Below are 56,054 nucleotides of genomic sequence, written 5' to 3'. Positions count from 1 at the left end.
GTGTTCGGTCTGCGCCAGCCGCCGCGCCGTGTCCATGTCGATCCCCATGAACTGGGCCAGGGCGGCTGCGTTGTCTTCGGCGGGTCGGTCGGCCGCGATGGTGTGGAAGGACTGCAGTTCCAGGTCGCGGATGCGTTCGGCCTCGTGTTCCAGCGCGTTGCGGACCGACGGCACCAGCCGGCTTATCGTGCTTTCCGCCGCGTCCGACCGGGCCAGCCCGGTGCGCCCGATATGGCCACGCACGTAGTCCTCGTCGAAGTCGGATTCGATGAGCAGCGCCCGGACCTCGGCCTTGTCGTCGGCGAAGTCCTGCACCAGCCCCAGCGCCGCCGGATCAAGGCAGATGGCCAGCTTCCTGCTGCCGAACTGGTCGAACAGGATGCGCACCAGCGCCTTGCGATGGCGCTCGCGCTTCTCGACCGTCTTTTCCACCCCGCCCATGTCGGGAAGCGCGGCCTCCTGTTCGTTGAACAGGTAGTCCACCGCCGGGATGTCGGTCAGGTCGCGCATGGCGCGGGTCAGGCGCTTGGCGACGTGCCATTTCTTGCAGACGATCATCAGCAGCGTGCGGCCCCGGCCGAGATTGCCCTCGACCTCCCAGAAGCGTTCGCCGAAGCGGCGGCCGATCCGGCCCCGCTGGGTGAGGAAGCGGTGCAGCCCCACCGCCTCGTTCGAGATCGAGAACGCGCGCTGGTCCGCCTGCCAGAGCGCGCCCAGACGCTGGCGCAGCTCGATCGCGTCGGTGCTGATCTTGCGCGCGAACAGGAAGTCCTGCCCCAGCAGCAGGTCGTAGTGGTCGTTGTAGAACGTGACCGGCATCCCGTAGTCGGTGAACATCAGGAAGGTCAGGGTGCGCGCCCGGATCTCGTTCTTCGGGACGACGTGGGGAACGATGGTCTGGAAGAACGTCTCGTCCGGGATCCACGTCGTCGAGAAGAAGCGGATCACGTCGGGGCGCTTGTCGCAGAACTCCAGCACCTTCTCGATCGTCTGGCGGCGCAGGCACCACCATTGCGACCCGATCATGACCTGGATGTCGGCCGGCACCTCGCGGGTCAGGCCAAGGCGCTTCTGGATCGCGTAGCTGGCGTAGAAGAGCTTGGGCCGGGTGCGCTCGTTGAACCAGTGGCGGTAGTGGAGCCGTTCCTCCTTGAAGCCGGTCTTGATCCAGTCGCTGTGGAAGAAGTCGAAGTTCTCGATGTAGTCGACGTCGCGGTCATCGAGGAACTCGTGGGCGTAGACCGCCGTCTTGATCGGCATGCAGTCGCCCGACAGCATGTAGAAGTGGGTGGCGCGCGGGAACGCCTCGACCGCGGCGCGCACCGCCAGAAGGCTTGCGGCGACCAGCGACCATTCGCCCCAGCCGCATTTCAGCCGGCGCGCGGCGAAGGTGACGCCGGGGTTGTCCTTCAGCGCCGCGCGGATCATCGCGAAGTCGGCGTCGCTCGCCCGCGCGTCGAAGTGGATCGAGACGTAGTCGCCCGTGTCCGTCAGTCGGCGCGCCTGCGCGATCAGGCCCTTGGGATCCTTGTGGGTCAGCAGGATGAAGGCGATCTTTGCCATGGACGGACAGCCTCTTGCGAGCGCGGGCGAGCGGTCGAAAAAAGCCGTGAAGACGTTGCTGAAACCGCGGCGATCTGCTTTGTGTGCATAGCGATTTCCGGCGCGGGAGCAACCCGCGTTTCCGGGCAGAGGACTGATTGGCGATGAACTTTCCCGGCACCTGGATGACCGAAAGCGGCAGCATGCTTTACCGGGTCGTGCCGAAATGCGCCTGCTCGACCATCGGCCAGATCATGTTCCATTCCGACCACGGCCGCTACTTCGACGGCGACATCCACGATGCCACGTCGGGCCTGCACAAGTGGAACCAGCCCGAGAGCCAGGACCCGATCCGCGCCGCCGCCGCCAATCACACGGCGCTGAACTTCACGGTCGTGCGCAACCCCTATGCGCGGATCCTGTCGTCGTTCTTCGACAAGATCTGCGGCATCCAGCGCAACGGCAAGCGCTACCGCGGGAACCTCGTCCCGCAGCTGATCCAGCGCTACGGCATCGAGGTCGGCAGCCCGGAAGACAACTTCGACTTCGACCAGGTCAGGTCGTTCCGCCGCTTCCTTCTGTTCGCGCGCGACACCATCCGCTGGCGCCGCCCGATGGAGCCCGACATCCACTGGTCCGCCATGTCCGGCCATGTCGCCACGTTCATCGTGAACGGCGGCCGCTACGACAGCATCTTCTCGACCGAGGACTTCAACACGGGCATGCGCAAGGTGCTGGACCGCGCCCATGTCCGCCACGACTTGGACCTGGAGACGGTGCCGCGCTTCAACGAGAGCGAGGGCCACGGGCCGAAGCGGGCGCACAAGGTCAGCGAGTATTTCGACGACCTGTCGCGGCATCTCATGTGGGAAATCTACAAGAAGGATTTCCAGCTGTTCCGGTATGACTTCGACAACCCCGACAACAGGATGCCGAAGGGCGAGGTGGACCTGGACGAGGTGCATCGGAAGCTGGGGCGGTAGGCGCCGTCTCTTACCGCGGGCGGCGGACGGCATCGGTTCGCGAGGCGGACCCGCTGAAGGGAACGGGCCACAAGCCCGTTCCCGGCCATCCGATGAAGCCGGCACTCCGGAGGGACGCGCCCGTCCGGGTGGGTGCGAACGCACCCGCCTGGGGGCGGGCGGGCGCGTTCCGGTCTGCTTTGGGCAGACCGGGGGTGGATCGAAGGATCGTGGAAGAACACGCCCTCAGTGTTGACCGATGAGGATGCTGCCTTGAGAACGGATCATCGTCCCGTTTCCGCAGTCCATCGAAGCAGCCAGGACGAAGGGCCACCGCTGCACCGATATCAGGGGCTCACCCCGTGATCCGCCGGACCTCGTCCATCAGCAGCGCCCGGGCCCGGTCCGGCGGCATGTCGGGGTCCAGCACCGCGCGCAGGTAGGCGCCGTCGATCAGCGCGGCCAGCCGGTCCGCCTGCGCCAGCGCACGGCCCTTTCCCACCAGCGGCCGCAGGGCATGGACCAGGTTCGACCTGAGCCGCCTGTGATAGACCCGCAGCAGCCGCGCCGCTTGCGGGTCGGTCGGCGCCAGCGCATAGAAGTTCAGCCAGGCCGACATCGCCGCAAGGTCGAAGTTCCCGCCCGCGAGGCTCTCGTCCACGATCGCGCGCAGCCGCTCCTGCGGATCCGGGGCCGCCTTCAGCGCCGCCCGCACGCCCTCACCATATCGTGACAGGATGTGCCGCATCGCCGCGAGGAAGATGTCGCCCTTCGATCCGAAGTAGTGATGCGCCAGCGCAGGCGACATCCCAGCCTCGCGCGCGATTTGCGCGACGGTCACGTCGAGCGACCCCGATCGCCCCACGGTTTCGATTGTGGCATTGATCAGCGCGGCCTTTCGGGTAGGTTCGGCCCCAACCTTGGGCATGAGGGAACCCTCGCCAGAATCACGCGCGCGTTCATCTAGCCCCAAGTTCATTGACGCGTCAATCAAGAAAAGAAATCGCCATGATCCGCACGACCCTTGCCGCCCTGACCGCCTGCGCCGCGCTTGCCGCCCCGACCCTGGCGCTGGCGCAGACGGCCGAACCCGCCGCCTGCCGGAAGATCAGCTTCTCGGACGTGGGCTGGACCGACATCACCGCAACCACCGCGCTGACGACGACCGTGCTCGACGCGCTGGGATACGAGACGACGACGCAGGTCCTGTCGGTGCCGGTGACGTTCAGCGGCCTTTCGACCGACGACCTGGACGTGTTCCTGGGCACCTGGCTGCCGACGATGGAGGCGGACGTCGCCCCCTACCGCGACGCGGGCACCGTCGATCTCGTCGGCACCAATCTCACCGGCGCAAAATACACCCTTGCCACCAACAAGGCGGGCGCGGACCTCGGCATCACCTCGTTCGACGCGGTGGCCGCGCAGCGCGAGGCGCTGGACGGCAAGATCTACGGGATCGAGCCGGGGAACGACGGCAACCGCCTGCTGCTGGACATGGTCGCGACCGACAAGTTCGGGCTCGGGACGTTCGAGGTGGTGGAATCGTCCGAACAGGGGATGCTGGCGCAGGTCGCGCGCGCGGACGGCGCAGGCAGGCCGGTCGTGTTCCTGGGGTGGGAGCCGCACCCGATGAACAGCCAGTTCCAGCTGACCTATCTGACCGGCGGCGACGAGGTGTTCGGCCCCAACCTCGGCGGGGCCGAGGTGCTGACCGCCACCCGCGCCGGGCTGTCGGCCGAATGCCCGAACCTGGGCCGCTTCCTCGCCAACCTGACGTTCACCCTGCCGATGGAGAACGAGGTCATGGGCCGGATCCTGAACGACGCGCAGGAACCCCGCCGCGCCGCCGGGGATTGGCTTCGTGAAAACCCCGAGGCCGTGACCGGCTGGCTTCAGGGGGTGACGACCGCCGATGGCGGCGACGCGGCCGCAGCCGTGACCGAGGCGCTGGCGGAGTGAACGGATGACCCTGGACTGGCTGACCACGGCGCTGACCGAGCACAAGATCCCGGTCGGCCGGACCGCGCGGCTGGGCTTCGACTGGCTGCGCGCCAACGCCTCGCCGCTGTTCGACGCCGTGGCGGCGGTGCTGGAAACGCTGATCGCCGGCTTCCAGACGGCGCTGGAAGTCCCGCATCCGCTGGTCTTCACCGCGCTGGCCATGCTCCTGGCCTGGTTCACCCGGCGCAGCCCGTGGGTGTGCGCGGGCGTGGGGCTGGGGTTCCTGTTCATCCTGAACCAGGGCTACTGGGACGAGACGATGCAGTCCCTGACGCTGGTCCTGTCGGCCGCCTTCGTCTGCATGGCGGTCGGCGTGCCGATCGGCATCGCCGCGGCGCACCGGCCCAAGCTGTACCGGGTGATGAAGCCGATCCTCGACCTCATGCAGACGCTGCCGAGCTTCGTGTACCTGATCCCGGCGATCGTGTTCTTCGGGATCGGCATGGTGCCGGGGCTGATCGCGACGGTGATCTTCGTCCTGCCCGCACCCATCCGGCTGACGCATCTGGGCATCTCGTCCACGCCCGAGGCGCTGGTCGAGGCCGGCCGCGCCTTCGGCGCCACCCGCCGCCAGCTGTTGTGGAAGGTCGAACTGCCCAGCGCGTTGTCGCAGATCATGGCGGGCCTCAACCAGACGATCATGCTGTCGCTGTCGATGGTGGTGGTCGCGGCGCTGGTCGGCGCGTCGGGCCTGGGCGTGCCCGTGGTGCGCGCGCTGAACAGCGTGAACACGGCGCTCGGCTTCGAATCCGGCATCGTCATCGTGGTCGTGGCCGTGATCCTCGACCGCGTGCTCAGCGTCAGGCGCACGCCATGAGCGATCGCGCAAGGGATGCGGTGGTGTTCGACCGGGTGTCGGTGGTCTTCGGCGACGCGCCCGAACGGGCGCTGCCGCTGATGGACCAGGGGCTGGACCGCGCGGCGATCCGCGAGGCGACGGGGCAGGTGCTGGGTGTCCACGACTGCTCGCTGCGCGTCGCCGAGGGCGAGATCCTCGTCCTCATGGGCCTGTCGGGCTCCGGCAAGTCAACGCTGCTGCGGACGGTGAACGCGCTCGCGCCCGTGGTGCGCGGCGATGTGGGGCTGCGGACGGCGCACGGGATGCAGAGCGTCAGCGCCGCCAGGCCCGACGCGCTGCGCCGCATCCGCCTGAACGACGTGGCGATGGTGTTCCAGCAGTTCGGCCTTCTGCCCTGGCGCAGCGTGCGCGAGAACGTGGGGCTGGGGCTGGAGCTTGCGGGCATGGGCCGGGCCGAGCGCCGGGCGCGGGTGGACGAACAGCTGCGGCTGGTCGGCCTTGCCGACTGGGCCGACCGCAAGGTGGGCGACCTTTCGGGCGGGATGCAGCAGCGCGTGGGCCTTGCCCGCGCCTTCGCCACCCAGGCGCCGATCCTTCTGATGGACGAGCCGTTCTCGGCCCTCGATCCGCTGATCCGCACCCGGCTCCAGGACGATCTGCTGGCGATGCAGCGCACCCAGCGCCGCACGATCATCTTCGTCAGCCACGACCTGGACGAGGCGTTCAAGCTGGGCAACCGGATCGCGTTGATGGAGGGGGGGCGCCTCGTCCAGATCGGCACCGCGCGCGAGATCATCCAGAACCCGGCCAGCGACTACGTGCAGGACTTCGTCCGGCACATGAACCCCATCGGGGTGCTGACGGCGGCCGACCTGGCCGAGCCGGGCGATGCGGCGGGCACGCCCCTGCCCCGCGAACTGCCGGCGCGCGAGGTGATGCAGGCGCTGGCCGCGGCCGACATGCTGCCGGTCGAAGGCGGTGGCCGGGTCAGCCGTTCCAGCGTGCTGGCGCGGCTGGTCGATCCCCAGGGCTGACCGTCCCGCGCCGCGGCTGCTGCGATTCCCGCCAGGTGATCCAGCTGATCGCGCCGATCATCACCGCGCCGCCGACGATCACCCACACGTCCACGCCTTCGCCGAACGCGAACGTGCCGAGCAGGCTGGCCCAGATCAGCTGCAGGAACACCACGGGCTGGGTCACGGTCATAGGCGCCGCCTGGAAGGCGCGGGTCATGCTGTAATGCCCGGCCGTCCCGAACAGCGCCGCCAGCGCCAGCGCGGCAAGCTGCGGGGCGGACGGCGGCACCCACGACAGCGCCGCCAGGGGCGCCAGCCCGATCGTCACGGTGAGCGACATCATCGCCACGACCGCCCCGGCGGGTGCCACGCGGGTCAGCTGCTTGGCGATCAGGTACGAGGTCCCGAAGCACACCGCCGCGCAAAGCTGCGCCAGATGGCCCGGCTCCAGCGCGCGCACGCCCGGGCGCAGGACGATCAGCGCCCCGGCAAGCGCGACCGCGATCGCAAGCATGCGGCGCCAGCCCAGCGGCTCGCCCAGGAACAGGGCGGCGCCGGCGGTGACCACGATGGGGTTGATGAAGCCGATCGCCGTGACCTCGGCCACGGGGATGCGCGCCATCGCGAAGAACCACAGCACGACCGCGCAGACATGGATCGCGCCGCGCAGGATGAACTTGCGCCAGACCGGGGCGGGAAAGCCCGTCCGCAGGGCCTGCGCCAGCGGCAGCACCAGAAACAGGATCCCGAACACGAAGCGCAGGAAGGCCGACTGCGCCGCGGGCAGGTCGTCCCCCACCCAGCGCACGGTCCCGTTCACGGCGACGAAGAACAGTCCCGCCAGCAGCATCCACGCGATGCCGGCGAGGTTCGATCGGTCCTGCCGAGGCGCGGAAACGGCTGACACGTCCATCGCCCCCTGTTGGCCGTTGCCGGCCCGGGTTGCAAGGGCGCCCGCGGGTCAGCCCGCGAGGATCAGCGTCGCCGCGATGGTCCACATGACCACGCCCACGGCGGCATCGAGGATGCGCCACGCCACGGGCCTGGCGAACAGCGGCGCGATCAGCCGCGCCCCGTAACCGAGCGAGAAGAAGAACAGGAACGACCCCGTCATCGCCCCGATCGCGAAGGCGAGCCGGTCGCTCGACACTGCCGACACCGACCCCAGCAGCACCACCGTGTCGAGCCAGACATGCGGGTTCAGCCAGGTCAGCGCCGCGATGGTGCCGAGCGTCGCGGCCAGCGACGGCGGGGCGGCGCCTTCGGGGCGCAGCGCCTCGCCGCCCCGCGCGGCGGCGCGGAACGACTTCAGCCCGTACCAGATCAGGAACGCGGCCCCGCCCCAGCGCATGGCGGACAGGAACCACGGCGCGCGGGCGGCAATCGCCCCCGCCCCCGCGACGCCCGCGGCGATCAGGATCGCGTCGGACAGCGCGCAGAAGGCGCAGACGGCGAAGACATGGTGCCGCAGCAGCCCCTGCTTCAGCACGAAGGCGTTCTGCGCGCCGATCGCCACGATCAGCGACAGCCCAGTGCCGAGCCCCGAAAGCAACGCGCCAGTGTTCAGCACGACCGGGTGCCGGTCAGATCAGAGCTGCGTCGCGACCGCTTCGGAGATGTCGAAGTTGCCCGTCACGTTCTGGACATCGTCGTCATCTTCCAGCGTGTCGATCAGCTTCATGAGCTTGGTCGCCGTCTCGAGGTCGGTGACCTCGGTCGCGGCCTGCGGCCTCCAGACCAGCTTCGCGGATTCGGATTCGCCCAGCGATGCTTCCAGCGCGATCGACACCTCGTTCAGGTCGGTGTCGGCGCAGTAGATCCAGTGGCCCTCGTCGTCCGATTCCACGTCGTCCGCGCCCGCTTCCAGCGCCGCCATCATCACCGTGTCGGCGTCGCCGGCAGACGGCGGATACATGATCTCGCCCACCCGGTCGAACATGAACGCCACGCTGCCGGTCTGGCCCATGTCGCCGCCGTGCTTGGTGAAGTAGGACCGCACGTTCGACGCGGTGCGGTTGCGATTGTCGGTCATCGCCTCGACGATGATCGCGATGCCGTTGGGGCCGTAGCCCTCGTAGCGGATCTCGTCGTAATTCTCGGCGTCGCCGCCCTGCGATTTCTTGATCGCGCGGTCGATCACGTCCTTGGGGACCGAGTTCGACTTGGCTTCCTTGACCGCCAGCCGCAGCCGCGGGTTCTTGTCTGGGTCGGGGTCGCCCATCTTGGCGGCGACGGTGATTTCCTTCGCCAGCTTCGAGAAGAGCTTGGAGCGCAGCTTGTCCTGCTTGCCCTTGCGATGCTGGATGTTGGCCCATTTGGAATGGCCTGCCATCGGTGGATCCTCGGCTCGGGGACGCCGGCGGGGGCGTCCGTCATCGGGTGCGGGGTGCCCGGATGGCCCGCCCGCCTGTGTGGCCGGGTTCTAGTCGCGCCCGGGGGGCCGCGCAAGCTGCGCCTCGGCCAGCAGGAACAGGCGGATCGCGGTGGCAAGCCCCACCGGCGCGGGTCGCGCGTGGTCGATCGCGGCGATCAGCTGGGCGCGCGTCATCCCCCGCGCCGCCGCAGCCTCGGCGGCCGCGCGCCAGAACGCTTCTTCCAGGCTGACGCTGGTCGCGTGCCCGTCGATCGTCAACGAACGCTTGACCGGCGGGGCAAGGGGCGGAAGCTCAATCATCCTTGCGGTGCTGGTCGAGATGCTGGGCGGCGCGTTCGGCCTGCGCCTTCTCGGCAAGCCGCTGCGCCTTGGTGCGGCCGTGCTTCGCGGCGTTCGCATCGGCCGTCCGGCGCGCCTCGGCCCGGGCCTGCTGCTTGCGGAAGCGGTTGAGGTTGGTGATCTCGGCCATGCGGCGATCATAGCGGGCCGGAGGGTTCGGGGGAATGGCGGTGACGTCTCGACAATCTGCTACGTTATACCGTAACAAATAGTTGGGGCATCGACGCCCCGGATCGTCAAAGGAGCTTCCTCATGCAAAATCCGCTCAGCCTGCTCGGCGCGCTTGCCCTCGGCGCTGCCCTTTCCGTGGGAGTCCAGGCATCCGCGCAGACCGCCGCCGCGACGACCGATGCGGCCCATGACCACGCCCATGACCATGCGCATGGCCACAGCCACGCCCACGATCACGCCGACGACCCGATCGCAAAGGGCTATTTCGAGGATGCCCAGGTGCAGGCCCGCACGCTTGCCGACTGGCAGGGCGACTGGCAGTCCGTCTATCCCTACCTGACCTCGGGCGCGCTGGACCCCGTGATGGCGCACAAGGCCCAGCACGGCGACAAGAGCGCCGCCGAGTACCGCAGCTACTACGAGGCCGGCTACAAGACGGACGTGGACCGGATCGAGATCAAGGACGACCGGGTGACCTTCCACCGCGGCGACAAGGCGGTCTCGGGCACCTACGCCGACGACGGCCACGAGGTGCTGACCTACCCCAAGGGCAACCGCGGCGTGCGCTACGTCTTCCGCAAGACCGAGGGCGATGCCGAAGCCCCGGCCTTCATCCAGTTCAGCGACCACCGCATCGCGCCGGAAAAGTCCGATCACTACCACCTGTACTGGGGCGAGGACCGCGCGGCGCTGCTGGACGAGATCACCCACTGGCCGACCTACTACCCCGCCGGGCTGACGGCCGAGCAGGTCGTGGCCGAGATGATGGCCCACTGACGGGCCTGAACGAAAAAGGCGCGCGGCATTGCCGCGCGCCTGTCGTTTCCGCCCCGGGGAAGGATCAGTCTTCGGGGCCGACCATCAGTTCGGGGCGCACGACGCGGTCGAAGGTTTCCTCGTCCACGTAACCCAGCGCGACGGCCTCTTCCCGCAAGGTGGTGCCGTTCTTGTGGGCAGTCTTGGCGACCTTCGTGGCGGCGTCGTAGCCGATGGTCGGCGCAAGCGCCGTCACCAGCATCAGCGATTCCTTCATCAGCTTCTCGATCCGCGCCGTGTTGGCCTGCGTGCCGACAACCATGTTGTCGGTGAAGGACGACGCCGCGTCGCCCAGAAGCTGCATGGACTGCAGCACGTTGTAGGCCATCATCGGGTTGTAGACGTTCAGCTCGAAATGCCCCTGCGATCCGGCGAAGCCGACCGCCGCGTCGTTCCCCATGACGTGCGCGCAGACCATCGTCAGCGCCTCGGCCTGGGTCGGGTTCACCTTGCCCGGCATGATCGACGAGCCCGGCTCGTTTTCCGGCAGGATCAGCTCGCCCAGGCCCGAGCGCGGGCCGGAACCCAGCAGCCGCAGGTCGTTCGCGATCTTGAACAGCGATGCCGCCACGGTCTTCAGCGCCCCGTGGAAGAACACCATCGCGTCATGGGCGGCCAGCGCCTCGAACTTGTTGGGGGCCGTCACGAACGGCAGCCCGGTGATCTTGGCGATTTCCGCCGCGATCGCCGTGTCCCAGCCCTTCTTCGTGTTCAGCCCGGTGCCGACGGCGGTGCCGCCCTGCGCCAGCTCGTAGATCTGCGGCAGGCAGAGCTTCACCCGCGCGATCCCCATGCGGACCTGGTGGGCGTAGCCCGAGAATTCCTGGCCCAGCGTCAGCGGCGTCGCGTCCTGGGTATGGGTGCGGCCGATCTTGATGATGTCCTTGAACTCGTCCTGCTTGGCTTCCAGCGCGGCGGCGAGCTTTTCCAGCCCCGGCAGCAGCACGTCGCGGGCGACCATGCCGATTGCCACGTGCATCGCGGTCGGGAAGGTGTCGTTGGACGACTGGCCCATGTTGACGTGGTCATTGGGGTGGACCGGGGTCTTGGACCCGATCTCGCCGCCCAGGATCTGGATCGCGCGGTTCGAGATGACCTCGTTCGCGTTCATGTTCGACTGCGTGCCGGACCCCGTCTGCCAGACGACCAGCGGGAAGTTGTCGTCGAACTTGCCGGCGACCACCTCGGACGCGGCCTGCACCATCGCGTCGCCCAGGCTCTTGTCCAGCTTGCCGGTGGCCATGTTCACCTGCGCCGCCGCCTGCTTCACCACGCCCAGCGCGCGGACGATGGCGACGGGTTGCCGTTCCCAGCCGATCGGGAAGTTCTGGATCGAGCGCTGGGTCTGGGCGCCCCAGAACTTGTCGCCGGGCACCTCGAGCGGGCCGAAGCTGTCGGTCTCGGTGCGGGTCCGGGCCTGATCCCGGGCCTCGGTTCCGGTCTGATTCGGGGTGTGGTTCTGGGCGTCGTTCACGGGCAATCCTCCAGGACGGCGGCCCGGGTCGGGGGCCTTCGTGCGATTGGCCGCGTTCTAGGCAAGCGTCCGGGGAATGGCAATCGGCATGCCGTCGCACACCGGCGCGCCCGCGACCTGCGCCGCAGGCGGATGCGTCACTTGCGCCACTTGTCCAGGCTCACGACCTCGGCGCCGCCGGGGCTTTCGGCAGGCGTGTCGCGGGACGCGTCGTCGGCATCGTCGTCCCCGCCCTCGCCGCCGTCGTCGTCGCCATCGTCATCGTCATCGTCGCTGTCCTGCGTCTCGAACCGCAGGCCGAATTCGACCGACGGGTCCACGAAGGTGCGGATCGCGTCGAACGGGATCACCATCGGCTCGGGCGAGTTGCCGAAGTTCAGCGTGATCGAGAACCCCTCGTCCGTGACCGTCAGGTTGTCGAACCAGTGCTGGATGACGATCGTCATCTCGTCGGGATAGCGGTCGCGCAGCCACGAGGCCATCTCGACCCCCTCCTCGCGCGTGTCGAAGGTGATGAAGAAGTGGTGTTCGCCGGGCAGCCCGTTCTCGGCGACACCCTGCAGCACATCCGCGATCAGCCCCTGCATCGCACGGTGCATCATCGCGCCATATTCGATTTCAGACATCGCGGACCTCGTTCCTTCTCAGGCGCCAGCATAGGGATTGGGGCGGGGTTGAAAAGGGCGTGCGGGACGGGGGCGGGTCGACGGCCCGCCACGGGCGGCAGGCCCTTCGGCCCGGATCGGTGATCGCAGGGGGATATTCAGGAAATGGCGCGGTTGACGGGGCTCGAACCCGCGACCCCCGGCGTGACAGGCCGGTACTCTAACCAACTGAGCTACAACCGCGCATTCCTGCGAGCGGCGGGGTGGTGATGGCGCGGTTGACGGGGCTCGAACCCGCGACCCCCGGCGTGACAGGCCGGTACTCTAACCAACTGAGCTACAACCGCGCAGACCACCCCGATCCGATCGGAGTGGGCGGGGTTTACGAGGCGCGCATCGCGGCGTCAAGCCGCTTGCGTGCATGCCGCCGAAGAAAGTCGCGCGGGCCGTCGGCGCGACGGTCATCCGGGCGCTCTATCAGGCGCCGGCCTCGGCGAGCCGCGCAAGGCACGCGACGAACGTCTCCATGCCGCGGGAAAGCCGGTCCGCGTCGACCGCGGCGCCCGGCGGCGCGACGACCAGGACCGCGCCCGGCGTTGCGGCCGCGCCATGCAGCATGAGGTTGTCGAACATGTCGAAGTTCTCCAGCGCCAGCCCGTCGGGACCGCGATGCTCTCCCCCGGCGTCGGGGCGGGCCGCGCCGTGGTAGAATCCGGCCTGAAGGCGGTCGAAGTGGCCGCGCGGATCGTTGCTGTAGGCCGCGATGCGGGCGCCCCGCGCGACCATGTAGCCCAGTTCAAAGCAGGTGCCGGGATCGGCGCCGACGCCGCGGAACGGGGTCAGGTTCGCCACGATCGCGTCGCACCCGTTCATGAGCGCGATGTTCGAGCGGTAGATCCTCATCCCCGTCGCGAAGCGGTCGCCGCCGGGCGGCAGGTCATTGTCGAGCGGGGTGACGGGCTGGAAGCCCCGCGCGCGCGAGAGGGCCGCTTTCGTGGCGAGGATCTCGCGGGCGTCGGGAAGAAAGACCTCGGGGCCTGCCAGGTAGACGCGCATGGAAAGCTCTCCTCCGGTCCGCGCGAAGCGCGCTCGCGCGGCGTTGCAGAATGAACAGGGGCCCCGCTAAAGCGGGGCCCCGTCGTCGCTCACATGTCGCGGCTTAGATTGCGCCGCGCGGGATCAGTTGGCCGGCGCGGTGTAGGCGGGCAGGTTCTGGACCTGGTCGGCGGGGGTGCCGACATAGACGCGCAGGTCCGACCCGTCGGGGTTGCGCTGCAGCGAAACCTGGTCGAACGGGTAGGCCACGTCACGCTCGCCGATCCCCAGGAAGCCGCCGACGCTGACGATCACCTGCTGGATCTGGCCCGAGGGGTCCGCGACGACGGTCTTGACCTCGCCGATGTCCTCGTCGCCCGCGGCGTACACGTCGGCGCCGGTCAGTTCATCGCTGGCAACGCCGCCGGCCGGGACCAGCTCGTAGCCTTCACGAAGCGCGACGTCGCTGCCCATGACGGGGGCTACGGCCGCGCCGGTCGCGGCGCCGGTGGTGGCTGCGGCGGTCGTGCCCGCGCCGGTCACGTCGACGGCCGCGTCAGCCGCGTTCACGGTGACGTCCGCCTGGCCCGCCGGGGTCACGTTCACCTGCGGCTCGGCGGCCGGGGCGACGTTGACCTGGGCTTCGCCCGCCTGCTCGACGTTCACGGCCGCGTCGGCCTGTTCGATCTGGACCACGGCCTCGTCGGCGCGCTGGACGTTCACGGTCGGCTCGGATTCGGTCACGTTGACCTGGGCCTCGGCGCTCTGCACCGAAACCTGCGGCTCGGGCGTGACGAAGCTGACGACCGGCTCGGGCGTCTCGACGGTCACGACGGGCTGGGTCTCGCCCACGCGGACCTCCGGGTCGGCCAGCGCGACCGACACGACCGGCTGCGGGATGTTGACGGTGACGGTCGGCTCGGCCTGGGTCACGTTGATGACCGGGGCGCACTGCTCGACGGTGACGGTCGGCGGGGCCTGCGTGACAGTGACGGTGGGCTGCGGCTGTTCCACCGTGACCTGCGGCGCGGCTTGGGTCACCGTGACTTCCGGGTTCGGGACTTCGACGTTGACCACCGGCTCCGCCTGCTGGACGACAACCTGCCCGCCGCCGGGAACGGCAGCGGTCGCGCCGGCAGCAGTCGCGTCGGCGGGCGCAGTGGTTGCGGTCGCATCGACGTTCGCGGTTGCATCCGGGGTCGCGGTCGCATCGGGGGTCGCGGTGGCACCGGGCGTCGCGGTCGCATCCGCACCCGTCACCGGGGCCGTGGCCGTGGCACTGCCGGTCGCGGCAGCGTCGGGGGCAGGAGCGCCCGCGGGCGGGGTGGCCTGGGCGAAGGCGCCGGTGGCCACGAACGAGATGACCGCGGCGGTGCCGAGAAGCTGCTTGAGCATTGCTAAACCCTTTCTTCAATGACGGAGCTGGAGGAGATTCGTGCCTCGCGACCAAACGGGCTGCTCGCGGAATCGTTCCCGCGACGACGAAAAAGGGCGCCCGGAGGCGCCCTCGTTAATCGTTGACCAGACTAGAGAAAATCAGCGCATGACCGTCGCGTTGTCGAAGTCGGGCAGCGCGCGCAGTTCTTCTTCCGTGAAGTTCGTCGCGTAGAACACGTCGTTGCCCACGCGGGTCATGTGCAGCGCGTCAACGCCCAGCAGGACCTTCTTCGCGCCGATCCCGAGGAAGCCGCCGATGTCGGCGATGTAGCCCACGACGTCGCCGTTCGAGTTGAAGACGATGTCGTCAACCTGCGCGATGTCCGCCCAATCGGCCGGGCGCTCGGTCATCTCGGTTTCGGTGAACACGGCCGTGGAGGGCTGGTTCGTGGTGTAGACGCGGGTGCCGATCACAGCCGAGGCGAGCATGCCGGGGTTCTCGGCGCTCAGGATCGGGGCAGCGACGTCGGGCGCCTCGACGACCTGTTCGGTCGTGGCGGCCGAGCCGGTCGTGGTGGCCACGTCCGTCGTGGTGGTGGTCGCGCCGGTCGTGTCCGTGCCGGTCATCCCGGTCGCGGTGTCCGTGGTGCCGACGCTGTCGGTCGGGTTGTCGACCACGTCGACGTCGGTCGCGCCGTCAACCGCGGTCGCGGCGGGGGCGGTCGGCGTCCCCGTGTCGGAGCCGGTCGCCGTGGCGGAGCCGGTCGCCGTGTCGGTGCCCATCGGCGCCGCCGTCGTCGTGTCGGACGACATGCCGTCCGTGGTGGTGGTCGTGCCGGCCGCATCCGTGCCGGTGGCAGCGGTGCCGGCCGAGTCGGTGCCGGTCGTCGCGGTGGTGTCCGTGCCCATGCCGCTCGCGTTCGCGTCGACGTCGGTCGAGGTCATGGGCGATGCGGACGCATCGGGCGCCGCAGGCGCCGTCGAGGTCTGCGCCATCGCGAAGCCGGTCAGCGCCAGCGACGAGGTTGCTGCAAGAAGCAGAGCTTTCATGGGTCGGTCCCTTTCGATAAACTGCTGCGCGGACAGGCGTCGCCGCCCGCATCGGGGACACAACACGGGCGCCCGGCAATCGTTCCTTCCCTGACGCCCTCGTGAAACCTGGCCCGGGGATCCTTCACGCTTCAGCGGGAACCGCGTTCCAGCCCCAGGCCAGGCGGCACGCTGATCCGGCCGCCGCAGACGGGGCCCGGTGCGCCGGTGGTGCCCGGCCCCGACGTGGGCAGCCCGCGCAGCACCCGGACGGCAAGCCAGCCGAAGGCCTGCGCCTCGATCATGTCGCCATCCAGCCCGATCGCCTCGACCGGCTGCACGCGGGCCCCGCTGCGGGCGGCAAGCGCCGCCATCAGCGCGGCGTTGTGACGCCCGCCGCCGCAGACCAGAAGCGCCGCGGGCCGGTCCGGCAGCCAGGCCAGCCCCGCCGCCACCGCCGCCGCCGCCGCGTGGACCAGCGTCGCCGCCGCATCGGCGTCGGACGCTTTCCCGACCGCAGGCAGCAGCCCCGCGAAGCTGTCGCGGTCGAGCGACTTGGGGGGCCTTCGGGCGAAGAACGGATGCTCCAGGAAACGCGCGATCAGGGCTTCGTCGGGCGTTCCCGCCGCCGCCAGCGCGCCGCCATCGTCGCGCGCTACCCCCCGCCGCGCGCGCATAAAGTCGTTCACCGGCGCGTTGGCGGGGCCGGTATCGAAGGCGATGCAGGCATCCTCGGGCTGCGTGACCCGGGGATCGGTCCAGGTCAGGTTGCCGACGCCGCCCAGGTTCAGGAACGCGACCGGCGCCGGCTCCAGCTGGCCCGCGGCCACGGCCCAGCGGGCAAGGGCATGGTGGAAGAACGGCGCCAGCGGCGCGCCCTGCCCGCCCCGGCGCACGTCCTCGGTGCGGAAATCCCAGACGACGGGGCGCCCGGTCCGGCGCGCAAGCTCCCATCCCAGCCCCGCCTGGTGGGTGCCGCGGCCGCCCGGATCATGCGCCAGGGTCTGGCCGTGAAAGCCGATCACCCCCGCCTCGGGGAACTCGGCCGCGAGCGCCGCGTGCGCCGCCACCGACAGCACCGCCGCATCGGCCACGCCATCCTCGCCCGGCCAGCGGCCGAGCGCGGCGTGCAGCACCCCGGCCTCGTTCCCGGCATAGGCGCGGTAGGCCGAGCGTCCGAAGCCCGCGATGCTTTCGCCGTCGGTGTCGATCAGCGCCGCGTCCACCCCGTCGAGCGACGTGCCCGACATCATCCCAAGCGCCAGCATGGCCCGCCCTCTCTGCTGTCCCGTCCCGCTTTTCCTCGTCCCTGCCGCTCTGTATAGCCGGGTCGGACAGAAGGAAAACGCCGATGACCCTGAAGCCCCGATCCGAGTTCCTGGACACGATGATCCGGCGCGGCTACCTCGCGGACTGCACCGACCTGCAGGGCCTCGACGACGCGCTGATCGCAGGGCCGGTCACCGCGTATATCGGCTACGACGCCACGGCCGCGTCGCTGCACGTGGGCCATCTTCTGAACATCATGATGCTGCGCTGGCTGCAGAAGACCGGGCACCGGCCGATCACGCTGATGGGCGGCGGGACGACCAAGGTGGGCGATCCCAGCTTCCGCTCGGACGAGCGCCCGCTGCTGGCGCCCGAGCAGATCCGGTCGAACATCGACGGGATGCAGCGGGTGTTCGCGCGCTATCTCGACTACGGCGAAGGCCGCGCGTTGATGCTGGACAACGCCGAGTGGCTCGACAGCCTCAACTACCTCGACTTCCTGCGCGACATCGGGCGCCACTTCAGCATCAACCGGATGCTGTCGTTCGAGTCCGTCAAGTCGCGGCTGGACCGGGAACAGTCGCTGAGCTTCCTCGAGTTCAACTACATGATCCTGCAGGCCTACGACTTCCTCGAGCTGAACCGCCGCCACGGCTGCCTGCTGCAGATGGGCGGGTCGGACCAGTGGGGCAACATCGTCAACGGGATCGACCTGACCCGGCGGGTGCTGGACGCGCAGGTGTTCGGGCTGACCTCGCCGCTGCTGACCACCAGCGACGGGCGCAAGATGGGCAAGAGCCAGGGCGGCGCGGTGTGGCTGTCGGGCGACCTGCTGAGCCCCTACGAGTTCTGGCAGTTCTGGCGCAACACCACCGATGCCGACGTGGGCCGGTTCCTGAAGCTCTATACCGAGCTTCCGGTCGAGGAATGCGACCGCCTCGGCGCGCTCTCGGGGGCCGGGATCAACGAGGCCAAGGTGATCCTCGCCAACGAGGTCACGACGCTGCTGCATGGCGCCGACGCCGCCGCGCGGGCCGAGGCGACCGCGCGCGAGGTGTTCGAGCAGGGCGGCGCGGGGGGCGAGCTGGAAACGGCCACCCTGCCCCGGTCCGCCTTCGACGGCGGCGCGCTGAGCGTCAGCCACGTGCTGGTGCAGGCGGGGCTGACCGGATCGGGGAAGGAAGCCAAGCGACTGATCGCCGAGGGTGGCCTGCGGCTGGACAACGAGCCGGTGACCGACCCGCAGGCGCCGCTGACGGCGGCGCAGGTGGAAGCGGGCATCAAGGTCTCGATCGGGCGCAAGAAGCACCGGATGCTGCGCCTTGGCTGACGCGGCCCGCCCCGACGTGCTCTGCATCGGCGCGGTCCTGTGGGACGTGATCGGCCGCACGCCGGGTCACATGAAGGCCGGCGACGACGTGCCCGGCCGCATCGCCCACATCCCTGGCGGCGTCGCGCTGAACGCCGCCGCCGAGCTCGCGCGCCGCGGCATGCGCCCTGCCGTGCTGGGCGCGGTCGGGGACGAGCCGGATGGCTCTGCGCTGGTGACGGAAATCCGGGCGCTCGGCATCCTGCCCGACTGGCTGGTGCGCGACCACGGGATGCCCACCGACATCTACATGGCGATCGAGGACGCGGGCGGCCTGATCGCGGCCATCGCCGACGCGCATTCGCTGGAAGCGGCGGGCGAACGCGTCCTGGCCCCCCTGCGCGACGGCCGTCTCGGGTCGGCGGACGATCCCTGGACCGGGCCGGTCGTGCTGGACGGGAACCTGACGCAGGACCTGCTGGCGACGATCGCGGCCGATCCGGCGCTGCGGGCGGCCGACCTGCGGGTGATCCCGGCGAGCCCCGGCAAGGCCGAACGCCTCGCCCCCCTCATCACCACCGGGCACGCCACGTTGTACCTGAACCTGGCCGAGGCGCAGACGCTGGCGGGCCGGCCCTGCACGAGCGCGGCCGAGGCTGCCGCGCTGGTCGTCGCGCGCGGCGCGCAGCGGGTGCTGGTGACCGACGGCGCGCGCCCGGTGGCGCTGGCCGGCGCCGACGGCACCGCGCTGACCGCCGCCCCGCCGCGCGTCACCATTGCCCGCGTGACCGGCGCCGGCGACTGCTTCATGGCCGCCCACCTCGTCGCCGAACGCAACGGCGCCGACCCCGCCCGCGCGCTGGAAGCCGCCGTCGCGGCGGCGGCCGCCCACGTTTCAGGAGCCTTCGCATGACTGACCTGCCATCTGCCCACCTGCCGATCGTCTTCACCCCCGAGGTCCGCGCCGCGCTGGACGAGGGCCGCCCGGTCGTGGCGCTGGAATCCACCATCATCACCCACGGGATGCCGTTCCCGCAGAACTTGGAGATGGCGCGCGAGGTCGAGGACGCGATCCGCGCGGGCGGCGCCACCCCCGCCACCATCGCCGTGATCGGGGGCACCATCCGCATCGGGCTGGACGACGAGACGCTGCAATCCTTCGCCCGCTCGCCCGAAGGCACGGTGATGAAGCTCAGCCGGGCCGACCTCGCCGCCTGCGTGGCGACCGGGCGCACCGGCGCCACCACCGTGGCCGCCACCATGATCTGCGCGGCGCTGGCGGGGATTCGCGTCTTCGCCACCGGCGGCATCGGCGGCGTCCATCGCGGGGTCGAGGACACGATGGACGTGTCGGCGGACCTGAACGAGCTGGCGCAGACGGCGGTGACGGTCGTGTCGGCGGGCGCCAAGGCGATCCTCGACCTGCCCCGCACGCTCGAGGTGCTGGAAACCCTGGGCGTCCCGGTCATCGCCGTGGGCCAGGACGCCCTGCCCGCCTTCTGGAGCCGCGATTCGGGTCTGCCCGCGCCCTTGCGGATGGACGATCCCGCCCAGATCGCCGCGTCGGCCCGTATGCGCCGCGCCATGGGCCTGCCCGGCGGTCAGCTGGTCGTGAACCCGATCCCGGCCGACGCCGAGATCGCCCGCGCCGAGATCATGCCGGTCGTCGAACAGGCGCTGGCCGACGCGACTGCGAAAGGGATCGCCGCCAAGGACGTGACGCCGTTCCTGCTCGACCGGATCTATGCGCTGACCGAGGGGCGGTCGCTTGTTGCCAACACCGCGCTGGTGCTGAACAACGCCCGCCTCGCCGCCCGGATCGCCGCCGCGGGGGCGTGACCCGCACGTCCGGGCCGATCAGCCCTGAAGCGATCAGCCGTAAAGCGCCGGCAGGTCGACGGTGTCACGCTCGCCCAGGTCGGCCAGACTGCCGTCGACGAAGCCTTGCGCGGCGGCACGCCCGGCGTCGAACATCCGCGCAACCAGCCCCGGCGGCGGCAGCATCTTGCTGCGCGACCCGAGCGAGGTCATCAGCTCGTCGTCGAAGATCATGTGGAGCAGCGGCTCCTTCATGTTGCGCCCGGTCAGCCGCCCTTCTTCCGACAGGCGCTTGACGAACTGGATCGCGCGCAGCTCGCGCAGCAGCGAGGAATTGAAGCTGATCTCGTTGATGCGGTCCTGGATCGCCACGGGCGTGCGCGGGATGCCGTCGCGTTCCATGGGATTGATCGCGACGATCAGGATGTCGCGGGGCAGGTCGGGCGCGAACAGCGGGAAGATCGCCGGGTTGCCGGAATAGCCGCCGTCCCAGAACGCCTCGCGCCGGCCGGTCGCGGGGTCGGTGATTTCCACCGCGCGGAACAGCGTCGGCAGGCAGCCGGACGCCATGATCGCGTCCGCCGTCACCTCGGCCCCGGAAAATATCCGCACCCGCCCGGTGCGGACGTTCGTAGCGGTTACGAACAGGCGCGGCCCCGCCTCGCCGTCCAGCCGCGGATGCGGCATCCGGCGGATGATCGGCCCCAGCGGGTTGTGGTAGAACGGGCCGTAGTCATAGGGGCTGAAGACCCGCGCCACGCCTTCCAGCCACGCCATCGGCGACATGAGTTCGGTCATGCGCTGGAACCGCGGCGGCACCGGCATGAAGCTCGTCATCCAGCGGACGACGCTGTTGTCGCTGGATCGCGTCGCCTCGGTCCAGACATGGCGCAGGTTCTCGCGCGCGGCCTGCCGCCCCGGACGGCCCGGCGCCGCGGCAAGCCCCGCCTTCACCGCCGCGCCGTTCAGCGCCCCGGCGGAGGTGCCGCTGATCGCGGCGATGTCGATCTCGTCGCCTTCCAGCAGGCGGTCGAGGACGCCCCACGCGAACGCGCCATGCGCGCCGCCGCCCTGCAGCGCGAGGTTGATCTGTCGTCCCATCGTCCACCCCGCGCGTCGTTCCCTGTGCTGCAGCTTAGACAGGGGATCGCGCCTGCAACAACACGGGGATGCTGCGCGGGTCCGAACGAGCGGAAGGCCTGTCGCTACGCGAGGGACGAACTGCGCCGCTTCCAGCGCGACACGCGGGAACGCTTGCTGGACTGCTACGGACAACATCAGCGGCACCGGCACCAAGGCCGTTATCCGCAGCTTCCGCGTGCGGGCCGGCCGCTGGATATGCTTCGGCTCGGCATAAGCTTTCGTCGGTGCTGCGCGCGATGTCGGGCGCTGGAACATTGGCGGCGGCGCGCCTTACCTGGGGTGATCGCAGAACGGGGTTGAGGTGATGGCGCTGCGGGCCGACCACAACATCTGCCCGCCGTCTGCTCGAGGATATTCTCGCCGAGGTGCGCGCCACGGCGCGAGCGCAAGATTTCGACCACGTGCTGGCGGGTGATCGGAACGCAAGCGGTGGCGGTCTGGTCCCCCTGACCCCGCTCAGTCCTCGACGTTCGCCTCGGCCCGGCTTTTCCCGGCCACGTCCATCGCCAGCGTCGCGGCCATGAACGCGTCCAGGTCGCCGTCCAGCACGCCGCCGGTGTCGCTGGTCTCCACCCCCGTCCGCAGGTCCTTCACCATCTGGTAGGGTTGCAGGACGTAGCTGCGGATCTGGTTGCCCCAGCCGGCCTCGCCCTTCGCCTCGTGCTGGGCGTTGATCTCGGCGTTCCGCTTGTCCAGTTCCAGCTGGTACAGCCGCGCGCGCAGCGCGTTCATCGCCGCCTCGCGGTTCTGGTGCTGCGACTTCATCGAACTGGTCACCACGATCCCGCTGGGCAGGTGGGTGATCCGCACGGCCGAATCCGTGGTGTTGACGTGCTGCCCGCCCGCGCCGGACGAACGATAGGTGTCGATGCGGATGTCGCGGTCGGGGATGTCGATCTCGATGTTGTCGTCCACGACCGGGTAGACCCAGACCGACGAGAACGAAGTGTGCCGCCGCGCCGCCGAATCGTAGGGGCTGATGCGGACCAGCCGGTGGACGCCCGATTCCGACTTCAGCCAGCCATAGGCGTTCGGCCCGCTGATCTTGTAGGCGGCGCTGCGGATGCCCGCCTCGTCGCCGTCGGTTTCCGACTGAAGCTCGACCGTGTAGCCCTTCTTCTCGGCCCAGCGGGTGTACATGCGCGCCAGCATCGACGCCCAGTCGCAGCTTTCGGTGCCGCCCGCGCCCGCGTTGATTTCAAGGAAGGTGTCGTTGCCGTCGGCCTCGCCGTTCAGCAGCGCCTCCAGCTCCTTCTGGGCGGCCTCTGCCGCGATCGCCTTCAGGTTCGCCTCGGCTTCCGACACAAGGTCGGGATCGCCCTCGGCCTCGGCCAGCTCGACCATCTCGGCGTTGGCGTCGAGGTCATTGGACAGCCGCTTGTAGGTTTCCACGGCGTCCGACAGCACCTGCCGGTCCCGCATCAGCTTCTGCGCGCGGGCCGGGTCGGACCACAGGTCGCCGTCCTCGATCATCGCGTTCATTTCTTCCAGCCGGTGCGGCGCGGTTTCCCAGTCCATCCGCTGCGCAAGCAGGCGCAGCGACTTGCGGATGGCATCGATGGTGTTCTGGGTCTCGGCGCGCATGGCTTTCGGGTTCCTCGGTCGGCATGCGGCCACCCCTTCGGACAGGCGACCGCCAACAAGTCAGCGGTGATACAGCCAGCCCCGCCCCGGGGCAAGCGGTCGAGGCCGGGGCGGGCCGCGTCAGTAGAGCCCGCCCGAGGAGATCGTCGAGGTGTCGGCCTTCTTCGGGATGACCTTCTTGCGCCCGGTCGAGGTGGTGACGGTCTGCGCGGCCTCGCGCCCGACCGCGATGCGGGGCAGCTTGTCGGGATCGACCCGGCCGAAGCCGCCATCGACGACGACCACCGGACCGCCGGTGCCGGGGCCGGTGCCGTCGCGGAAGTATTCGGCGACGATGCCGTTGCCATAGGGCACGTCGCGGAAATGTCCGCCCGGGGGCACCTTGAACTCCGTCCCGCCGTATTCCTTGACCGCCTGCCGCATGAAGGCGTTGAACACCGGGACGCACAGCGTGCCGCCGAAGGCGTGCTCGCCCAGGGTCCGCGGCTGGTCGTAGCCGAGGTAGCACCCCGCCACGAGGTTCGAGCTGAAGCCGATGAACCACACATCCTTGGCGTCGTTGGTCGTCCCGGTCTTGCCCGCGATCGGCACCGGCACGTTCACGCCCTTGCCCGACCCGCGCTTGACCACCCCCTCCATCATCGAGGTCAACTGGTAGGCGGTAACGGCGTCCATCACCCGCTCGCGGTCGGACGTGATGCGCGGCCCCAGGCTCGCCGGCATCGCCGCCTGCCCGCAGGTCTCGCACACGCGCTTGTCGTGGCGGTAGATCGTGCGGCCGAAGCGGTCCTGCACCCGGTCCACCAGCGTCGGCTCCACCCGCTCGCCGCCGTTGGCGAACATCGCGTAGGCGGCCACCATCTTGATCAGCGTCGTTTCCTGCGCGCCGAGGCTGTTGGCGAGATAGGGCGACAGGTGGTCGTAGACGCCGAAGCGCTCGGCGTATTTCGCGACCGTCTCCATCCCGATGTCCTGCGCGATGCGGATCGTCATCAGGTTGCGCGACTGCTCGATCCCGGTGCGCAGCGGCACGGGACCGTAGAAGCCGCCGCCCGAGTTCTTGGGCGTCCACAACCCCTGCGGCGTGTTCACGGTGATCGGCTCGTCCGCGACGATCGTGGCGGGGGTGTAGTTGTTGTCGAGCGCCGCGGCATAGACGAACGGCTTGAACGACGACCCCGGCTGGCGCATCGCCTGCGTCGCGCGGTTGAAGACCGAGGACTGGTAGGAAAAGCCCCCCTGCATCGCCACCACGCGGCCGGTATTCACGTCCATCGCCATGAACCCGCCCTCGATCGCGGGCACCTGCCTCAGCGTCCAGCGGATGAATTTGCCGGTGTCGTCGCTCGTCATCCGCCGCACCAGCACGACGTCGCCCACCGCGACGAGGTCGCCCGCCTTCTTCGCCTGCGGCGCGCGCTGGCGGCCGGGCATCAGCTTCCTCGCCCAGGTCACGTCCTCGGCGGGGATCCGGTGGCCTTCGGGTCCGGCTTCCTCGGCGTCTTCTGCCACCCGCTCGATCCCGATCCGGGCGTCGGTCTGGCCGATCTCCAGCACGACGGCCGGATACCAGCCGGCGATGTCGCGCGGCACATCGGCCTTGGCGAGCGCGGCGCGCCACGATTTCTCGGACCCCAGCTCGGCTTCAGGGATCGTCACGCCGGTGCCGCGCCAGATGCCGATGCCGCGATCGTATTTCTCGAGCGCGTCCTGCAGCGCCTTGGCGGCGATCTGCTGCAATTGCGGCTCGACCGTGGCGCGGATGGCGAGGCCGCCGGTGAAGAACTCCTCCTCGCCGAATTCGCGGCTGAGCTGGCGGCGGATCTCGTCGGTGAAGTAGTCGCGCGGCGGCAGCTGCTGGCGGAAGGACGGGAAGTCGCCGTTCTGCACGGTGCGCAGCGGCAGCGCCGCCTCGCTGCGGAAGGTCGCCTCGTCGAGATATCCGTTCTGCCACATCTCGCGCAGGACGTAGTTCCGCCGCTCGGTGATGTGGTCCTTGTCGGCCACGGTGGATCGCGACGGCGCCTGCGGCATGGCCGCCAGCATCGCCGCCTCGTGCGGGGCGAGGTCCGACAGCTGCTTGTTGAAATAGGTCTGCGCGGCCGCCGCCACCCCGTAGCTGTTCTGGCCCAGGAAGATCTCGTTCAGGTACAGTTCGAGGATCTTGTCCTTGGACAGCGTCTGTTCCAGCCGCGTCGCGAGGATCAGTTCCTTGACCTTGCGTTCCACGCTGCGGTCGGACGACAGCAGGAAGTTCTTCATCACCTGCTGCGTGATGGTGGATGCGCCGCGCACGTTCGCGCCGCGCGACTTCACCGCCTGCACCGCGGCGCTGGCCATCCCCATCGGGTCGAAGCCGTGGTGGTTGTAGAAGTTCTTGTCCTCGGCGCTGACGAAGGCCTGCTTCACGAGGTCGGGGATTTCCGACACCGGCTGGAACAGGCGGCGTTCCTGCGCGAACTCGTCGATGAGCTTGCCCTCGCCCGAATAGATCCGGCTGATGGTCTTGGGCGCATAGGCGGCGAGCTGTTCGTGGCTGGGCAGGTCGCGGCCGTAGATCCAGAACACCCCGCCTAGGATCAGGGCGATGAACACCAGCCCGGTCACGACCCAGGAAAAGATGCTGCCGAAGAAGGAGAGGACGAAACGAACCACAAAGACCCCTTTTGGCCGGCCGCGCAGGTGGCTTCTATAGACGCACCCCCGCAGGGCGTCAAAACAACCTTGTGTCAGGATCGTGTGCCGGGCGTGATCCGCGCCAAGGCCCGGCCGCGCGCCTTCAGCGCACCGGCGGTTCAGCGTGCTGGCGGCACCACGCCGCGCAGGGTGCCTGCGGCCGCCTGGTCGGCGCGCCAGTTCGTCACCGCGCGGGTGATCGCGCCCGCCATCTGCGCCCGCCACGCGGGGTTGAGAAGGTTGGCGCGGTCGACCGGGTCCGACAGGAACCCCAGCTCGACCAGCACCGACGGAATGTCGGGCGATTTCAGGACCGAGAAGGCGGCCCCCTGCACCGGCCTGCGGTGCATCCCGATGTCCGACAGCGCGAGCTCGCTCGACAGGTGGCTTGCAAACGCCTCGCTCGCGGGCTGGGTGCGGGTGCGGGCGAGGTCGATCAGCGCCCGCGCGACCCGGTCGTCGGTGCCGTCCAGGTCCACGCCCGCCAGCATGTCGTCCCGGTCGTGCCGGGCCGCGAGTTCCTGCGCCGCGCGGTCGTTCGAGGCCGGGTTCCAGACATAGATCGTGGCCCCCGCCGCCTGCGCCTTGGGCAGCATGTCGGCATGAAGCGAGATGAACAGGTCGGCGTCCACGGCCCGCGCCGCGGTGGTCCGCTGTTCCAGCGGGACGAAGCGGTCCTCGCCCCGGGTCAGGCGCGCATCGATCCCGGCCGCGTTCAGCGCCGCCGCGAGTTCGGTCGAGAATTGCAGCATCAGCGCGGCCTCGGACACGCCGTCCACCTGCGCGCCGGGGTCGAAGCCCCCGTGGCCGGGGTCGAGAACCACCCGCAGCCGGCCGTCATCGGCCACGGCGGGCGGCAGCTCCGAAGGCTCGGGCAAACCCTTCAGCGCCGTCATCGCGTCGGCGCGGGGGGCGAAGTCCTCGGGCCCGACCGGGACCAGCGACAGCTCGATCGCGGCTGCTTCGCCGTCCCTGCCGGTGATGGTTGCGGCGGCGACGGCGTAGGGGCCGGGCAGCGCCGCGATGATGCGGCCCCAGCCGGGCAGCCCCGGACCCCAGCGCAGGCCAGCGAGCAGGTCGGCCCCCTGCACCGCCGCGGGCCCGGCGGGAAGGTCCAGCCCCTCCATCTCGACCACGAGCCGGGGCGGCTGGTCCAGCAGGTAGGCGCGGAACGGCGCGCGGGCGCCGACAGCCAGGTGCAGGTGCAGCGGGCGGGGCTTGCCCCGGTCGCGGCCTTCGGCGGTGACGGTGGACCGGGACGGATCGAACAGCGGGTCCCCGGCGCGGGCCGCGGGCTGCGCGCCCTCGGCCTGCGCCAGTTGCGCGCCGCCTGTACCCGCGTCTGTATCCGTGCCCGTGCCCGCGTGAAGGCAGGCCGACGCCATCACGGCGGCGGCAACGACGGCGACGGCGGCAGCGGCGGCCTTGAAGCGGGGCGCGAGGCGCCTCACCGCCGCGACATGAACCGGGCCAGCCGGTCCAGCCCCTCGGCGACGTCCTCGCTGCTGCGGGCATAGGAAAAGCGCAGCGTCCCGGCGCCCCGCACGGGATCGAAGTCCAGTCCCGGCGTGACGGCGACGCCCGCATGTTCAAGGATCTCCGCGGCCAGCGCGCGGCTGTCGCGGGTCAGGTCGGACACGTCGGCATAGACGTAGAACGCCCCGTCCGGCGGGGCGATGCGGGAAAGTCCGATCCCCGGCAGCCGGTCCAGCATCATCCGGCGGTTCTCGGCATAGACGGCGAGGTTCGCGCGCGCCTCGTCCTCGCAGCCAAGCGCGGCCAGCGCCGCCACCTGGCTTGCGTGCGGCGGGCAGATGAACAGGTTCTGCGCCAGCCGCTCGACCGTGCGGATCATGCCCTCCGGCACGACCATCCAGCCGACCCGCCAGCCGGTCATGCCGAAGAACTTGGAGAAGCTGTTAACGACGACGACCTCGTCCGTGACCTCCAGCGCGGTGACGGCGCGTTCGCCGTAGCTCAGGCCGTGGTAGATCTCGTCCGACACCAGCGCGGCGCCGCGCGCGGTCGCGGCGGACGCAAGCGCCGCAAGCTCCGCCCGCCCCAGCATCGTCCCGGACGGGTTGCCGGGCGAGGCGAGGATCACGCCCTGCACCCCCTCGGGAATGTCCGACAGCACCGGCTGGTAGCGGTTTTCCGGCCGGGTCTGCATCCCCACCGGCTCGACCGACATCGCCCGCAGGATCTGGCGGTAGCTCGGATAGCCCGGCTCGCCCAGCGCGACCCGGTCGCCCGCATCGAACAGCGCCGAGAAGGCGAGGATGAACGCCCCCGACGACCCCGCCGTCACCACCACCCGCGCGGGGTCCAGATCGACCCCGTACCAGCGCCGGTAAAGACCCGCGATGCCGCGCCGAAGCTCGGGCAGGCCCAGCGCGACGGTGTAGCCCAAGGGCTGCGCCAGCGCCGCCGCCAGCGCCTCGCGCGCGCCCTTCGGCGCGCCGACGGAAGGCTGGCCCACCTCCATGTGGATGACGTGGCGCCCCGATTCCTCGGCCAGCCGCGCGGCCTCCATCACGTCCATGACGATGAACGGATCGACCTGCCCGCGCACGGAGTTCCGCATCTTTCCCGCCCCCTTGCCACCCTTCCGGCTGCGGCCGCTTGTTGCCCGTGGGCGGGGTTTGGGTCAAGCTCGCCCAGGCTTCGGGTTGCGTTGCGCGCCGGTCCGCGCCAGAACCCGCCGCAAGCCGTGAAAGGATCGCACCATGCCCCGCCCGCAGATGTCCCCCTTGCTCAAGGCAGCGGCGCTGCTGGCCGCGGCCGCCCTGCCCCTGGCCGTGCTGCCCCTCACCGCGCAGCCCGCCGCCGCGTTCGACCCTGCGCAGATGACCGACGCCGAGAAGGCCGCCTTCGGAGAGGCCGTCCGCGACTACATCATGCAAAACCCCGAGGTGCTGATCGAGGCCGTGAACGGCCTCGAGGCCCGGCGCATGGCCGACGAGGTCGCGAACGACCGGCTGCTGGTGCAGGCCAACAAGGACGCGATCTTCGCGGACGGGCACAGCTGGGTCGGCGGCAACCCGGACGGCGACCTGACGCTGGTCGAGTTCGTGGACTACCGCTGCGGCGTCTGCCGGAAGGTGTCGGCGGATCTGGAGCAGGTCGTCAAGAACGACGGCAACATCCGCTTCATCCTGAAGGAATTCCCGATCCTCGGGCAGGAAAGCGACCTCGCCGCGCGCTTCGCGATCGCGGTCAAGCAGCTGCACGGCGGCGACCGGTACAAGGACGCGCACGACCGGCTGATCACGATGCGCGGGTCGGTGACCGTGGACTCGCTCAGCGCGCTGGCCCGCGACATGGGGCTTGAGGCGGAGCCGCTGATCAACCGCATGAACACCGAGGAGGTCAGCGCCGAGATCCGGTCCACGGCCCAGCTGGCCGAACGGATGCGGGTGATGGGCACCCCGACCTTCATCATCGGCGGCGAGATGCTGCGCGGCGCCCCGCCTTCGGGTCTTGGGTCCGTGATCGAGCAGGTTCGCGCGGGAACGCAGGCCGAGGGCTGAGGCGGGCCGCCAGGGCGTCCGCCCGGCGCCGCGTGTGTCGGCGGCCACGTCTCGCCGGGCATGATGGCGCGCCGGACGAGTGTGTGGCGGGTGCCCTCGCCCACCTCCTCGACGTGGACGAAGACGTGGCCGCGCATGGTGCGGGTGCCGTGGACCATCGGCGTCACGCCGGGAAGCGCATCGTCGGCCGTCCGGCCCCAGCCGCAGCATGAGCCTGCCGGTCCGCACCCCCGCCGGCAGGTTGCCGTCGCGCATGATCCCAAGGCCCCCGAACATCGGCTTCGTGCCGATCCCCGGCATGGCGGCCTGCGCATCGGGCGTTCCCTTCAGGGTCGGGGTCGCGGGTCGTCGGGCGGCCTTGTCGCCGGTCGCCGGGGCAGCTTGCCGCGGAACCGGCGATCCCGAAAGGGCGAAGCCGCGACACGTCGCCCCGCCCCGCTTTCGCTGCGGGCGCAGAAGCCCTATCTCTCGCCCGGCACAAGGGGGCGCGGATGTTCTGGATCGTGGTGGCGGCGATGATGGCGGTGGTGGGGTCGGCGATCGCGCTTCCCTTCCTGCGCGGCGGCGCGACCGCGCGACCGGCCGCCGCCTTCGACCTGCAGGTCTATCGCGACCAGCTGCGCGAGGTGGACCGCGACCGCGCCCGCGGGGTGCTGACCGCCGAGGACGCCGACCGGCTGCGGACGGAAATCGGCCGCAAGGTGCTGGAGGCCGATCGGGCGCTTGCCGCCGGCGCGGCTGGCGCGGGGCAAGGTCGGTCGGGCGGTCCGGCGGGTGGTCCGGGGGGCGGGCCGGGGGGCGTCCGGGCGGGCAACGCCGGGGCGCTGGTGCTGCTGGCGGCGGCCATCCTCGGCTCGGCCGCGCTTTACGCCCTGATGCTCGGCGCGCCCGCGCGGCCCGACGATCCGCTGGCGGCCCGCATCGCCGCCGCCGCCGCGCGCTACGACAACCGTCCCACGCAGGCCGCGGCGGAAGCGGCCGCACCGGCACCGCAGGTTCCCCCGGCCGAGCCCGGCTATGCGCGGCTCGTCGAGCAACTGCGCGCCACCGTGGCTGAACGGCCGGACGACGTGCAGGGCCTCGCCCTTCTTGCGCAGCACGAGGCGACGCTGGGCAATCTCTCGGCCGCGAGGGCCGCGCAGGAACGGCTGATCGCCGTCCGCGGCAACGGGGCGACCGCCGCCGATCACGCGGCGCTGGCGGGGCTGATGGCGCAGGCGGCGGGCGGCATCATCACCCGCGACGCCGAGGCAGAGATCGACCGTGCCCTGCAACTCGACCCGGCCAACCCGGACGCGCGCTTCCTGCGCGGCCTCCTGCTGGCGCAGAACGGGCGGCCCGACCGGACTTTCCCGATCTGGGCCGACCTGCTGGCGACCGCGCCGGCGGACCTGCCGTGGATGCAGGTCGTGCGGACGACGATCGCGGACCTCGCCTGGCTCGCGGGCCAGCCCGACTACGTCCCGCCCGAAGCGGGCACCGCCCCGGCGCCGATGCCCGGTCCCGACGCCGCCGCGATCGCCGACGCCGAGGCGCTGTCGCCAGAGGAGCGGCAGCTGCTGGTCGGCGACATGGTGTCGCGGCTGGAAAGCCGCCTCGCCGCGCAGGGCGGGACGCCCGAGGAGTGGGCGCGGCTGATTTCCGCCGTCGTGGTCATGGGCGACATCGACCATGCGCGCGAGATCTGGACCGAGGCGCAGGCGCGCTTCGCGGCCAACCCGCCGGGGCTGGCGACCGTGACCGATGCGGCCCGCAGGGCGGGTCTTGCGGATAACGCGGCGGTTGCGCCCGGCCTGCCGGGGCCCGACGCCGCCGCCGTCGAGGCGGCGGAACGGATGACCGACGAGGAACGCGCGGAGATGATCGCCGGCATGGTGCAGCGATTGCGCGACCGGCTGACCACGCAAGGCGGCAGCGGCGCCGAATGGGCGCGGCTGGTCGCCGCTTTGTCGGTTCAGGGCGACGGTGAGGGCGCGAGCGAGATGCTGGCGCGCGGGCGGGGCGCGCTCGCGGGCGACGCGGACGGGCTTGCCGCGCTGGACGCGGCGGCCGCACGGGCGGGGCTGGAATGATCTTCGAGGACATTGCCGATTTCGCCGAAGCCCTGCCCCGCACCGGCGGGCTCGCCGGGCTGGACCTCGGGACCAAGACCATCGGCGTCGCGGTCAGCGACGGGCTGCGGCAGGTCGCCTCGCCCCTGTCCACCATCCGTCGGGTCAAGTTCACGACCGACGCGCAGGCCTTGCTGGCGATCGTGGCCGACCGGGGACTTGCCGGGCTGATCCTGGGCCTGCCGCGCAACATGGACGGATCGGAAGGGCCGCGGGCGCAGTCGACCCGTGCCTTCGCGCGGAACCTGCGGAACCTCACCGACCTGCCGATCGGCTACTGGGACGAGCGCCTGTCCACCGTCGCCGCCGAGCGCGCGCTGCTCGAGGCCGACACCTCGCGCGCGCGCCGGGCGCAGGTCATCGACCAGGTCGCGGCGGGCTACATACTGCAGGGCGCGCTGGACCGGCTGCGCCACCTGGGCCGGGCGTGATCGCGCCGGTCCCCTCTCCCTGCCGCCAGCTCTGCGCGCTGGACCCGGCCACCCGCATCTGCACCGGCTGCGGCCGCACGCTGGACGAGATCGCCCGCTGGACGTCCATGCACCCGGCCGAGCGGCAGGCGGTCATGGACCGCCTCGGCGCCGCGACCTGAGCGGGTTCTCAGCAACGGCCAACAAAGATTAGGGGAACCCACCCGACCCCGGCCGGCTTCCCCACCCGAACCGCCCCGAAGGGGGCCAGCGGGGAGCACACCATGCGCGCGATCACTTTCCAAGGCAAAGGCAAGGTCCAGGTGGACAACGTGGACGATCCCACGATCGAGGATGACGGCGACGTCGTGATCCGCGTCACCAGCACCGCCATCTGCGGGTCCGACCTGCACCTGTACGACGGCTTCATTCCGGAAATGCGCAAGGGCGACATCCTCGGCCACGAATTCATGGGCGAGATCGTCGCGACCGGCCGCGGCGTCGGCAAGCACAAGGTCGGCGACCGGGTGCTCGTGCCCTTCAACATCGCCTGCGGGCACTGCGACTTCTGCCGCGTGGACGCCTTTTCGCTGTGCGACAACACCAACCCCGACCACGAGAAGGTCGAGGCGGTCTACGGCCAGTCGGGTGGCGGGATGTTCGGCTATTCCCACCTCTTCGGCGGCTATGCGGGCGGCCAGGCGGAACTGGTGCGCGTCCCCCACGCCGACGTGGGGTTGCTGGCCGTCCCCGAAAGCCTGCCCGACGAAAAGGTGCTGTTCCTGACCGACATCTTCCCCACGGGCTACCAGGCGGTGGAACAGATCGGGACCGGGCCGGGCGACATCGTCGCGATCTGGGGCGCGGGCCCGGTCGGGCAGTTCGCGATCCACTCCGCCTTCATGCTGGGCGCGGAACGGGTGTTCGCGCTGGACTTCGAGGAAGGCCGGCTGGAGCTTGCCCGCCAATCGGGTGCCGAGACGATCGACCTGTCCAAGCAGGACAGCTACAAGACGCTGCTGGAACTGACGAACGGCAAGCTTCCGAACCGCTGCGTCGATGCGGTGGGGCTGGAAGCGCACGGCGCGTCGGTCATCGGCGATCTCTACGACAAGACCAAGGCCAAGATCGGGCTGGAAACCGACCGCCCGAACGCGCTGCGGGATGCGATCATGTGCTGCCGCAAGGGCGGCGCGGTGTCGATCCCCGGCGTCTATGCGGGCGTGGCCGACAAGTTCCCGATCGGGGCCGCGTTCGGCAAGGGCCTGATGCTGCGCGGCGGGCAGACCCACACCCGCGCCTACATGGAGCGGCTGCTGAAGCGGATCGAGGCGGGCGAGATCGACCCGAGCCACATCATCACCCATCGCGGCACGCTGGAAGACGGCCCCGGCTTCTACGAGACGTTCCGCGACAACCGCTCGGACTGCTTCAAGTGCGTGATGACGCCCTGAGACGGTCCTGAGCTTGCGATGACCCGGGGGGCGCGGCCGGCGACGGACGCGCCCCTTGTCATGCGGCGGCCCGGAAAGACCCGCGCCGCGTATCCTCGCGCGGCAAGCGCCGCGCCCGGCGATCCGCGCCGACCACCATGTTTTCGATCTTCGTTCCGGTCTGAAGCGACCGCCGCCCGGTGATTGCACGCCTGCGCAGCGCGTCGCTGCCGCAACGTCACCTCACGGCGAAACCTACATCTTCGGGAAATACACGCCGCCGGGCGACAGCGTGAAGATCTCGCACCCGTCAGAGGTGACGCCGATCGAATGCTCGAACTGCGCCGACAGGGACTTGTCGCGCGTGACGGCGGTCCAGTCGTCGGCCAGCACCTTCGTGTCCGGCCCGCCAAGGTTGATCATCGGCTCGATGGTGAAGAACATCCCCTCCTCCAGCACCGGGCCCTTGCCGGGGCGGCCGTAGTGCAAGACGTTCGGCGGCGCGTGGAACACGCGGCCGAGCCCGTGGCCGCAGAAATCGCGCACGACCGACATGCGGTGGGATTCCGCATAGGACTGGATCGCGTGGCCGATGTCGCCGAAGGTGGCGCCGGGGCGCACCGCCTCGATCCCCTTCATCAGGCTGTCGTGCGTCACCTCGATCAGGCGGCGCGCCTTCACGCCGGGGCTGCCCGCGACGTACATGCGCGAGCTGTCGCCGTACCAGCCGTCCACGATCACCGTCACGTCGATGTTCAGGATGTCGCCGTCAGCCAGCATCTTGTCGCCGGGGATGCCGTGGCAGACGACGTGGTTGACGCTGATGCAGCTGGCATGCTGGTAGCCGCGATAGCCGATGGTGGCGCTGGTCGATCCGGTTTCCTCGACCCGGCGGCGGATGAAGTCGTCGAGCGCGCCGGTCGTGACGCCCGGGACGACCAGCGGCCCGACCTCGTCGAGGATCGTCGCGGCGACGCGCCCGGCTTCGTGCATGCCCGCGAAATCCTCGGGGCCGTGGATGCGGATGCCTTCGCGGGTCACGCGCGCTTCGTTCATCGTCAGTCCTTTCAGCTTGCCCCCCAGATAGCCCCCGCGCGCCCCTTGTTCCAGACCCGCGCCCGCGCATTATGGCGGCAAAAGGAGTGAGCCCCATGCAGTCGGACAACCCAACCGCCGCGATCCTGGTCATCGGCGACGAAATCCTGTCAGGCCGCACGCAGGACAGCAACTCCCACCACCTCGCGGGTGTGCTGACGGCGATCGGGATCGACCTGCGCGAGGTGCGGGTGGTCGCGGACGACACGGCCGCCATCGTGGCGGCGCTGAAGGCGCTGGACCGCAGCCTGGGGGGCGCCTGGGACATCGTCTTCACCTCGGGCGGGATCGGGCCCACGCACGACGACATCACGGCGGACGCGGTGGCGGCGGCGTTCGGCGTGGACCTGGTCATCAACGACGACGCGCGGGCGGTCCTGGCCCGCCACTGGGCCGACCGGGGCGTCGAGATCACGCCCAACCGCCTGCGGATGGCGCGGATCCCCGTCGGCGCGACGCTGATCGACAACGCGGTGTCGGCGGCGCCCGGCTTTTCCATCGGCGGCACGCATGTGATGGCAGGGGTGCCGTCCGTGTTCCGGGCGATGGTGGACTGGCTGGTGCCGCGCCTGCCCACCGGCCGCCCGCCCGTGAGCGAGACGATCGAGGTCATGCGCCCCGAATCCGACGTGGCCGACGAGCTGCTGGAGGTCGCGCGGGCCTATCCGTCCCTGTCGCTCGGCAGCTACCCGTTCCGCGGCCCGCGGGGGTTCGGCACGAACCTCGTGATCCGGGGACTGGACGGCGACGCGGTCGCGCGGGCGGTCGCCGACCTCAGGCGGGCGCTTGGGATCGCGGCATGACCGTGGCCGGCATTGGCGCGGGCGGGATGGATGCCGACCTTGCGCGGGCATTCGACGCGACGTGGCCGCCCGCGGAGCAGGCCGACGCGGGCGGGTTCCGGGTCGCACGGTCGCCGGGGGGCGGCGGGCGGTTGAACTCGGCCCGGGCCGCCGGCCCGTGGACCGGGGCCGACATCGACGCGGCGGCCGCGCTTCAGCGGGGGCGCGGCGGGGCGGCGCGGTTCCTCGTCCCCGACGGCGACACGGCGCTGGCCGAAGCGCTCGCCCGGCGCGGCCTCGTCGAGGCGGACCGGACGGTCGTCCTGCACGCGCCGGTCGCGGCGCTGCTGGAACCGCCGGTCCCGCCCGTCACCGCGCTTGCGATCTGGCCGCCGCTCGCGATCCAGCTGGACCTGTGGGCCGAGGCCGGGATCGGCTCCGCCCGCCTCGCCGCGATGGACCGCGCCGCGGCGCCGAAGACCGCGCTTCTGGGCCGGGTCAGGGACCGTGCCGCGGGGGTCGGGTTCGTCGCGATCAGCGGCCCGGTCGCGATGGTCCACGCGCTCGCGGTCGCACCAGAGTTCCGGCGCATGGGCGTGGCCGCGTGGATGATGCGGCGCGCGGCCCACGTCGCGGCGGAACACGGCGCGGACCGTCTGGCGCTCGCGGTGACGCGGGCCAACGACGGCGCGCTGGCGCTGTACGCCCGGCTCGGCTTCGTCGAGGCGGCGGGCTACCGCTACTTCACGGACGCGGGCTGAGGCGCGCTCAGCGCTGCGCCAGTCGCCGCAGCTCGCGCTTCAGAAGGTCCACTTCCGCTCGCAGCAATTCCATCTGCGCGCGCAGGTCTTCCTCCAGCACGTGGCCCGCGACGATCGGCAGCACGCTCAGCCGCTCGGCCCCCGGCTCGGGTCCGTCGTCGCCCTGCCCGCTGTCGGCGACCAGGATGAAGGTATGGACCCCGTCCGACAGGCGGTCCGCCGGCAGGGGGACCGAGACGTGGAAGCTGTCGTTCCCCGCGGGCGTCACCCTGGCCACCCCGGCCGTGACGCCGTTCTGGACCAGCGCCACCCGCACGGGCGGCTTGTCGGCGTGCAGGATTCCCTGCCAGATCCCGCCGCGCAGGCCGCCATGGGTGAAGGTGGGTCGCATCGTCAGACCTCCGCGCGCGGGTGGTGCGACAGGAACAGGTCGCCGATTCTCACCGCGTTCATGTGAGGCGATTCGAAGATCAGGTCGAGCCAGATCTTCTCCAGCCGCTTCTCGTTCATCTCGATCCTGAACATGTCGAACTCGGTCACGAGGGACGTCGTCCGGCCCGGCTGCAGGTCGCCCAGGTGGCGCAGCAGCTGGTCGGTGTTCGGGCCGTGGCCCACATTGAGGCGGGCATAGATGTTCATCGGCCGCTCGACCGACATGACCGAGGCAAGCCGCACGATCCGGCTGCGCGTCAGGCCGTTCAGCGCCGCCTGCGGCAGGTCGATCGAGATCGACAGGAAGCTGCCCGAGAAGCCCAGGATCTCGAGCAGAAGGCCGTAGGGCGACAGCTCCGCCGACCGGCTGTTCCTCATTTGGCGCAGGACCAGCGCGCGTTCGGGGCAGTCGTGCCAGATCGCCGCCTCTTCCGCCAGCCGGGTGCCGCTTTCCGGCGCGGCGATCCCGCGGGGCGAGGTGCGGGCGGCCATCAGCTGCGGCCGCCAGCGCCAGGTCGTGCCCGAAGGCAGGTCCAGCGGCTCCGCCCCCGGCCGGTGCAGGTCGAGCCGCGCGTTCGACCGCGCGACGATGCGGTTGAGGCTGCGGCGCAGGGTCCGCGCCTCGTCGTCGAGGCCGCGCAGGTTCGCAAGCGGCATGCGGTCGATGTCGTCGGCAAGCCGTTCCCAGCGCCGCACCGAGCGGGCGCGGACGAGGTCGCGGATCAGGCGGCGGGTCAGGCGCGGCACGGATGTCCCTTATTGGTCCATGTAGACGTGCGTCTCGACCTTCGCACCCGGATGGGTGACGGCGCCGTGACGCGCGCCGCCCACGAGCTGGGCGTATTTCCATAGCGCGCCGCTGGCGTAGTCGGTCTTGCGCGCGCCGGTCCACGCGGCCTTGCGCGAGGCCAGTTCCGCATCGTCGAGCGCGACCGAGATTTCGCCCGTGATCGCGTTGATCGTGATCATGTCGCCGTTCCGCAGCAGCGCGATGGGGCCGCCATGCGCCGTTTCCGGCCCGACATGGCCCACGCAGAACCCGCGCGTCGCGCCGGAGAAGCGGCCGTCGGTGATCAGCGCGACCTTCTTGCCCATGCCCTGCCCGGACAGGGCGGCGGTGGTCGCCAGCATCTCGCGCATCCCCGGCCCGCCCGCCGGTCCTTCGTTGCGGATCACGAAGACGCAGCCTTCCTCGTAGTTGCGCGCCTGCACGGCCTCGAACGCGTCCTCCTCGCATTCGAAGACGAGCGCGGGGCCGGTGAAGACCTGGTCCGCCTCGGACATGCCGGCGACCTTCACGATCGCCCCGTCGGGGGCGAGGTTCCCGCGCAGGCCGACGACGCCCCCCGTCCGGGTGATCGGCGTTGCGATCGGGTGGATCACCTTGCCGTCCGGCTCGCCGGTGATCGTCTCGAGCTCCTCGCCCAACGTGCGGCCGGACGCGGTCATGCAGTCGAGATGCAGCAGCCCCTCGCGCGCGAGTTCCTTCATCACGACCGGGATGCCACCCGCCTCGAACAGGTCCTTGGCGACGTAGTCGCCGCCGGGGCGCAGGTTCACGAAGTAGGGCGTGTCGTGGAAGATGTCGCAGACGTCGAACAGGTCGAAGTCGATCCCCGCCTCGTGCGCGATGGCGGGAAGGTGCAGCCCTGCGTTGGTGGACCCGCCGGTGCAGGCGACGACGCGGGCGGCGTTTTCCAGCGATTTCCGCGTGACGATGTCACGGGCGCGGATGTTGCGTTCCAGAAGGTGCATCACCGCGACGCCCGAGGCATCGCAGAACGCGTCGCGCGATTCGTAGGGCGCCGGCGCGCCCGAGGAGTTGAGCAGCGCAAGCCCGATCGCCTCGCTGACGCAGGCCATGGTGTTCGCCGTGTACTGCCCGCCGCAGGCCCCGGCCGAGGGGCAGGCGAGCCGTTCCATGATCGCAAGCTCCGCATCCGAGATCAGGCCCGCGGCGTGTTGGCCCGCCGCCTCGAACATGTCCTGCACCACGATGTCGCGGCCCTTGTACTTGCCCGGCAGGATCGAGCCGCCATAGACGAACACCGACGGCACGTTCAGCCGCACCATCGCCATCATCATCCCCGGCAGGCTCTTGTCGCAGCCCGCGAGGCCGACGAGCGCGTCGTAGCAGTGCCCGCGCATGGTCAGCTCGACCGTGTCCGCGATCGCATCGCGCGATGCGAGCGAGGACCGCATCCCCTCGTGGCCCATCGCGATCCCGTCGGTGACGGTGATGGTCGTGAACTCGCGCGGCGTGCCGCCCGCCTTCTTCACGCCCATCTTGGCCGACTGCGCCTGCCGGTTCAGGGCGATGTTGCAGGGCGCGGCCTCGTTCCAGCAGGTCGCGACGCCGACCAGCGGCTGGTGGATCTCCTCCTCGGTGATCCCCATGGCGTAGAGATAGCTGCGATGCGCGGCGCGCGCCGGACCCTCGGTCACGTGGCGGCTGGGCAGTTTCGACTTGTCGAAGCGGGTGTTCTTCATGGCGCGTCCCCCTGGCTGCCAACGGGAATAGTGCCGCCGGTTGAGAGGGGCAAGCCGCGCCGGGCGCGTTGCCGCGAAATCGCGGGCCGTCAGGGGCCAAGCAGCGCGTCGAGCCTTGCCGCGCAGATCAGATCGTTGCGGGTCAGCCCGCCCGCGGCATGGGTCGTGATGGCCACCTCGCAGTAGCCCCAGCCGAAGCGGATGTCGGGATGGTGGCCCTGCCGCTCGCCCAGCCACGCGGCCACGTTGGCAAGCTGCAACGCGCGGGCGAAGCCCTTGACCTCGATCCGGCGGACGATCGCGCGGCCGTCGTCCGACAGCGTCCAGTCGGGCAGCGCCGCCAGCCCGGCGCGGACGGCGTCGGCATCCATCGGCGGGGTGCCGGGGGCCCAGGGGGTGCAGGTCTGCCGGGTGAGGTCGGTCATGGTTTCCGGTTCATCACGGCACGCAATCACGGCACGGCGTCACGGCAGCGGCGTCACAGCAGCGGCGACGCCAGCGCCAGGATGTTGTTGCGCAGGCGCTGGTACCACGGCCACCCCCGCACCTCGTCCACGCCGACGCTGCGCGAGCGGTCGAGATAGCTCCGCAGCCGGATGTCCAGCGCGGCAACGGTGATCGGATCGGCCAGGAACATGTTGAGTTCGTAGTTCAGCTCGAAGCTGCGCCGGTCGAGGTTCGCGCTGCCGATGATCGCCATGCGGCTGTCGACGGTGATGACCTTGGAATGAAGAAGCCCGCCCTGGAACAGGTGCAGCCTGACGCCCGCGCGGACGAGCCCGCTCCAGAACCCCTGGCTGGCCGCGGCGACGATCATGGAATCGTTCCGCTCGGGCAGGATCAGGTGGACATCGACGCCGCGCCGCGCGGCCGACCGGATGGCCGAATCCAGCGGTTCGTCCGGGACATAGTAGGGCGTGCAGATCACGACCCGCTCGCGCGAGCCGTGGACCAGCGTGGCGAAGGTTTCCGACATCGACCCGAAGCTGCGGTCCGGCCCGGTCGGGATCATCTGCGCAAGCACGCTGCCGTCGCAGGGCGCATCGCCCGACGCGAGCAGGTCGGGCAGGTATTCGCCGCCCGCATCGACCCAGTCCACGATGAACGCGGTCTGCATCTGGCGCACGACCGGGCCTTCGCACTCGATCATGATGTCGATCCAGGGGGCGAAGCGAGGCTTGTGGCGGAAGGCGAGGTCGGAACAGTTGCGGCTGCCGGTGAAGGCGATGCGGCCGTCGATCAGCACGATCTTGCGGTGGTTCCTCAGGTCGAGCCGCTGTTCCAGCGCGCGCAGAAGCGGAAACCCCACCGGCAGCGCCGCGCGGCACTCCACCCCCGCCTCGACCATCCGCGCCCACCAGGGCGAGCGCATGAAGGGGCGCGATCCGACCTCGTCCACGATCACCCGCACCGCGACGCCGCGCCCGGCCGCCCGGATCGCGGCGGCGGCGATGCGCCCGCCCGACGCGTCCGCAAGCCAGATGTAGAACATCAGGTGGACGTGGTGGGTGGCCCCGTCGATCGCCCGGACGATGGGATCGAAGGCGCAGTCACCCTCGGGCAGCAGCGTCAGCCGGTTGCCGTCCGCGATCGGCAGGCCGCCCACGGCCTGACCCGATAGCGCGACCGGCTCGGCCCAGGGCGGCAGGTCCGGCCACGGCGGCGCGGTGCGGTCGTAGATCCGAGAGACGTGCAGCCGCGCGCCGCGCCGCGCCCGCATCTCGGCCCGGCCCACGCGGATCTCTCCGAACAGGACGTAGCCGAGGATGCCCACGAACGGCAGGACGGCGATCACCAGCACCCAGGCGAGCCGCGCCGACGGCTCCAGCCGCGGCTGCATCAGCACGCGCGCGCAAAGCGCCAGCATGACCGCGTTGTAGGCGATGATCTGAAGGCCCGTTCCCATCGGCGCAGGTAACGGCTGGCGGGGCGGAATTGCAATCTGCCGCCGCGCGGCCTATCTCACGCCAGACCCGATCTGCCGACCGCTCGAAAGGTGCCCCGGATGAACTGGATCTCGAACTATGTTCGCCCGCGCATCAACTCACTGTTCTCGCGGCGCGAAGTTCCCGAGAACCTGTGGACGAAGTGCCCCGAGTGCGGGACCATGCTGTTCCACCGCGAACTGGCCGACAATTTGAATGTCTGCACCAGCTGCGACCACCACCTGGCCATCAGCCCGCGTGCACGCTTCACCGCGCTGTTCGACGGGGGCGTCTTCAACGAGGTGCGGGTGCCCGACCCGGTGGCCGACCCGCTGGGCTTCAAGGACCAGAAGAAATACCCCGACCGGATGAAGGCCGCGCAGAAGGCGACGGGCGAGAAGGAAGCGATGCTGGTGGCCGAAGGCGAGATGGGGCGCACGCCCATCGTCGCGGCGGCCCAGGACTTCAGCTTCATGGCCGGGTCGATGGGGATGTATGTCGGCAACGCCATCATCGCCGCCGCCCAGCGCGCGGTCGAGCTGAAGCGGCCGCTGGTCCTGTTCTCGGCCGCAGGGGGCGCGCGGATGCAGGAAGGGATCCTGTCGCTGATGCAGATGCCGCGTTCCACGGTCGCGGTGCAGATGCTGAAGGAAGCGCGCCTGCCCTATGTCGTCGTGCTGACCCACCCCACGACGGGGGGCGTCACCGCATCCTACGCGATGCTGGGCGACGTGCAGATCGCCGAACCGAACGCGCTGATCTGCTTTGCCGGTCCCCGCGTGATCGAACAGACCATCCGCGAGAAGCTGCCCGAGGGGTTCCAGCGCGCCGAGTACCTGCTGGAACACGGCATGCTGGACCGGGTGACGCACCGCAAGAAGTTGCGCGAGGAGCTGGTGTCGATCCTGCGGATGCTGACCCGGCAGTCCGCGCCGGTGGTGGCCGACCTGCCCGCGCCGGGCGTGATCCCGTCGGCTCTGGCCGCCGAGGAGGAACAGCCCGCCGTGACCCCGCCCGTTCCGCAGACGACCTGAGCGGGCTGCGGCCTTGTCCGACAGTTCCGACGCGGCTCTCGACCGGCTGACGCGGCTGCACCCCAAGGTCATCGACATGTCGCTGGACCGGCTGCGGGTGCTGCTGGCCGACCTCGGCAACCCTGAACGCAGCATTGCGCCGGTCATCCATATCGCGGGGACGAACGGCAAGGGCTCGACCCAGGCGATGATCCGGGCGGGGCTGGAAGCGGCGGGGCTGCGGGTGAACGCCTATACCTCGCCCCACCTCGCGCGGTTCAACGAACGCATCCGCCTGCCCGGCGGCGACATCGCGGATGCGGACCTCGCCGCCGTTCTGGCCGAGGTCGAGCGGGTGAACGCGGGCCGGCCCATCACCTTCTTCGAGGTGACGACCGCCGCCGCCTTCCTCGCCTTCTCCCGCGCCGAGGCGGATTTCACGCTGCTGGAAGTGGGTCTCGGCGGGCGGCTCGACGCGACGAACGTGATCGCGGCGCCGCGCCTGACGGTGATCACCCCGGTCAGCATCGACCACACGCAGTATCTCGGCGACACGCTAGCGAAGATCGCGGCCGAGAAGGCCGGGATCCTGAAACGCGGCGTTCCCTGCGTCGTCGCCCGCCAGCAGGACGACGCCATGCAGGTGATCGAGCTTGCCGCCGCACGGCTGGGCTGCCGCCTGTCGGCGCAGGGCCAGCACTGGACCGCCGCGCGCGAAGGGGATGCGCTGGTGTTCCAGGACGAACGCGGTCTGGTGGACGTGCCGCTGCCCGTCCTGCCCGGCCCGCACCAGGTCGACAACGCCGGTACTGCCATCGCCGCGCTGCGCGAGCTTGGCTTCGGCCAGGCCGAGGCCGCCGCCGCCACGACCCGCGCGGTCTGGCCCGCGCGGATGCAGCGGCTCGTGCGCGGGCCGCTGGTGGATGCGGCGGCCGCGCATGGCTGCGAGTTGTGGCTGGACGGCGGGCACAACCCGGCGGGCGGCGCGGCGGTGGCCGCGACGCTGGCGGCGATGCCCCGCAAGCCCACGCATCTGGTCTGCGGGATGCTGAACACCAAGGACGTGGTGGGCTACATGCGCCCGCTGGCCGGGATCGCGGCGAGCCTTGCCGCCGTACCGATCCCGGGCGAGCAGAACACCCTGCCCGCCAGCGAGACCGCCCTTGCCGCCGCGCGCGCGGGCCTCGTCGCGAGCACCTCCGACGACGTCCGGACGGCGGTGGCGACGCTCGCCGCGGGCGAGCCGGGCGCGCGCATCCTCATCTGCGGCTCGCTGTATCTGGCAGGCCGGGTGCTGCGGGAAAACGGCTGAGGCTCAGGCCCCGGTCGCGGCGTCCGCTTCGGCCTCGGCCCGGCCCCATGTCGCCGCGCGCATCTCGCGCAGGCGGCTCGCCGTGCGCTCGAACTCGAAGCTGCCTGTGCCGGTGGGATAGAGCCGCTCCGGCTCCTCTGCGGCGCTGGCGAACAGGCGCACCTTCGCCTCGTAGAGCGCATCGACCAGCGTGACGAAACGCTTCGCCTTGTCGAAGTTCTGCGGCCCGAGCCGGGGCACCCCGTCGATCATCAGCACGTCCACCGCCTCGGCCAGGGCGAGGTAGTCGGCCGGCCCCAGCGGCTTGCCGCAGAGATCGTCGAACCCGGCCCGCGCCACCCGCCCGCAGGACTGCGGCAGTTCGACCGCGCGCCCGTTCACGGCCAGCCGCAGCGGCGCGGGGGCGGCGCAGTCGGTCAGGTCGTCCCACGCCGCGTCCATCCCGCGCGCCGCCAACGCATCCAGCGGCGCGAACCACACCTGCTCGCCGCCCACGCGGCCCTGGCGGAAGTCGCGGTCGCTGTCGAGCTTGACCACGTCCAGCCGCTGCCGGATCAGCGCGATGAAGGGCAGGAACAGCTGCCGGTTCAGCCCGTCCTTGTAGAGATCCTCGGGCACCCGGTTCGAGGTCGTGACCACGGTGACGCCGGCGTCGAACAGAAGCTGGAACAGCCGCCCCACGATCATCGCGTCGGCGATGTCCGTGATCTGCATCTCGTCGAAGCAGAAAAGCCGCGTCCGCGCCGCGATGCGTTCGGCCACCGGGCGCACCACGTCCTGCGCGCCGGTCTTGCGCGCCTCTGCCAGCCCCGCCTGCACTTCCTGCATGAACTCGTGGAAGTGGACCCGGCGCTTGGCGGCGATGGGGGCGGCGGCGACCGTCAGGTCCATCAGCATCGACTTGCCGCGCCCGACCCCGCCCCAGAGATAAAGCCCGCGCGGCCCCTGCGGCGCGGGCGCGACGGTCTGCCCGCCGAAGATGCGGCCGAGCCAGCCACCCCCCTGGGGCTGCGGCGCGGGTGCCTGCGCGAGCCCCCTCACGATCGCGTCGAGCGCGGGCAGGACGCGGCGCTGCGCGGCGTCGTCCTTGATGCGCCCGTCGCGGACGCCGGCATCGTAGAGGTCTGTGACGGATACGGGTGCTGACATGATCGACCCCGTGCCAAATGCGGCCGCGGGGGGCAAGGGGGTGCGCGTATTCAGAAGCGCGTCATGCCACGCGTCAGGCCGCGATCCCGTGCGAGAACTGCAGCCGCGCGAGCCGCGCGTAAAGCCCGCCCTGCGCCATCAGCTCGTCGTGGGTGCCCTGCTGCACGATCCGGCCGTGGTCCATCACGACGATGCGGTCGGCGTTCTTCACCGTCGACAGGCGGTGCGCGATCACGATGGTGGTGCGCCCGCGCGCCAGCCGCTCCACCGCTTCCTGCACCAGATGCTCGGATTCGGAATCGAGCGCGCTCGTCGCCTCGTCCAGCAGCAGGATCGGCGCATCCCGGAGGATCGCGCGGGCGATGGCGATGCGCTGCTTCTGCCCGCCCGACAGCATCACCCCGCGCTCGCCCACCTGGCTGTCGTAGCCGTCGGGCAGCGCCCGCAGGAAATCGTCGGCGCGGGCGGCCTTTGCTGCCGCCACGATCTCGTCGTCGGTGGCGTCGGGGCGGCCGAAGCGGATGTTCTCGCGCGCGGTGGTGCCGAAGATCACGGGGTCCTGCGGGACCAGTGCGATGGCGCGGCGGAAATCGGCCCGCGCCATGTGGCGCAGGTCCACGCCGTCGATGGCGATCGCGCCCGCGTCGGGGTCGCGGAACCGCTGGACGAGCTGGATCACGGTCGTCTTGCCCGCGCCCGACGGGCCGACCAGCGCCACCGTCTCGCCCGGTTCGATCGCCAGGTCGATGTCGTCGAGCGCGGCGGCGTCCGGGCGCGCGGGATAGCGGAAGGACACGCCCTTGAACTCGATCCGGCCCGCGACCGGCTGCGGCAGCGCCACGGGGTCAACGGGGTCGCGGATCGGGTCCTCGGTCGCGAGCAGCTCGCCCAGCCGCTCGGTCGCGCCGGCGGCGCGCTGCAGCTCGCCCCAGACCTCGGACAGCGCGCCGACCGAGCCCGCGACCATGATCGAGTAGATGACGAACTGCACCAGCTCGCCCACCGTCATCAGCCCGCCCCGCACGTCGCGCGCGCCGATCCACAGGACCCCGGTCACGCCCGCGAAGATCAGGAAGATGACGACCGCCGTCATGACCGCGCGGGTGTCGATGCGCTTGCGGGCCGACACGAACGACCGTTCGGTCACGTCGGCGAACTCGGCCCTCGTCAGCGTCTCGTGGGTGAAGGCCTGCACGGTCTGCGCGGCCAGCAGGCTTTCGGACGCGGTGCCGGACGAGCTGGCGATCCAGTCCTGGTTCTCGCGCGCGAGCACCCGCAGGCGGCGGCCCAGCAGGAAGATCGGCGCGACGACGACCGGGACCAGCAGCAGCAGAAGGCCCGTCAGCTTGGCCGAGGTCAGCAGCAGCATCACCAGCCCGCCGACGGCAACCAGCACCTGCCGCAGCGCCAGCGACACGGACGACCCGATCACCGACAGGATCAGCGTGGTGTCGGTGGTGATGCGGCTGATGATCTCGCCGGTCATCACCTTCTCGAAGAAGCCGGGCGACAGGCCGATCACGCGGTCGAACACGGCCTTGCGGATGTCGGCCACGACCCGCTCGCCCAGCCGCGTCACCAGCGCGTAGCGCAGCGCGGTGCCGACCGCGAGCAGCGTGGTGATCCCGATCGCGGCGAGGAAATACTTGTCGAGAAGCTGCGCGCCCTGGTCGAAGCCGTCCACGATCCGGCGCACGGCGACCGGCAGGATCAGGCTGATCGAGGCGGTGACGACCAGCGCCACCAGTGCGGCAGCCATCAGCACGCGGTAGGGCCTGAGGAACGGCCACAGCGCCGACAGCGCGCCGACCCGCTTCGTCGCCGGCCGGTCCGCCCCGACCCGGACGGCGGGGCCGACCGACCCCGCAGGCGCTGCGGCGCGGGGGGCCGGGCGGGCGGCGGTGGTCGGTCTGAGGCTCGGGGCCTGCGCCATGTCTTCTCCTGTCCTGCGGGCCATCTAGTGCCCGGGCCGGGCAAGGACAACCCGCGCGGGCTGCGTCACGGTGGCGCGCGCCTCAGCCCTCCGCCGCCTCCCGCGCGAGTTCCAGCACGATCTCCCACTCCTCGTCCGTCACCGGCTGCACCGACAGGCGCGAGTTCCGGACCAGCACCATCCCGGCCAGCCGCGGATCGTCCTTGATCCGCGCCAGCGTCACCGGCGCGGGCAGCGGCCCGGCCGCCTTCACGTCCACGCATTCCCATTTCGGATCGTCCGCGGTCGAATCCGGGTGCGCCTCGGCGATCACCTCGACGATGCCCACGACTTCCTTGCCGATGTTGGAATGGTAGAAGAAGCCGCGGTCGCCGACCTTCATCTCGCGCATGATGTTGCGGGCCTGAAAGGAACGCACGCCGTTCCATTCCTCGCCCTTGTCGCCCTTGGCGACGAGGTCGTCCCAGCCGAACACGTCGGGTTCCGACTTGAAGAGCCAGCGCCTCATCCGATGAACTTCTTCCATTCGATCACCTCGACCGAGGCGAACAGCCCCGCCGCCTTGTAGGGATCGCCCGCGGCCCAGGCGGTCGCGGACCCGAGGCTGTCCGCTTCGATCACCAGCAGCGAGCCGCGCATCTCGCCGTCCTCGATCAGCGGCCCGGCCAGCTGCACCGGGCCCGCCTTCAGCCATTCGACATGGGCGGGGCGGGTGTCCATGCGGGTCTGGAGCGCGCCGGGATGGTCCCGGCAGATCACGGCGAACAGGGGCATCATTCCTCCTTCAGGGGGCGGGCGAGCAGGGCTTCAACGGCTTCTTCCACGCCGCGCCGCCCTTCGGCAAGCGCCGCGACCTGGGCGGAGATCGGCATCTCGATCCCCTTCCCTGCCGCAAGCGCGGCCACGGCGCGGGCGGTGGCCGCGCCTTCCACGGTGACCCCGGCGGCGAACGGCTCGCCCCGGCCCAGCGACAGGCCGAAGCGGAAGTTGCGCGACTGGTCCGACGTGGTGGTCAGGATCAGGTCGCCGAGACCGGACAGGCCCGAAAGCGTGTCGGCCTGCGCCCCCATCGCGACGGCGAGCCGCGTCATCTCGGCAAAGCCGCGCGTCACGATCGCGGCGCGGGCGCTGTCGCCGAAGCCCGCGCCGATGGCGGCGCCCGCGGCGATGGCGATCACGTTCTTCAGCGCGCCGCCAAGCTCGGCCCCCGTCACGTCCTCGGTCCGGTAGAGCCGCAGCGCGGCGGTGGACAGGGCGTGCTGCATCCGGTGGCCCGCGGCCGGGTCGGCGCAGGCAAGCGTCAGGGCGGTGGGAAGGCCGCGGGCGATGTCGGCGGCGAAGCTGGGGCCGGTCAGGACGGCGGGGGTCGCGGCAGGGCAGACTTCCGCGATCAGCCGCGCGGGCGACCGGCCCGTCGCCAGGTCGATGCCCTTGGCGCAGCTGACGATGGCGCGGCCGTCCAGCGCGGCGGCGTGGTCCCGAAGGAACGTGGACAGCGCCTGTGCCGGTATCGCGAGAAGGACGATCGGGGCGAGCGCGCGGTCCAGTTCGCCGGTCGGCCGGACTGCCTCGGGCAGCGTGACGCCGGGCAGGCGCGGGTTCTCGCGCCCGAACGCCACGTCGCGGCCCCACAGCGTGACGGGCCCGTTCGCCGACAGCGCGACCGCAAGCGCGGTGCCGAACGCGCCCGCGCCAAGGATGCCTATCGCACTCATGCCTTCGCCCCGCGCTTGCCCGCGCCCAGCATCGGCGCCGCGCGGCTGTCCAGCGGCCAGCGCGGGCGGGCGGCCAGGTCCATGCCGTCGCGGTGGCCGAGGCGGAACCGCTCGATCCCCGCCCAGGCGATCATCGCGCCGTTGTCGGTGCAAAGCGCGAGCGGCGGGGCGACGAAGGCGACCCCCGCTTCCCGCGCCACCGCATCGAGCCCCGCCCGGATCGTGGCGTTCGCCGCCACCCCGCCGGCGACGGCGAGCGTCGGCACCGGATGGTCGGCGAGCGCGCGCCGGGTCTTTTCGGACAGCACCTCGGCAACCGCCTGCTGGAAGGCCGCGCAGATGTCGGCGCGGTCGGCCCGGCGCAGGCCGCCGTGCGCCGCCACCGCCGCGTCCCGGGCGCGCAGCACGGCGGTCTTCAGCCCCGAAAAGCTCATGTCGAAGCCGGGCCGGTCCAGCAGCGGACGCGGCAGCGGGACGCGGGACGGATTGCCCTGCGCCGCCTCGACCTCGACCGCCGGGCCGCCGGGCTGGCCGAGGCCGAGGATCTTCGCGACCTTGTCGAACGCCTCGCCCGGCGCGTCGTCGATGGTGCCGCCGAGGCGGGTGAAATCCTCGGGCCCGTCCACGCGCAGGAACTGGCAGTGCCCGCCCGACACGAGCAGCATGAGATAGGGGAACGGGACGGCGTCGGTCAGCCGCGGCGTCAGCGCGTGGCCGGCGAGGTGGTTCACGCCCACCAGCGGCAGCCCGGTCCCGGCCGCGATCCCCTTGGCCAGCATCACCCCCGCCATGACGCCGCCGATCAGCCCCGGCCCGGCCGTCACCGCCACCCCGTCGAGGTCCGAAAGCGCGATGCCCGCCCCGGCAAGCGCCTGTTCGACGCAGAGGTCGAGTCGCTCGGCATGGGCGCGGGCCGCGATTTCCGGCACCACGCCGCCGAAATCGGCGTGCAGCGCCGACTGGCCCGCGACGACCGAGGACAGGATCACCGGCGCGCCGCCGGCGCTACCATTACCGCCGCCCGCACGGACCACGGCGGCGGCGCTGTCGTCGCAACTGCTCTCGATGCCCAGAAAGGTCAGCGTCATCTTGTGCCGTCGTGTGAAGGGGCCTAGGCAAGGCACGGTTATCACCGCCGGTGTCCCTGCACCATGCCCCCATCCCAGCCCCCTCCGTCCCAGCCCCCTCTGTCCCATCGCGCCGCCGTGCTCGTCACCCGCCCGCAACCCGCGGCGGACCGGCTGGCAGGGCGGCTGCGCGGGCACGGCCTGTCCGTGCAGGTGGCGCCGCTGATGCGGATCGTGCCGGTGGCCCATGACGCGGCGGCCCTGGCGCGGGCGCCCGGCCTCGTCTTCACCTCGGCGCATGCCGTGGCGATGGCGGGCCCCGGGCTGGACCGGCCCGCCATGTGCGTGGGACCGGCCACGGCTGACGCCGCACGCGCGGCGGGATTCCGCGTCACCGTGGGGCCCGGCGATGCGGCGGGGCTGCTGCCCCTCCTGACGGGCCTCGACGGCTGGCTGCACCCGCGCGGCACCCACGTCGCCGCCGTCCTGCCGGTGCCGGGCGTCGTCGTCTACGACCAGCAGGCGCTGCCGTTGCCCGACGCCGCCCGCGCGCTGCTGGACGCGCCCGCGCCGGTGATCGTGCCCGCGTTCTCGCCCCGCTCGGCCCGGCTCGCCGCCGCTGCCATGCAGGGCGCGCGCGCCCCCCTGCGCGTCGCCGCGATCAGCGCCGCCGCCGCCGACGCCTGGACGCCGCCGCCCGCCATGCTCGCGGTGGCCGAAACGCCGGACGAGCCCGGCGTCATCGCGGCGATCCGGTCGCTCGCGGGCTGAAACTTCCGCGCCGGCGTGGGTTGAGCCGCCGTCCCGCCCGGCATAGGCTTGAGCCGACGCGCATGGACGCGGCGCATGCCCGGCATTGCAGCGAACCTGCCCTGCCGGACCGGCGCTCATGCCGCTCTGCCACCCTTGGATGCCTGGGACGATCGAGATGACCCCTGACGACGACGCCACCCGCCGCGACGAAAAACGCCCGGCCTTCGACGAGGATGCGGGCGCCGAATCCCGCCCCGGGCAGGACGTGGCGGTGTCCGCGGACGATCGTCCCGTCCCGGCCGAGCCGCCGGTCCTGCACGTCCGCGACGCGGAGCCGGCGGGGATCGAGCCAGCGGACGCCGCCCCGGTCCAGCCGATCGGCTCGACGCTTGTGGGTGCGGGCGCGGGCGGGCTGCCCGCGGCCGGGCCGCGCGACGATCTCGGCGCCCCGACCGGCGACCGGACCGACGATCGGCGCGACGACGCCACAGGCCCGGCACGCGCGGGCGACGAAGGGTTCGCGAACGGCAGGCTGACCGATGCGGAAATCGCGGCCGCCTTCGGCGACGACACCGCGCCCGCGGCCCGGTCCGACCGGGTCCATGCCCATGACGGCAACGACGACTGGCGCACCGACAGCACCGCCGAGCCGCAGCCGTCCGCGATCCCGGCGGTCGCGTCTGCTCCGGCCCCGTCCGACCCGTCGCCCCGCGCGCGCCGGTCGGGCGGGTTCGGCGGGCTTGTCCTCGGCGGGATGATCGCGGCGGCGCTCGGCGCGGGGGCGGCGTGGTGGGCCGTGCCACGGATGCCGGAGGCATGGCAACCGGTCCCGCCCGCGCCGGCCGTCGACACGGCGGCGATCAGCGCCGGCCTGCGGGCCGAGACGCAGGCCACGCTGGACGCCGCGCTCGCGAACATGCGCACCGACGCCGCCGCGGCGGCGATCGCGGCCGCGCAGGGCGAACTCGCCGCGCAGGCCGAAAGCATCGCCGCCCGCGCCGCCGAGGCGGCGACCGCCGCGGCCGATCCGGCGGTGCGCGCGGCGCTCGCCGAGCTTCCCGCACCCGGGATCGGGCAGGACGCGATGCAATCCCTGTCGCAGGCCGCCGCCGCCGCCGGCGCCGACGCCGCGCGCCGGATCATCGCCGAGTCGCCCGCCTCGGACACGCCCGCGAACCTGAACGCGACGCTGTCCGCGCAGGCGCAGCAGATCGCCACGCTGCGCCAGGCGGTCGATACCCTGCGCGCCGCCGTTCCGGCGGACCTTGCCGCGCGGCTCGACAGCCAGCAGGCCGCGCTGGACGAACTCGCCGCCCGACCGACGCTCGACGCCGACGCGGCCGCGCGGCTGCAGCAGGTGGCCGACAGCGTCGCCGAGACGCAGGCGCAGCTGCGCGAGGCGACCGACACCGCGACGGCGGAACTCGCGCGGGTCCGGGACGAGGCCGCCAGGCTGCAGGATGCCGCCGCCGACGCGGCGCGGCGCGCGCAGACCGCGGCCGCCGCGGCAAGCCTGTCGTCGGCCCTCAACGGCGCAGAGCCCGTCGACCGCGGCGCGGCGGTGGCGCAGCTGCAGGAGGCCGGCGTCGACGTGCCGCAGGCGCTGACCGCCGACGTCGTGCCGCTTGGCCAGCTTCAGGCCGACTTCCCGGATGCGGCGCGAGCGGCGCTGGCCGCATCGCTCGCGGCCGGCACGACGGGCGGCAGCGCGCTCGGCAACTTCCTGCGCGCGCAGACCGGGGCACGGTCGGTGGTCCCGCGCGAAGGCAGCGATCCCGACGCGGTCCTGTCGCGCGCCGACGCCGCCGTCGCCCGCGGCGACATCGCCGCCGCGCTGGCCGAGATCGCAGAGCTGCCCGAGCGCGGACAGGCGGCGATGGCCGACTGGACCGCCCGCGCCCGCGCCTGGGTCGATGCGAGCGGCGCGGTGGCGGGCTTGACCACGACCACCGTTCCGGTGACGACAGCCGCGCCCGCCGCGTCTGCCGGGTCCAGCCCCGCCGCATCGGCGCAGCCTTCGAACTGAGGATCTTTTGACATGCTGCTTTCGCTTCTGAAGGTCCTGTTCTTCTTCAGCGTCGTGCTGGCCGCAGCACTGGGCGCGATGCGCCTGGCCGAGACGGACCGGGTGCTGCGCGTGGTGTTCGACGGCGTGGAATACACGCTCGAGCCGCTGCAGGTGCTGGCGCTCGGCCTGCTGGTCGTCGTCGCGGGCTGGCTGATCGTCCAGCTGCTGCGCCTCGGGCTGGCCTTCATCCGCTTCATCGCCGGGGACGAGACCGCGATCGACCTCTATTTTGCGCGCAGGCGGGAACGCAAGGGCTACCACGCGCTGGCCGAGGGGATGCTCGCGGTCGCCTCGGGCGAGGGGAAGCTGGCGCAGGACCAGGCGCGCCGCGCCGCGAAGTACCTGCACCAGCCGCATGTCACGAACCTGCTGGCGGCGCAGGCGGCCGAGGTCGCGGGCGACGCCCGCGCGGCCGAGGACGCCTATCGCACCATGCTGGCCGACAACCGCACCCGCTTCGTCGCAGTGCGGGGGCTGATGCAGCAGCGGCTTGCGCTGGGGGACACCCACACCGCGCTGCTGCTGGCGCAAAAGGCCTATGCGCTGCGCCCGGCGCATACCGAGGTGCAGGACACCCTTCTGTCGCTGCAGACGCGCGAGCATGACTGGAAGGGCGCGCGCGCGGTCCTGAAGGACAAGCGCAGGCAGGGGGCGCTGCCGCAGGACGTCCACATGCGCCGCGACGCCGTGCTGGCGCTGCAGGAGGCGCGCGAGGTGCTGGCGCACGGCAACTCGATCAGCGCGCGCGAGGCGGCGATCAGCGCCAACCGCGCCTCGCCGGACCTCGTGCCGGCGGCGGTGCTGGCGGCGCGCAGCTACATCGCCCGGCGCGACACCCGCAACGCGACGCGGGTGCTGCAGAAGACCTGGTCGGTCCAGCCCCACCCCTCGCTCGCCGCGGCCTATGCCGAGATCGTGCCGGACGAATCCCCCGCGCAGCGCCTGCGCCGGTTCGAGGAACTGATCAGGCAAGCGCCTACGCACGAGGAATCGCGGCTGCTGCAGGCCGAACTGATGCTCGCGGCCGAGGATTTCCCCGGCGCGCGCCGCGCCTTGGGCGACCTTGCCCAGACGCGCCCGACCGTGCGGTCGCTGTCGATCATGGCCGCGATCGAGCGTGGCGAAGGCGCGGACGACAGCGTCGTGCGCGCGTGGCTGGCACGCGCGCTGACCGCCAGCCGGGGGCCGCAATGGGTCTGCGACAAGTGCCACAACGTCATGGCCGACTGGTCCCCGGTCTGCGACAGCTGCGGCGGCTTCGACACGCTGACCTGGCGCGAACCGCCCGCCGACCTGCGGATGGCATCGGCCGGGAACGCCGTCACGATGCTGCCGCTGCTGGTGGGCCGCGACCCGCAGGCGGACGCGCCGCCGGCAGAGCCGGTGCAGCGGGACGAAGCGGCTGACGACCTGCCCGGCATGATCGGCGACGAACCCGACCCGCGCCCGCGCCCGCGCCAGCAGCGCGAGGAACGCGAGGCTGCGCCGGTCACGCCCCCCGCCCCGATCGCGCATGTGGCGCCCGGCATGGTCCCGCGGGAAAGCGACTACGAACCCTCGGTCACCGTGACCGATCCGGAACTCGTCGCCCCGCCCGCCCCCGAGCCGATCCACCCGGGGCCGCGCGCCGCGACGAACGGCCCGACGCCGCCGGCAGCCGAAGCGCAGGTCCCGCCGGCCCGCGAGCCCGTCGTGGTCGAGATCCGCCCCGTCGACGGCCCCGCCGACAGCTTCGTCCGCCCGGACGTGGAGCCTTCCGAAAAAACGGTGTCGATCAGACGCGACTGACCCCTTTTCATGGGCGGGGTTAGCTGCTAACTCCGCCGCACGCCGCAGTAGCTCAGCTGGTAGAGCACATCATTCGTAATGATGGGGTCGGGGGTTCGAGTCCCTTCTGCGGCACCAAATTTTCGAGATTTCTTCAAGAAAATCTAGGCCTTAGGGGGAGTGGCGAAAGCCCGGTCCCCCTTCTAGACCACCCTATAGCGGCTGCTTGGCGGCTCGTCAGTGTGCCGCAAGGGCTGAAACGAAGATGCCGCATCGAGACGGGTGGGCAGCACTCGCATGCGTGTGGGATGGACGCCGCGCAACGCGGCATTCGTCTACTCCGTTGTGAGAAAGGGGCGAACAGGTCACCAGCCGTCTTGCCGTCCTTCGCCTTGTGCAGCGGTGTGCAGCCGCGCGTCTCGATGTCGGCGAAGAACCTGGGCGCGCTGTCAAACGGGCGAAGTACTGGTTGCACCTTCCAGCGCCCAGCGTCGCGCTAAAGGGCCTAATGGAGAAGGCAGCAGCGATTCGACAAGGAGAGCCAGCGCCGTTAGGCCCGCAAAGCAGTGCTGCAGCTTGCCGGCGGGTCGACTGGGCTGGTCTAAGACAGATTACGACTAAGCGAGTCGTTGGAGGAGACTTCATTGGCCCCCAAAGAGGCGACGGCACGCATCAAGATCAACCACTGCCTTCAAGCAGCTGGCTGGCGGTTTTTCGACAGCCCGGAGGGATCAGCGAACATCGTTCTGGAACCGAATGGGCATTGATGATGTGACCGCCCCCCGACGGCATCTGATGTGCCAAGGTGGGTCTGCAACGATCCACAAAGGGGAGCGGTCATGTCGGAGATTATCACGGTCGGGCTCGATCTGGCGAAGAATGTATTCCAGGTGCATGGAACTGACGGCGCAGGACGAGCCGTTCTGCGCAAGAAGATACGGCGAGGGCAGGTGCTGGAGTTTTTCAGCCAGCTGCCCTCTTGCGTCGTGGCGATGGAAGCCTGTGGCGGCGCTCACTTCTGGGGCCGGGAAATTGGCAAGCTGGGGCATGAGGTGCGGCTGATCCCGCCGGCCTATGTGAAGCCGTTTGTGAAGCGCCAGAAGAACGACATGGCGGACGCCGAGGCCATCTGCGAGGCGGCTATGCGACCCACCATGCGCTTTGTTCCGGTCAAGAGCGAAGAGACGCAGGGCGCGGCAATGGTCTTCCGGGTCCGGGAGTTGCTGATCCGGCAGCGCACGCAGGCGATCAACGCATTGCGCGGCCATCTGACCGAGTTCGGTCAGATCGTGCCACAGGGAGCGGCCAACGCTGCGCGGCTGATCGCGATCGTGGAGGATCCGGATGGCGCTCTCCCTGCTGATGCCGTCCCCACGCTGAAGGCTTTGATCGCGGCACTCACGCATCTGGAGGCAGAGATCAGGAAGCTCGATGCCGAGATCGCCCGGCGCGCCAAGGAGAATGACGTCGCCCGGCGACTGATGACGGTGCCGGGCATCGGGCCGCTGATTGCCACGGCCATCGCTGTTCTGGCGCCGCCACCCGAGACGTTCCGCAAGGCACGCGACTTTGCCGCCTGGCTTGGTCTTGTGCCTCGGCAGCATTCGACCGGCGGCAAGCAGCGGCTCGGGGCAACGACGAAGATGGGCGAACGATCCCTGCGACGCCTGCTGATCATTGGCGCCAACAGCGTGGTGATCAAACGTAACGTTCACAAGGAAGCGCAGCCCGGAACATGGCTGGGCAGCCTGCTGATGCGCAAGCCACCGCTGCTGGTGCGGGTGGCGCTGGCCAACAAGATGGCGCGGATCGTCTGGGCCTTGATGGCTCGGGGTGGCATCTACCAGTCTCCGGTCGCAGCGGCGTAAGCCACCGGGGTCGCGAGGGCGTCGGAGCGGAAGAGGGCAAGGAGCAGTTTGGCGCAACGGTCGTGAGACGGGGTCAGAGGAACCAGCCTGCAACAGAGTGCCTCCGAGCACGCGGCGTTGATTTGGGACCTGATCCGCGAACACCATACGGGCCCGCGGCATGACAATGGCCGCACCAGAGGCCGGACACATGTCAGCACCCGACACCGCGCCAACACCAGCTCCAAAAAGCCCCCTTGCGCTTGGGGCGGTTACACATGTTGCAGAATGGCGGCTTGAGGCTTGAATGCCCCCTTCCCCTTCAAGCTCAGGCCGCGCGGACGATCTCGGCGGAGCCGAGGGCATTGAAGCGGTTGATGAGTGCGACGCGGATGTGGATTTCGGCGGTCTGGCGGTCGGGGTCTCTCGCGGCGATGCGCTCGCCGAAGGACTTGAGGCAGCGCATCTTGGCCTCGGCGCGGCTGCGGGCGTGGTATCCTGCCCAGCGTTTCCAGAACGCCCGGCCGTAGTGACGTGTGGCGCGCAGGGTTTCGTTGCGGGCCCGGGCGGCTGGACAGTCCTCCTTCCACGGGCGACCGTTCTTGCGGATCGGGATGATAGCCGTGCCACCGCGTGCGATGATGGCGCTGTGGCAACGGCGGGTATCGTAGGCGCCGTCCGCGGTCACGGTGCCGATGTCCTCGTCCTGCGGGATCTGGCCAAGCAGGTCCGGCAGGACGGGGCTGTCGCCCTCCCGGCTGGGGGTGAATTCTACCGCGCGAATGTCCGAGGTGGCGGTGTCCATGGCCAGATGCACCTTGCGCCATTGACGGCGGCCCTGAACGCCATGCTTGCGGGCCTGCCATTCCCCATCGCCCAAGAACTTGATGCCGGTGCTGTCCACCAGCAGGTTCACCGGCCCGTCTGCACGGCGATAAGGGATCTGCACCTTCAGGGTCTTCTGTCTGCGGCACAGCGTCGAGTAGTCCGGAACGGGCCAGTCCAGCCCCGCCAGGTGCAGCAGGCTTGCGACCATCCCGGCGGTCTGCCTGAGCGGCAGCTTGAACAGCACCTTGATCGTAAGCGTCCGGCGTAGGCGCCTACTTCTTCCGAGGTTGCCAC

General features: G+C 70.8%; 52 protein-coding genes and 3 tRNA genes (1 of these 55 running past the window's edge). 22 read left to right on the top strand and 33 right to left on the bottom strand.

What is annotated here, in order from left to right:
- Positions 1–1,563 carry the 5' portion of a DUF5928 domain-containing protein gene (locus tag ELI80_RS05160; protein ID WP_136650051.1) on the bottom strand. It extends 15 nt beyond the left edge of the window, so the window shows 1,563 of its 1,578 coding nt (coding positions 1–1,563); the start codon lies at positions 1,561–1,563; its stop codon lies beyond the left edge, outside the window.
- A 143-nt stretch (positions 1,564–1,706) separates the two neighbouring features.
- Between ELI80_RS05160 and ELI80_RS05155 the strand changes: the two genes are divergently transcribed.
- On the top strand, positions 1,707–2,525 hold the full coding sequence (locus ELI80_RS05155; RefSeq protein ID WP_136650050.1) for a sulfotransferase family protein: 819 nt from the start codon (positions 1,707–1,709) through the stop codon (positions 2,523–2,525).
- 334 nt (positions 2,526–2,859) lie between these two features.
- Here the strand turns inward: ELI80_RS05155 and betI are convergent, their stop codons facing one another.
- Positions 2,860–3,432, bottom strand: coding sequence for a choline-binding transcriptional repressor BetI (gene betI / locus ELI80_RS05150; protein WP_136650049.1), 573 nt, complete (start codon positions 3,430–3,432; stop codon positions 2,860–2,862).
- An 80-nt stretch (positions 3,433–3,512) separates the two neighbouring features.
- On the opposite strand from betI, the gene choX reads away from it, so the two are divergent.
- The 3 genes from choX to choV are packed head-to-tail and all read left to right on the top strand — an operon-like array spanning position 3,513 to position 6,338.
- A complete protein-coding gene (gene choX, locus ELI80_RS05145) occupies positions 3,513–4,463 on the top strand; it encodes a choline ABC transporter substrate-binding protein (RefSeq protein WP_136650048.1) in 951 nt (316 codons plus the stop codon).
- A gap of 10 nt (positions 4,464–4,473) precedes the next feature.
- Positions 4,474–5,322, top strand: coding sequence for a choline ABC transporter permease subunit (gene choW, locus ELI80_RS05140; RefSeq protein ID WP_438943055.1), 849 nt, complete (start codon positions 4,474–4,476; stop codon positions 5,320–5,322).
- Positions 5,319–6,338, top strand: a complete 1,020-nt coding sequence (gene choV, locus ELI80_RS05135) for a choline ABC transporter ATP-binding protein (RefSeq protein WP_136650046.1) — start codon at positions 5,319–5,321, stop codon at positions 6,336–6,338. Before choW ends, choV begins: the two co-directional genes overlap by 4 nt.
- On the opposite strand, the gene ELI80_RS05130 is transcribed toward choV, so the two are convergent.
- The 5 genes from ELI80_RS05130 to ELI80_RS05110 all read right to left on the bottom strand — a co-directional run bounded on the left by ELI80_RS05130 (position 6,292) and on the right by ELI80_RS05110 (position 9,163).
- A complete protein-coding gene (locus tag ELI80_RS05130) occupies positions 6,292–7,233 on the bottom strand; it encodes a DMT family transporter (RefSeq protein ID WP_268939839.1) in 942 nt (313 codons plus the stop codon). The genes choV and ELI80_RS05130 overlap by 47 nt on opposite strands.
- A gap of 48 nt (positions 7,234–7,281) precedes the next feature.
- Positions 7,282–7,890, bottom strand: a complete 609-nt coding sequence (locus tag ELI80_RS05125) for a LysE/ArgO family amino acid transporter (RefSeq protein ID WP_236641337.1) — start codon at positions 7,888–7,890, stop codon at positions 7,282–7,284.
- A gap of 18 nt (positions 7,891–7,908) precedes the next feature.
- Positions 7,909–8,652, bottom strand: coding sequence for a YebC/PmpR family DNA-binding transcriptional regulator (locus ELI80_RS05120; RefSeq protein WP_136650045.1), 744 nt, complete (start codon positions 8,650–8,652; stop codon positions 7,909–7,911).
- Positions 8,653–8,742: 90 nt separating this feature from the next.
- Positions 8,743–8,994 carry a ribbon-helix-helix domain-containing protein gene (locus tag ELI80_RS05115; protein ID WP_136650044.1) on the bottom strand — a complete coding sequence of 84 codons (252 nt, stop codon included), beginning with the start codon at positions 8,992–8,994 and terminating at the stop codon, positions 8,743–8,745.
- Positions 8,987–9,163, bottom strand: coding sequence for a DUF4169 family protein (locus tag ELI80_RS05110; RefSeq protein WP_136650043.1), 177 nt, complete (start codon positions 9,161–9,163; stop codon positions 8,987–8,989). Before ELI80_RS05110 ends, ELI80_RS05115 begins: the two co-directional genes overlap by 8 nt.
- Positions 9,164–9,285: 122 nt before the next feature.
- On the opposite strand from ELI80_RS05110, the gene ELI80_RS05105 reads away from it, so the two are divergent.
- Complete coding sequence (locus ELI80_RS05105; RefSeq protein ID WP_136650042.1) at positions 9,286–9,981, top strand: metal-binding protein ZinT; 696 nt, start codon at positions 9,286–9,288, stop codon at positions 9,979–9,981.
- A 64-nt stretch (positions 9,982–10,045) separates the two neighbouring features.
- Here ELI80_RS05105 and fumC read toward each other — a convergent pair whose 3' ends face one another.
- From fumC to ELI80_RS05065, 8 genes are all read right to left on the bottom strand, one after another.
- On the bottom strand, positions 10,046–11,494 hold the full coding sequence (fumC, locus tag ELI80_RS05100; RefSeq protein ID WP_136650041.1) for a class II fumarate hydratase: 1,449 nt from the start codon (positions 11,492–11,494) through the stop codon (positions 10,046–10,048).
- Positions 11,495–11,631: 137 nt separating this feature from the next.
- Complete coding sequence (locus tag ELI80_RS05095; protein ID WP_201740557.1) at positions 11,632–12,120, bottom strand: SspB family protein; 489 nt, start codon at positions 12,118–12,120, stop codon at positions 11,632–11,634.
- 145 nt (positions 12,121–12,265) lie between these two features.
- Positions 12,266–12,342, bottom strand: a tRNA-Asp gene (locus tag ELI80_RS05090).
- Positions 12,343–12,369: 27 nt separating this feature from the next.
- Positions 12,370–12,446, bottom strand: a tRNA-Asp gene (locus tag ELI80_RS05085).
- A 130-nt stretch (positions 12,447–12,576) separates the two neighbouring features.
- On the bottom strand, positions 12,577–13,155 hold the full coding sequence (locus tag ELI80_RS05080; protein WP_136650040.1) for a nucleoside 2-deoxyribosyltransferase: 579 nt from the start codon (positions 13,153–13,155) through the stop codon (positions 12,577–12,579).
- A gap of 123 nt (positions 13,156–13,278) precedes the next feature.
- The gene (locus tag ELI80_RS05075) at positions 13,279–14,529 is read right to left on the bottom strand and encodes a PRC-barrel domain-containing protein (protein WP_136650039.1); all 1,251 of its coding nucleotides are present in this window, start codon (positions 14,527–14,529) and stop codon (positions 13,279–13,281) included.
- Positions 14,530–14,670: 141 nt separating this feature from the next.
- Positions 14,671–15,561 (bottom strand): PRC-barrel domain-containing protein, encoded by an 891-nt coding sequence (locus ELI80_RS05070; protein ID WP_136650038.1) that lies wholly within the window; start codon positions 15,559–15,561, stop codon positions 14,671–14,673.
- Positions 15,562–15,692: 131 nt separating this feature from the next.
- Complete coding sequence (locus ELI80_RS05065; protein ID WP_136650037.1) at positions 15,693–16,808, bottom strand: anhydro-N-acetylmuramic acid kinase; 1,116 nt, start codon at positions 16,806–16,808, stop codon at positions 15,693–15,695.
- An 83-nt stretch (positions 16,809–16,891) separates the two neighbouring features.
- On the opposite strand from ELI80_RS05065, the gene tyrS reads away from it, so the two are divergent.
- Genes tyrS through ELI80_RS05050 form a run of 3 tightly spaced genes read left to right on the top strand, consistent with a single transcriptional unit; the run spans position 16,892 to position 19,957 of the window.
- Entirely contained in the window at positions 16,892–18,139 is a 1,248-nt protein-coding gene (tyrS, locus tag ELI80_RS05060; protein WP_136650036.1) for a tyrosine--tRNA ligase, read from the top strand.
- Positions 18,132–19,031 carry a PfkB family carbohydrate kinase gene (locus ELI80_RS05055; protein ID WP_136650035.1) on the top strand — a complete coding sequence of 300 codons (900 nt, stop codon included), beginning with the start codon at positions 18,132–18,134 and terminating at the stop codon, positions 19,029–19,031. Before tyrS ends, ELI80_RS05055 begins: the two co-directional genes overlap by 8 nt.
- Positions 19,028–19,957, top strand: a complete 930-nt coding sequence (locus ELI80_RS05050) for a pseudouridine-5'-phosphate glycosidase (protein ID WP_136650034.1) — start codon at positions 19,028–19,030, stop codon at positions 19,955–19,957. The genes ELI80_RS05055 and ELI80_RS05050 overlap by 4 nt, the downstream gene beginning before the upstream one ends.
- Before the next feature lie 33 nt (positions 19,958–19,990).
- On the opposite strand, the gene ELI80_RS05045 is transcribed toward ELI80_RS05050, so the two are convergent.
- The 5 genes from ELI80_RS05045 to ELI80_RS05025 form a co-directional block, all read right to left on the bottom strand.
- Positions 19,991–21,037 carry a patatin-like phospholipase family protein gene (locus tag ELI80_RS05045; RefSeq protein ID WP_136650033.1) on the bottom strand — a complete coding sequence of 349 codons (1,047 nt, stop codon included), beginning with the start codon at positions 21,035–21,037 and terminating at the stop codon, positions 19,991–19,993.
- Positions 21,038–21,535: 498 nt separating this feature from the next.
- Positions 21,536–22,663 carry a peptide chain release factor 2 gene (gene prfB, locus ELI80_RS05040; protein ID WP_136650032.1) on the bottom strand — a complete coding sequence of 376 codons (1,128 nt, stop codon included), beginning with the start codon at positions 22,661–22,663 and terminating at the stop codon, positions 21,536–21,538.
- A gap of 120 nt (positions 22,664–22,783) precedes the next feature.
- Positions 22,784–25,318, bottom strand: a complete 2,535-nt coding sequence (locus ELI80_RS05035; RefSeq protein WP_136650031.1) for a penicillin-binding protein 1A — start codon at positions 25,316–25,318, stop codon at positions 22,784–22,786.
- Between the two features lie 140 nt (positions 25,319–25,458).
- Positions 25,459–26,790 carry an N-acetylmuramoyl-L-alanine amidase family protein gene (locus tag ELI80_RS05030; RefSeq protein ID WP_136650030.1) on the bottom strand — a complete coding sequence of 444 codons (1,332 nt, stop codon included), beginning with the start codon at positions 26,788–26,790 and terminating at the stop codon, positions 25,459–25,461.
- Entirely contained in the window at positions 26,787–27,923 is a 1,137-nt protein-coding gene (locus ELI80_RS05025; protein ID WP_136650029.1) for a pyridoxal phosphate-dependent aminotransferase, read from the bottom strand. Before ELI80_RS05025 ends, ELI80_RS05030 begins: the two co-directional genes overlap by 4 nt.
- A gap of 142 nt (positions 27,924–28,065) precedes the next feature.
- On the opposite strand from ELI80_RS05025, the gene ELI80_RS05020 reads away from it, so the two are divergent.
- The 5 genes from ELI80_RS05020 (at position 28,066) to ELI80_RS04995 (ending at position 32,844) form a co-directional block, all read left to right on the top strand.
- Positions 28,066–28,869, top strand: a complete 804-nt coding sequence (locus ELI80_RS05020; protein ID WP_236641336.1) for a DsbA family protein — start codon at positions 28,066–28,068, stop codon at positions 28,867–28,869.
- A gap of 491 nt (positions 28,870–29,360) precedes the next feature.
- On the top strand, positions 29,361–30,941 hold the full coding sequence (ccmI, locus tag ELI80_RS05010; protein WP_136650028.1) for a c-type cytochrome biogenesis protein CcmI: 1,581 nt from the start codon (positions 29,361–29,363) through the stop codon (positions 30,939–30,941).
- On the top strand, positions 30,938–31,411 hold the full coding sequence (ruvX, locus tag ELI80_RS05005) for a Holliday junction resolvase RuvX (RefSeq protein ID WP_136650027.1): 474 nt from the start codon (positions 30,938–30,940) through the stop codon (positions 31,409–31,411). Before ccmI ends, ruvX begins: the two co-directional genes overlap by 4 nt.
- Complete coding sequence (locus tag ELI80_RS05000) at positions 31,408–31,572, top strand: DUF1289 domain-containing protein (protein WP_136650026.1); 165 nt, start codon at positions 31,408–31,410, stop codon at positions 31,570–31,572. The genes ruvX and ELI80_RS05000 overlap by 4 nt, the downstream gene beginning before the upstream one ends.
- A 102-nt stretch (positions 31,573–31,674) precedes the next feature.
- The gene (locus tag ELI80_RS04995; protein WP_136650025.1) at positions 31,675–32,844 is read left to right on the top strand and encodes a zinc-dependent alcohol dehydrogenase; all 1,170 of its coding nucleotides are present in this window, start codon (positions 31,675–31,677) and stop codon (positions 32,842–32,844) included.
- Between the two features lie 234 nt (positions 32,845–33,078).
- Here ELI80_RS04995 and map read toward each other — a convergent pair whose 3' ends face one another.
- A complete protein-coding gene (gene map / locus ELI80_RS04990) occupies positions 33,079–33,879 on the bottom strand; it encodes a type I methionyl aminopeptidase (protein ID WP_136650024.1) in 801 nt (266 codons plus the stop codon).
- Between the two features lie 95 nt (positions 33,880–33,974).
- Here map and ELI80_RS04985 point away from each other — a divergent pair, with 95 nt between their 5' ends.
- Both ELI80_RS04985 and ELI80_RS04980 read left to right on the top strand, forming a co-directional pair.
- A complete protein-coding gene (locus ELI80_RS04985; RefSeq protein WP_136650023.1) occupies positions 33,975–34,721 on the top strand; it encodes a competence/damage-inducible protein A in 747 nt (248 codons plus the stop codon).
- Positions 34,718–35,461 (top strand): GNAT family N-acetyltransferase, encoded by a 744-nt coding sequence (locus ELI80_RS04980; RefSeq protein ID WP_236641335.1) that lies wholly within the window; start codon positions 34,718–34,720, stop codon positions 35,459–35,461. The genes ELI80_RS04985 and ELI80_RS04980 overlap by 4 nt, the downstream gene beginning before the upstream one ends.
- Before the next feature lie 7 nt (positions 35,462–35,468).
- On the opposite strand, the gene ELI80_RS04975 is transcribed toward ELI80_RS04980, so the two are convergent.
- The 5 genes from ELI80_RS04975 to cls form a co-directional block, all read right to left on the bottom strand.
- Positions 35,469–35,852: a hypothetical protein gene (locus ELI80_RS04975; RefSeq protein WP_136650022.1), complete on the bottom strand. Its 384-nt coding sequence runs from the start codon at positions 35,850–35,852 to the stop codon at positions 35,469–35,471.
- 2 nt (positions 35,853–35,854) lie between these two features.
- Positions 35,855–36,640 (bottom strand): DUF6478 family protein, encoded by a 786-nt coding sequence (locus ELI80_RS04970; RefSeq protein WP_136650021.1) that lies wholly within the window; start codon positions 36,638–36,640, stop codon positions 35,855–35,857.
- Positions 36,641–36,649: 9 nt separating this feature from the next.
- A complete protein-coding gene (gene ilvD / locus ELI80_RS04965; RefSeq protein WP_136650020.1) occupies positions 36,650–38,383 on the bottom strand; it encodes a dihydroxy-acid dehydratase in 1,734 nt (577 codons plus the stop codon).
- Positions 38,384–38,472: 89 nt separating this feature from the next.
- On the bottom strand, positions 38,473–38,808 hold the full coding sequence (locus ELI80_RS04960; protein ID WP_136650019.1) for a 4a-hydroxytetrahydrobiopterin dehydratase: 336 nt from the start codon (positions 38,806–38,808) through the stop codon (positions 38,473–38,475).
- Between the two features lie 53 nt (positions 38,809–38,861).
- Positions 38,862–40,289, bottom strand: a complete 1,428-nt coding sequence (gene cls / locus ELI80_RS04955; RefSeq protein WP_136650018.1) for a cardiolipin synthase — start codon at positions 40,287–40,289, stop codon at positions 38,862–38,864.
- Positions 40,290–40,388: 99 nt separating this feature from the next.
- Here cls and accD point away from each other — a divergent pair, with 99 nt between their 5' ends.
- Entirely contained in the window at positions 40,389–41,342 is a 954-nt protein-coding gene (gene accD, locus ELI80_RS04950; RefSeq protein WP_136650017.1) for an acetyl-CoA carboxylase, carboxyltransferase subunit beta, read from the top strand.
- 76 nt (positions 41,343–41,418) lie between these two features.
- Entirely contained in the window at positions 41,419–42,633 is a 1,215-nt protein-coding gene (locus tag ELI80_RS04945) for a bifunctional folylpolyglutamate synthase/dihydrofolate synthase (protein WP_136650117.1), read from the top strand.
- A gap of 3 nt (positions 42,634–42,636) precedes the next feature.
- Here ELI80_RS04945 and zapE read toward each other — a convergent pair whose 3' ends face one another.
- The 6 genes from zapE to tsaD form a co-directional block, all read right to left on the bottom strand.
- The gene (zapE, locus tag ELI80_RS04940; protein ID WP_136650016.1) at positions 42,637–43,782 is read right to left on the bottom strand and encodes a cell division protein ZapE; all 1,146 of its coding nucleotides are present in this window, start codon (positions 43,780–43,782) and stop codon (positions 42,637–42,639) included.
- Positions 43,783–43,855: 73 nt separating this feature from the next.
- On the bottom strand, positions 43,856–45,715 hold the full coding sequence (locus ELI80_RS04935) for an ABC transporter transmembrane domain-containing protein (RefSeq protein WP_136650015.1): 1,860 nt from the start codon (positions 45,713–45,715) through the stop codon (positions 43,856–43,858).
- 82 nt (positions 45,716–45,797) lie between these two features.
- Entirely contained in the window at positions 45,798–46,223 is a 426-nt protein-coding gene (locus tag ELI80_RS04930) for an EVE domain-containing protein (RefSeq protein WP_136650014.1), read from the bottom strand.
- Positions 46,220–46,492 carry a YciI family protein gene (locus ELI80_RS04925; RefSeq protein ID WP_136650013.1) on the bottom strand — a complete coding sequence of 91 codons (273 nt, stop codon included), beginning with the start codon at positions 46,490–46,492 and terminating at the stop codon, positions 46,220–46,222. Before ELI80_RS04925 ends, ELI80_RS04930 begins: the two co-directional genes overlap by 4 nt.
- Entirely contained in the window at positions 46,489–47,430 is a 942-nt protein-coding gene (locus ELI80_RS04920; protein WP_136650012.1) for an NAD(P)H-dependent glycerol-3-phosphate dehydrogenase, read from the bottom strand. The genes ELI80_RS04925 and ELI80_RS04920 overlap by 4 nt, the downstream gene beginning before the upstream one ends.
- Complete coding sequence (gene tsaD, locus ELI80_RS04915) at positions 47,427–48,518, bottom strand: tRNA (adenosine(37)-N6)-threonylcarbamoyltransferase complex transferase subunit TsaD (protein ID WP_136650011.1); 1,092 nt, start codon at positions 48,516–48,518, stop codon at positions 47,427–47,429. The genes ELI80_RS04920 and tsaD overlap by 4 nt, the downstream gene beginning before the upstream one ends.
- A 117-nt stretch (positions 48,519–48,635) precedes the next feature.
- On the opposite strand from tsaD, the gene ELI80_RS04910 reads away from it, so the two are divergent.
- The 5 genes from ELI80_RS04910 (at position 48,636) to ELI80_RS04890 (ending at position 54,953) form a co-directional block, all read left to right on the top strand.
- Complete coding sequence (locus ELI80_RS04910) at positions 48,636–49,268, top strand: uroporphyrinogen-III synthase (RefSeq protein ID WP_236641334.1); 633 nt, start codon at positions 48,636–48,638, stop codon at positions 49,266–49,268.
- A 157-nt stretch (positions 49,269–49,425) separates the two neighbouring features.
- Complete coding sequence (locus tag ELI80_RS04905; protein WP_136650009.1) at positions 49,426–51,276, top strand: hypothetical protein; 1,851 nt, start codon at positions 49,426–49,428, stop codon at positions 51,274–51,276.
- Positions 51,277–51,288: 12 nt separating this feature from the next.
- Complete coding sequence (locus ELI80_RS04900) at positions 51,289–53,106, top strand: heme biosynthesis protein HemY (RefSeq protein ID WP_136650008.1); 1,818 nt, start codon at positions 51,289–51,291, stop codon at positions 53,104–53,106.
- Positions 53,107–53,147: 41 nt separating this feature from the next.
- Positions 53,148–53,223, top strand: a tRNA-Thr gene (locus tag ELI80_RS04895).
- Positions 53,224–53,924: 701 nt separating this feature from the next.
- Complete coding sequence (locus ELI80_RS04890; RefSeq protein WP_136650007.1) at positions 53,925–54,953, top strand: IS110 family RNA-guided transposase; 1,029 nt, start codon at positions 53,925–53,927, stop codon at positions 54,951–54,953.
- Positions 54,954–55,260: 307 nt separating this feature from the next.
- Here ELI80_RS04890 and ELI80_RS04885 read toward each other — a convergent pair.
- Positions 55,261–56,054, bottom strand: a 794-nt coding sequence (locus ELI80_RS04885) for an IS5 family transposase (RefSeq protein WP_136650006.1), incomplete at its 5' end; no start/stop codon positions are given.

This window comes from Paracoccus aeridis (assembly GCF_004923205.2).
Taxonomy (GTDB): domain Bacteria; phylum Pseudomonadota; class Alphaproteobacteria; order Rhodobacterales; family Rhodobacteraceae; genus Paracoccus; species Paracoccus aeridis.
The sequence above is the reverse complement of the archived record's forward strand: the minus strand, read 5'-3'. Positions and strand labels throughout refer to the sequence as shown.

Excerpts from the sequence above, each read along its gene's own strand:
- ELI80_RS05105 (WP_136650042.1), top strand. The coding sequence starts at position 9,286 with ATGCAAAATCCGCTCAGCCTGCTCGGCGCGCTTGCCCTCGGCGCTGCC.
- ELI80_RS04890 (WP_136650007.1), top strand. The coding sequence starts at position 53,925 with ATGTCGGAGATTATCACGGTCGGGCTCGATCTGGCGAAGAATGTATTC.
- ELI80_RS05080 (WP_136650040.1), bottom strand. The coding sequence starts at position 13,155 with ATGCGCGTCTACCTGGCAGGCCCCGAGGTCTTTCTTCCCGACGCCCGC.
- ELI80_RS05110 (WP_136650043.1), bottom strand. The coding sequence starts at position 9,163 with ATGGCCGAGATCACCAACCTCAACCGCTTCCGCAAGCAGCAGGCCCGG.
- cls (WP_136650018.1), bottom strand. The coding sequence starts at position 40,289 with ATGGGAACGGGCCTTCAGATCATCGCCTACAACGCGGTCATGCTGGCG.
- prfB (WP_136650032.1), bottom strand. The coding sequence starts at position 22,663 with ATGCGCGCCGAGACCCAGAACACCATCGATGCCATCCGCAAGTCGCTG.
- ELI80_RS04930 (WP_136650014.1), bottom strand. The coding sequence starts at position 46,223 with ATGAGGCGCTGGCTCTTCAAGTCGGAACCCGACGTGTTCGGCTGGGAC.
- ELI80_RS05095 (WP_201740557.1), bottom strand. The coding sequence starts at position 12,120 with ATGTCTGAAATCGAATATGGCGCGATGATGCACCGTGCGATGCAGGGG.
- ELI80_RS05070 (WP_136650038.1), bottom strand. The coding sequence starts at position 15,561 with ATGAAAGCTCTGCTTCTTGCAGCAACCTCGTCGCTGGCGCTGACCGGC.
- ELI80_RS04920 (WP_136650012.1), bottom strand. The coding sequence starts at position 47,430 with ATGAGTGCGATAGGCATCCTTGGCGCGGGCGCGTTCGGCACCGCGCTT.
- choX (WP_136650048.1), top strand. The coding sequence starts at position 3,513 with ATGATCCGCACGACCCTTGCCGCCCTGACCGCCTGCGCCGCGCTTGCC.
- ELI80_RS04900 (WP_136650008.1), top strand. The coding sequence starts at position 51,289 with ATGCTGCTTTCGCTTCTGAAGGTCCTGTTCTTCTTCAGCGTCGTGCTG.
- ELI80_RS04905 (WP_136650009.1), top strand. The coding sequence starts at position 49,426 with ATGACCCCTGACGACGACGCCACCCGCCGCGACGAAAAACGCCCGGCC.
- tsaD (WP_136650011.1), bottom strand. The coding sequence starts at position 48,518 with ATGACGCTGACCTTTCTGGGCATCGAGAGCAGTTGCGACGACAGCGCC.
- ELI80_RS04985 (WP_136650023.1), top strand. The coding sequence starts at position 33,975 with ATGCAGTCGGACAACCCAACCGCCGCGATCCTGGTCATCGGCGACGAA.
- tyrS (WP_136650036.1), top strand. The coding sequence starts at position 16,892 with ATGACCCTGAAGCCCCGATCCGAGTTCCTGGACACGATGATCCGGCGC.
- ELI80_RS04945 (WP_136650117.1), top strand. The coding sequence starts at position 41,419 with ATGTCGCTGGACCGGCTGCGGGTGCTGCTGGCCGACCTCGGCAACCCT.
- ELI80_RS04980 (WP_236641335.1), top strand. The coding sequence starts at position 34,718 with ATGACCGTGGCCGGCATTGGCGCGGGCGGGATGGATGCCGACCTTGCG.
- zapE (WP_136650016.1), bottom strand. The coding sequence starts at position 43,782 with ATGTCAGCACCCGTATCCGTCACAGACCTCTACGATGCCGGCGTCCGC.
- ELI80_RS05020 (WP_236641336.1), top strand. The coding sequence starts at position 28,066 with ATGCCCCGCCCGCAGATGTCCCCCTTGCTCAAGGCAGCGGCGCTGCTG.
- ELI80_RS05025 (WP_136650029.1), bottom strand. The coding sequence starts at position 27,923 with ATGCGGAACTCCGTGCGCGGGCAGGTCGATCCGTTCATCGTCATGGAC.
- ruvX (WP_136650027.1), top strand. The coding sequence starts at position 30,938 with ATGATCTTCGAGGACATTGCCGATTTCGCCGAAGCCCTGCCCCGCACC.
- ELI80_RS04995 (WP_136650025.1), top strand. The coding sequence starts at position 31,675 with ATGCGCGCGATCACTTTCCAAGGCAAAGGCAAGGTCCAGGTGGACAAC.
- ilvD (WP_136650020.1), bottom strand. The coding sequence starts at position 38,383 with ATGAAGAACACCCGCTTCGACAAGTCGAAACTGCCCAGCCGCCACGTG.
- ELI80_RS05065 (WP_136650037.1), bottom strand. The coding sequence starts at position 16,808 with ATGCTGGCGCTTGGGATGATGTCGGGCACGTCGCTCGACGGGGTGGAC.
- map (WP_136650024.1), bottom strand. The coding sequence starts at position 33,879 with ATGAACGAAGCGCGCGTGACCCGCGAAGGCATCCGCATCCACGGCCCC.
- ELI80_RS05155 (WP_136650050.1), top strand. The coding sequence starts at position 1,707 with ATGAACTTTCCCGGCACCTGGATGACCGAAAGCGGCAGCATGCTTTAC.
- ELI80_RS04925 (WP_136650013.1), bottom strand. The coding sequence starts at position 46,492 with ATGATGCCCCTGTTCGCCGTGATCTGCCGGGACCATCCCGGCGCGCTC.
- ELI80_RS05120 (WP_136650045.1), bottom strand. The coding sequence starts at position 8,652 with ATGGCAGGCCATTCCAAATGGGCCAACATCCAGCATCGCAAGGGCAAG.
- choV (WP_136650046.1), top strand. The coding sequence starts at position 5,319 with ATGAGCGATCGCGCAAGGGATGCGGTGGTGTTCGACCGGGTGTCGGTG.
- ELI80_RS04975 (WP_136650022.1), bottom strand. The coding sequence starts at position 35,852 with ATGCGACCCACCTTCACCCATGGCGGCCTGCGCGGCGGGATCTGGCAG.
- ELI80_RS05050 (WP_136650034.1), top strand. The coding sequence starts at position 19,028 with ATGACTGACCTGCCATCTGCCCACCTGCCGATCGTCTTCACCCCCGAG.
- ELI80_RS04960 (WP_136650019.1), bottom strand. The coding sequence starts at position 38,808 with ATGACCGACCTCACCCGGCAGACCTGCACCCCCTGGGCCCCCGGCACC.
- betI (WP_136650049.1), bottom strand. The coding sequence starts at position 3,432 with ATGCCCAAGGTTGGGGCCGAACCTACCCGAAAGGCCGCGCTGATCAAT.
- ELI80_RS05115 (WP_136650044.1), bottom strand. The coding sequence starts at position 8,994 with ATGATTGAGCTTCCGCCCCTTGCCCCGCCGGTCAAGCGTTCGTTGACG.
- ccmI (WP_136650028.1), top strand. The coding sequence starts at position 29,361 with ATGTTCTGGATCGTGGTGGCGGCGATGATGGCGGTGGTGGGGTCGGCG.
- ELI80_RS04935 (WP_136650015.1), bottom strand. The coding sequence starts at position 45,715 with ATGGCGCAGGCCCCGAGCCTCAGACCGACCACCGCCGCCCGCCCGGCC.
- ELI80_RS05130 (WP_268939839.1), bottom strand. The coding sequence starts at position 7,233 with ATGGACGTGTCAGCCGTTTCCGCGCCTCGGCAGGACCGATCGAACCTC.
- accD (WP_136650017.1), top strand. The coding sequence starts at position 40,389 with ATGAACTGGATCTCGAACTATGTTCGCCCGCGCATCAACTCACTGTTC.
- ELI80_RS05045 (WP_136650033.1), bottom strand. The coding sequence starts at position 21,037 with ATGGGACGACAGATCAACCTCGCGCTGCAGGGCGGCGGCGCGCATGGC.
- ELI80_RS05075 (WP_136650039.1), bottom strand. The coding sequence starts at position 14,529 with ATGCTCAAGCAGCTTCTCGGCACCGCCGCGGTCATCTCGTTCGTGGCC.